Origin of the sequence: Lentzea sp. NPDC004782 (assembly GCF_040609115.1) — a bacterium.
In the GTDB taxonomy this organism is placed as follows: domain Bacteria; phylum Actinomycetota; class Actinomycetes; order Mycobacteriales; family Pseudonocardiaceae; genus Lentzea.
In genome coordinates this window covers 110,766-151,272 of the sequence record NZ_JBEXJN010000022.1, presented here as the reverse complement: position 1 = coordinate 151,272, position 40,507 = coordinate 110,766, and the positions used below count along the sequence as shown (strand labels likewise).

Genomic DNA, 40,507 nt, shown 5'->3' with positions numbered 1-40,507 from the left:
GCGGCCACTTCGCGTTGACGTGCTTCACCGCCGACGAGGGCACCGCCACGCCGGACGCCGAGCTGTACCGGCATCAGGCCTCGCCGGTGTCGGTGTCGCAGTACTTGAGCGGCGCGCCCTTCTCCTCCTGCAGGCACACCTCCAGGTACACCTTGACGCCCTCGGGGATGTTGATGTCGTCCGGGTAGGTGTTGCAGTTCAACCGCGGGTCCTGGTGATGACCCGAGTGGTGCCACAACTTGTACTCGTGGGTGACACCTCGGTAGGTGTAGGTGAGGCGGCCGCGCACACCGAGGTCGTCGTAGTCGCGGTCGCAGATGCCGAAGTGCTCGCCGTAGGCCTTGAACCAGGCCATGCCGCCCTTGGTGCCGGGGTCGTCGGTGTAGACCTCGATGTCCTTGGCGGCGTGGGCGGCCGGCGTCATCGACAGCGCGGTGCCCACGGCGATCGCCGCCGCCGCAGCGATTCGTCCCATTCTCATTCTGGTTTCCCTCTCGGTGTTTCCGGCGACGACATCGCCGGGATGAGGCCGTCGCCCGAGCCCAACCCCAGAGGGCTCGCCGCGACGGTCATGACTGCGCTCAGGAGGTCGACGGTGTCGAGCCCGGCGCGGAGCACGGAGAACTCGGCCGGCGCGCGGCCCATCGCGCTGTGGAGCGCGGGATGCACGGCGTCCGGCCGGAGTGATGGGAGCTGCACGCGCGGGAGCTGCGCTGATGGCGCTCACCGCGGGCATCACACCCGATGATCGCGAGTCTCACCGCGACGTCAGCTGGTCACCGGGGTGGTAGGTCTGCTTTGCCATGGCGCCTCCATGAGTGGTCTTCCCTGTCGCACCGAATGGTGGACAGAGCCACTTCCGTGAGGCTTCGGTTTCGCTTCGGTCTTACGGGGTGACGCCGGCCTGCTGGAGGTAGAGCACGCCGAGCGCGATGACGGTCAGAGCGCTCAGCACGCCGACGGCGACGAGTTCGAACGCCGACTCGCGCTTGGGCCGGACCTCGCACGAGCTCGACTCGCGCGAGCTGGGCACCGCGACCGGCCGGGGCTTGGTCGCCGGGCGCCGCGGCATGACACGGGGACCCGAACGGAGGGGACGTCCCGCTGCGACGTCCGCGTCCTCAACGACGCGCAACCGCTTCTCGACGAGCACCGCCATGACGCCCTCCACCGCAGGTCAGCCATCATGATCGAACAGGGGTTCGATCGAACGTCCGTGCGAATTTCTACCAGACCGCCACTCCGGACGCCACAACACGCGCCCAAATACCTCGAACAGGTGTTTGATCTGTGCAGCAAACACGACTACCGTCGACCACGAAGATCGACGGAGTGCCGGAATCCCATTCGAACTGGGGGCGGCGAGGAGGACAGCGACCGTGGCAGGCAAGACGATCGACCCGGACCCCGCTCTCGTGGAGACAGAGGTAAGCGAGATCGCGGGAAACGCCGGCCTGACTTTGCGGCAGCGCAAGGTGCTCGACGTGATCCGCGACTGGGTCGACCGCTTCGGCTACCCGCCGAGCGTGCGGGAGATCGGCGAGGCCGTCGGCCTCACGTCGACCTCCTCGGTCGCGTACCAGCTGCGCGCGCTGGAGCGGAAGGGCTTCCTGCGCCGCGACCCGAACCGCCCTCGCGCGGTCGGCATGCTGCCGGCCGAGATCGACCCCGGTCTCGACCCGATGTCCAAGCCGACCCCCGCGTACGTGCCGATGGTCGGCCGGATCGCGGCCGGTGGCCCGATCCTGGCGGAGGAGTCGATCGAGGACGTGTTCCCGCTGCCACGCGAGATCGTCGGCGAGGGTGAGCTGTTCCTGCTGCGCGTCGTCGGTGACTCGATGATCGACGCCGCCATCACCGACGGCGACTGGGTCGTCATCCGCAAGCAGCCGACCGCCGACCAGGGCGAGATCGTCGCCGCCATGATCGACGGCGAGGCGACCGTCAAGACGTTCAAGCGCAAGGACGGCCACGTGTGGCTGATGCCGCACAACCCGGCCTACCAGCCGATCAACGGTGACGAGGCCACCATCCTCGGCAAGGTCGTGACCGTGCTCAGGCGTCTCCCCTAGCTCGTTTCTTCTTCTCGAAGAAGTCGAGCCACTTCTTCCTCGTGGCCTCCATGTCCACGACGACGAAGCTGAAGAACTGCCCCATGTCCTTGAGGCGCGCACCCACCGGCGTGCCGAGACCGAAGATCTCGGCACCGTCCAGTGCGGTGTGCGCCCAAACGGAGTTGCGCTGGGCGCTGGACAGCCACGCCCGGTACCAGATCTCGTCGTCGAGGAAGTAGCGGACCCGCTTGCCGTCGCGCTCGCTGCGCAACAGGCCCTGCTCCTGCAGGTAGGTCGTCGACCGCGAGATCGTGCCGGGACTGACCGACAACCGCAGCACCAGCTCGGTCGCCGACAGGCTGCCCTTGTCGGTCATGAAGATCTCGGCGAGGATCCGCGCCGCCGTCAGCGTCAGTCCGGTCTGCCGGAACACCCCGACCAGCCTGAGGTGGAACTCCTGCACCTTGCCGGGGCTGCGGTCGAACGAGTAGACCTCCTCGTCGACGTCCAGGTCGTCCACCGCGGGCATCCGGCGCATCGCCCGCCGGCTCGCCGCCCGGTGCGCGGCCCCCGGCCGGTAGTTGTTGTGGCCGCCGTTGCGGACTACCTCCCGCTGGATCGTCGAGGCCGGTCTTTGCAACCGCCTCCCGATTTCGGAGTAACCCAGCCCGTCCCAGAGCAACTGGGCGATGAGCTGCCGTTCTTCTTCATCCAGCCGCTTACCAGGCATTACGCCATCGTGCCCTGCCCTTCAAGCCATTGCAATGAGTCTTTTGACTTCGTCCGCAAACGTTTTTTGCTTGCAGTGAGGAGAAAGACGTCGTTGCAACGGGCAGGCCAGCCAATATCCGATATATCAGCTGCCGGACGGCAGGGGTCAGGCGCGGCGGCGCAGGCGAAGCCCGATGAGCAGGGCCACGACGAGGGCGATGCCGCCGACGGTGAGGGCCAGGGGCCAGTTCTGCCAGGAGTTCGACGTGGTCGACGGTGGTGCGGCCTGCGGTTGGCCGGTCGCCGGGGGTGGCGGGGCCGTGGTGGTCGGGGCCGCCGGCCGGGCCAGAGCCGCGGCGCCTGGCACCGCGCGGATGGGGGTGCCGACGCCTTCCGAGCCGGAGAGCAGGGTGCCGTCCGGGTCGAACGCGATGGCCTCGCCTTGGGGTTCGTTCGGCAAGGGCACGCGGACCGGGTCGCCGGCCAGGGCCTTGAGGACGTCACCGTCGGGGACCGGGTAGAGGTAGGCGTCGGTGTAGGTGCGCAGGGCGATCACCGAACCGTCGGCGGTGGAGGCGGCGCCGGTCACCAGGCGTGAGTCGAGGTTGCCTTCCAGCGGGCCGCCCGGGGTGTCGGTCGCCGCCAGCGACACGCGCGCCACCTGCTCCAACGGGACTGATATATCGGTTCGGAGCGGGGCTGCCGGGCGATATACCAGTGCGGAGCCGAGCGGTTCCTTGGTGATGATGTACGGGACGCCGGCCTTGTCGATGAGCAGGGCCTCGGCGTCGTGCTTGCCGTCCGGGTAGGTGAGGCGGAACCGCTCCACGGCACCCGAAGGTGAGACCTCGTGCAGGGCGACCGTGGAGCGGGACCTGTTGTTGTCGCCGGTGTCGGACGCCCAGAGGGTGCCGTCCGGGGTCATCGCCAGGTCCTCGACGTCGAAGGGGTCGATGGACGCGGTGATCGTGCGTTGCACGACGCAGTCGCGGCCCATGACCTGAATGCGCAGCGTGCCGTTGTCGCTGTCGTCGACGCCGTAGAACCGCTTGCCGTCGGACGTGAGCCCGGAGAGCTCCTGCATGGCTACCGGGCACACGTCCACCGGCGGAGGCGGGATCAAGCAGGCGTTCCGTTGGTCGCGAACTCCTCGAGCAGGCCCGCGAGGTCCGGGCGCACGCGGGCGCTGAGCAGCGTGCCCACTTCCGTGTGCTTCTCGGACAGCACCTCGCCGTCGCGGTGCACGCGGGCGACGACCTCGCCGCGCGCGTACGGGACGAGAGCCTCGACCACGACCTCGGGGCGTGGCATCAGCTCGGCGATGCGGACCTTCAGCTCCTCGATGCCGAGGCCCGAGTGCGCCGACACGAACGACGCGTCCGGGAACAGGTGCCGCAGCCGGGCCAGGCCCAGGTCGCCCACCGCGTCGATCTTGTTCACGACGAGCAGCTCGCGCGGCATCGGCGTGCCGGACTCCTCGTTGATCTCGGCGAGAACCTCGCGCACCGCCTTGACCTGCGACTCCGGCATGCCGTCGGAGCCGTCGACCACGTGCACGAGCAGGTCGGCCTGACCGACCTCCTCCAGCGTCGAGCGGAACGCCTCGACCAGTTGGTGCGGCAGGTGCCGGACGAAGCCGACGGTGTCCGTCAGCGTGTACGGCAGGCCTTCCGGCGTCAGCGCGCGGCGGGTCGTCGGGTCGAGGGTGGCGAACAGCGCGTCCTCCACCAGGACGCCGGCGTCGGTCAGCGCGTTGAGCAACGAGGACTTGCCCGCGTTCGTGTAGCCCGCGATGGCCACGCTCGGGATCTCGTTCGCGACGCGGCGGCTGCGCTTGGTCTCGCGGATCACCTTGATCGCGGCGAGCTCGCGGCGCAGTTTGGCGATGCGGTCGCGAATGCGCCGGCGGTCGGTCTCGATCTTGGTTTCACCGGGACCGCGCAGACCCACGCCGCCGTTGCCGCCACCGGCACGACCACCGGCCTGCCGCGACAACGTCTCACCCCAGCCGCGCAGGCGCGGCATCAGGTACTGCAGCTGGGCCAGCTCGACCTGAGCCTTGCCCTCCTTGGACCGCGCGTGCTGCGCGAAGATGTCCAGGATGAGCGCGGTCCGGTCGATGACCTTGACCTTCAGCCGCTCCTCCAGCTGACGCAGCTGGCCCGGCGAGAGCTCACCGTCGCAGATCACCGTGTCGGCGCCGGTCGCCTGCACCACGTCGCGCAGCTCGGCCACCTTGCCGGAGCCGATGTACGTCGCGGGGTCCGGCTTGTCGCGCCGCTGCACCACGCCTTCGAGCACCTCGGAACCTGCGGTCTCGGCGAGGCGGGCGAGTTCGGCGAGGGAGGCGTCGGAGTCCGCGGCCGTGCCCTCGGTCCACACCCCGACGAGCACGACCCGCTCCAGGCGAAGCTGCCGGTACTCGACCTCGGTGATGTCCTCGAGCTCGGTGGACAACCCGGCGACACGGCGCAGTGCGGCGCGTTCGGCGAGTTCGTAGTCACCTGTCGAGAAGTCTTCCTCTTCCCACGCGGCGTCGAACTCTGTGCTCTGGATGTTTTCCGTCATTTGCCCTTCATCGTCCCATGGACCGTCAGTCCCCCGGATACACCGCGAGGTAGATCGCCACACGGGGAACTTCCGGCCTGACCGGTTGCGCGGCCAGCTCATCCATCAACGACGCGAGCCGCTGTTTTAGTTCCTCCGGGTCGACGGTGACGACCAGGCGGCTCTGATCCACGTCACTGAGCCCGATGTCGGCAACCTCGCCGAGGAAAGCGTGCAGCATCGCCTCGCCGACGGCGACCGCATTTTCGCTGTTGTCGAGCTGCCAGGAAAGCCCTGTCGACCGATAGGGGATTTCTTTCGCTCCCCGGTTGCCCGCGCGCGGCGGCATCGCTTCGAGGAAGCCGGCGGCCACGAGCTTGCGGACGTGGTGCAGCGTCGTGGCCGGATCCTTGCCGAGCCGCTGCGCCAGCTCCTTGTTGGTGAGCGGCCGGTCGAACGTCAACCGGATGATCCGAAGCCGCAGGTCAGAGCTGAGGGCTGCGGCTTCTTCCGCGGTCGCGGGCCGTCGCTTGCTGGAGAGTGCCACGCTCGCAGTCTAAGTGATTGACACTTTCCAATCACTCGGCGCAGACTCCTCGGCATGGCGCTTTGGGGGCACCCCGACTTCCGCAGGCTCTGGCTGGGCGACACGATCAGCCAGTTCGGCGCGAGCATCGGCTCGACGGTGATCCCGCTGCTCGCGGCGGGTGTGCTGAACGCGACACCGTTCGAGATGGGGCTGCTGGCCGCGGCGAGCATGATGGCGTTCCTGGTGATCGGGCTGCCCGCGGGCGTGTGGGTCGACCGGATGCGCCGCAAGCCGTTGATGATCGCGATGGACGTCGTCCGCGCCACCCTGATGCTGAGTGTGCCCGTCGCGTGGTGGCTGGGCCTGCTCGGCCTGCCGCAGCTGATCGTCGTGAGCCTCGCGGTGGGTGTGTGCACGGTGTTCTTCGACGTCGCCTACCAGTCGTACCTGCCGTCACTCGTCGGACGCGGCCAGCTCCTCGAGGGCAACTCGAAGCTGCAGGCCAGCCTGCAGGTCGCGGAGGCGTCGGGACCGGCCGTCGGTGGCTACGCCGCACAGTTCCTCGGCGCGGCCAACGGTGTTCTCGCGACCGGGCTGGGCTACCTGAGCTCGGCGTTCTTCCTGGTCCGGATCAAGACCGTCGAACCGGCGCCGGAACGGCACGCGGACCCGCACCTGCGGCGTGAGATCGCGGAGGGGCTGCGGTTCGTCTTCGGCAACGTCACGCTGCGCAGGATCGTGGCCTGCACGGGAACCTCGAACTTCTTCCACGGCGTCCAGAGCGCCGTCATGATCCTCTTCCTGCTGGACGTCGCCCGGCTGAGCGAGGGCACGGCCGGTCTGCTGCTCAGCGCGGGCGGTATCGGCGGTGTGATCGGCGCGGGGCTGGCGCATCGGATCGGCCTGCTGGTCGGCCAGGCCAGGATGATCTGGCTCATCCCGCTGCTGACCTGGCCTTTCGCCCTGCTGCTGCCGTTCGCCTCGGCTGGCTGGGGCCTGGTGCTCCCGATGATCGGACAGGCGGTGACCGTGTCCGGGATCGTCGTCTACAACATCGGCCAGGTGAGCTACCGGCAGGCGATCTGCCCCGACCACCTGCTGGGCCGGATGAACGCCTCGATTCGCTGGGTGGTGTGGGGCTCGACGCCGCTGGGCGCGCTGCTGGGCGGCGGGCTCGGCTCATGGATCGGGATCGTCCCGACGCTCTGGGTGGCGCTCACCGGCTCGGTGGGCGGCATGGCGTGGGTGCTGCTCTCACCGTTGCGGACGATGCGTGACCTGCCGTCCGCGGCTAGCGTCGACGCCCATGGCTGATACGCGGGTTGTGCGGGACGGTCTCCACTTCGGCGAGGGACCGCGACGCGGCCCAGACGGTCGCCTCTACTACTCCGACTTCTACGCGGGCGACGTGCACGCACTCGACCTGACGACGGGTGCCGACGAGGTCGTCGTCGCCTTCGACGGCCAGCCGTCCGGGCTCGGGTGGCTGCCCGACGGACGGCTGCTCGTCGTGTCGATGCTCGACCGCACCGTGCGCCGCCTCGAAGGCGACAGCCTCGTCCCACACGCTGATATATCGGATATCGCCACGTTCCACGCGAACGACATGCTCGTCGACGACGAGGGCCGCGCGTACGTCGGCAACTTCGGCTTCGACCTGCACGGCCTCATCGACGAGGTCGGCATCCCGCGGCTGCTGGACCCGGACTTCGACCCGCAGGGCGCCGCGCTCGCCCTCGTCCAGCCCGACGGGTCCGTCAGCGTCGCCGCCGAGGACCTCAAGTTCCCGAACGGCATGGCCCTGCTGCCCGACCCGACGGGCGCGTCCGAGAGCGGCAATATATTGGTTGTCGCCGAGACCATTGCATTCAAACTCACTTCGTTTTCGGTCGACCGCAACGGATCGTTGCAAAACCGCAGGGTGTGGGCCGATGTGAAGGAGTTCGGCATCGCGCCGGACGGGATCGCCGGGGATGGCGACGCGGTGTGGGTGGCGCCGGCATTGCAGGCGGCGGTGTTCCGGGTGACCGAGGGCGGCAAGATCACACACCGGGTGGAGACGACGCAGACCTGCTTCGCCGTCGCGGTCGTCGACGACCATCTGGTGTGCCTGACGGCGCCGGACTCGAACCCGAGCGTGGTCAAGCCGGAGAGGCTCGGGAAGGTCGAGGTCTACGAGCTGAGCTGATATCCGACATATCAGTTAGGCGAGCGCATCCCACCAGGACTTGTCGAGCTCGCCGCGCGCGACGAGCACGGCAGGTCCCGTCAGCGTCGACGTCGTCGGCTCGATCGCGACGAAGACCTGACCGCCGAGGACGTCGACCGTCGCGGAACCCGTCGTCTTGCCCTGGCCCGCGAGCCACGAGGCGACGGACGCGACGGTGCCGGTGCCGCACGAGCGGGTCTCGCCGACGCCGCGCTCGTAGACGCGCATGCGCAGCGCGTTGTCGCCGATGGTGTTGATCAGCTCGACGTTGACGCCGTGCGGGAACATCACCGGGTCGAAGCCGGGCGGCACGGTGAGGTCGAAGGTGTCGACGGGCGTGTCCGTGACGCACGCGAGGTGCGGGTTGCCGACGTCGACCGCGAAGCCGCCGATGCCCTGGCCGTCGACCGCGGCGATCGACGTGCCGGTCACCCGCGCGGGGCCCATGTCGTTCGTGACGGAGCCGTCCGGGTGCGTCACGACCGTCCGGTCCCCCGCCCGCGTGCCGACCACGAACTCGCCCTGCGGCTGGTGGCCTGCGTCGACGAGGTAGCGGGCGAACACGCGCAGGCCGTTGCCGCACATCTCGGCGATGGAACCGTCCGCGTTGCGGTAGTCCATGAACCACTTGCCCTCGGACCGCACGACGCGCAGCACGCCGTCCGCGCCCAGGCCGCGCTGCCGGTCGCACAGCGCCTGCACGCGCGCCTCAGTCAGGTCCAGCTGGTCATCGAGGTCGGGCAGGATGACGAAGTCGTTCTCCGTGCCGTGCCCCTTCACGAACTCCACGGGACAAGGTTACCGGCGGCCTGCACCAGATCGGGCCTGGCGCCGTCCAACCAGGTGATGCGCTGGTCACGCCGGAACCACGACCGCTGCCTGCGCACGAACCGGCGGGTGGCGCGTTTGGTCTCCTCCGCGGCGAAGTCGATCGTGCACGCTCCGTCCATTGCGGACAGCACCTGCTGGTAGCCCAGCGCCCGCGAGGCGGTCTTGCCCTCGCGCAACCCGAGCTTCACGAGAGCGCGCACCTCGTCCTCCAGACCCGCGGCGAACATCACGTCCACGCGCCGGTCCACGCGCGCGTCCAGTTCGGACACCTCGCGGTCGACGCCGATCTGGACGGTGCCGTAGCGGGCCGGTCCCGGTTTGGGGAGGTTCGCGGAGAACGGTTGCCCGGTCAGCTCGATGACCTCCAGCGCGCGCACGATGCGGCGTCCGTTGGACGGCAGGATCGCGATCGCGGCGGCCGGGTCCAGTTCCTGCAGGCGCCGGTGCAAGGCCTCCGGGCCGACGGCGCTGAGCTCCGCCTCGAACCGTTCCCGCACGGCGTCGTCGGTACCGGGGAACTTCAGGTCGTCGAGCACCGCCTGCACGTACAGGCCGGAGCCGCCGACGAGGATCGGCGGCTTGCCGGCGGCGAGCAGGCGTTCGATCACGGCGCGCGTCTCGCGCTGGTAGGCCGCGACGGACGCGGTCTCGGTGACGTCGAGGACGTCGAGCAGGTGGTGCGGGACGCCTCGGCGTTCGGCGACGGTCATCTTGGCGGTGCCGATGTCCATGCCGCGGTAGAGCTGCATGGCGTCGGCGTTGACGACCTCTCCCCCGAGCCGCTCCGCGAGCGCGACGGCCAGGTCGGACTTGCCGGTCGCGGTCGGTCCGACCACTGCGACGGGGGTGATCACGGGCGCTCCCAGACGGCGACGTGGTAGCCCACGCCGAACGGTGCGAAGAACTCGGCGCTCACGCAGCGCCACGGTCCGGGCACGCCGGCGAGGACCTGCCACGCCGCGCGGCCCTGCGCGCCCAGCTCGCGGGCGAGTTCGGGGTCGAGGGCGAGCAGGCCGTCCACATCGGCGGCGGCCAGCAAGCCCTGCACGTGCTCGTCGAACGGTCCCGAACGCTCGTCGTCCGAGCCGGGTGAGCGCGGGCCGTGGCGGGTCGAGCCGTCGCCCAGGATCAGCAGCCCGGCGGACTCGCCGGCAAGTCGTTGTCCAAACGAGACACATTCCGCGGGTGACAGGTCGCGGGGCACGAGTTCAACGCGTGACACCTCGACTGCGCACTGTTCCCGAAGCCAGGCGGTGATTAGCACGGGCAACGGAATTCGGGGGTCCGGAACCGAGTCACCGCCGAGTGACACCGGCAGGTCGACCCCGTATCCGAGAAAAGTTCCGGAGAGCGGCGGCACGACCGTCGCGGGACCGCTGTCGTCGACCGCCACAGCGACCCACGGACCGGGCAGTTTCCCTGCTGCGGCAACGGTTGCGGCGCGCACGGGCTCGGTTTCGGCAGCGGCTCCCGCGACCAGTTCTGGCACCAGAAGAGGCGGGTGCGGAACCACTGCGGCACGGGTGATCACGACGAATGAGGCTACCTATCGTGGACTCCCAGTACCGAGTCGAGCTCTGACCTGTTTGAATGCGCGCGGGGAACTGGGGACGGGAGACCCTCCAGCGCCCGTATTGCATCGGCCCCGCCAGTGGCGGGGCGCCCGTGGCAGGCACGGGCGTCAGATGGGAGGAACCGGCGATGTCGGAGCAGGACAGCACACCGGAGGCCGTGACCGAGACCGCGCCAGCGGAGGTCGCAGCCGAGGGTGGAGTCGAGGAAACGCCGAAGGAGACCGCGCAGGCGACGCCTCCGGCCGTCCCCGTGGCGTCGGACCATCCTGACCGCTGGGGGCGCGTGGACGCCGACGGCACCGTGTACGTGAAGACCGCGGACGGCGAGCGCGCCGTCGGGTCGTGGCAGGCGGGCGAACCGGTCGAGGGCCTCGCGCACTTCGCGCGGCGGTTCGACGACCTGCGCACCGAGGTCGAGCTGCTCGTGACGCGGCTCCAGTCGGGCGCCGGCGACCCGAAGCACGCCCTGACCAGTGCGAAGCACGTCAAGGAGCAGCTCGCGGACGCCGCCGTGGTCGGTGACCTCGCGGCGCTGGCCGCGCGCGTCGAGTACGTGCTGGAGCGGGCCGAAGCGGGCATGGAGAAGGCGAAGGAGGCCAAGGAGGCCGCCCGAGCCCAGTCCGTGGCGCGCAAGCAGGCGCTGGTCGACGAGGCCGAGTCGATCGCGAACGAGTCGACCCAGTGGAAGGTCGCGGGCGACCGGCTGCGCGCGATCCTCGACGAGTGGAAGACCATCCGCGGCGTCGACCGCAAGACCGACGAGCAGCTGTGGCGCCGGTTCTCGAAGGCGCGCGACGCGTTCAACCGCCGCCGCGGCTCGCACTTCGCCGACCTCGACCGCCAGCGTTCGGTGGCGAAGTCCGCCAAGCAGGCACTCGTCGAGGAGGCGGAGAAGCTCGTCGACTCCGACGACTGGGGTCCCACGGCCGGTCGCTACAAGGAGCTGATGGTCGAGTGGAAGGCCGCCGGGCGTGCGCCCAAGGAGGCCGACGACGCGCTGTGGCAGCGGTTCCGCGCCGCGCAGGACGCGTTCTTCCAGAAGCGGTCCGAGGCCTTCAGCGAGCGTGACGCCGAGTTCGCGGCGAACGCGAAGCTGAAGGAGGAACTGCTCGCCGAGGCCGAGACGATCGACCCGTCGACCGACCTCGAGGCGGCGCGCCAGCACCTCTACAAGATCCAGGAGCGCTGGGACGCCATCGGCAAGGTGCCGCGCGAGCGCATCCGCGAGCTCGAGGGCAAGCTGCGGGCGATCGAGGAGAAGGTCCGCGGCGCGGTCGACGCGCAGTGGCGTCGTTCCGACCCCGAGGCCGAGGCCCGCGTGGCGCAGTTCCGCGAGCGCGTGGAGCAGTTCGAGGCGCAGGCCGCGAAGGCCCGTGCGGCGGGCGACAAGCGCCGCACCGAGCAGGCGGAGGCGCAGGCGGCGCAGTGGCGCGAGTGGCTCGCCGCCGCGGAGCAGGCGCTGGCGACCCGCTAGTTCGTCCGCTGTCGGCCCCTCTCCGGTCCGGGGAGGGGCCTTCTGCGTGTTTCAGCGGACGAGTCGCCAGTTCTGGTCGGGGCGGTCGGCGCAGTTCGCGAGATACAACCACGTGCCGTTGTCGTACGAGCCGTTGTCGGCGACGGAGAGGCAGCCACCGAACTCCACACTCGTGAACTGGGCGGTGTTCCGCGTGCGCCACAGCTGGGCGTTCCCGGACGAGCACGCGTTCGCAACCACGTGGTCACCGCGCACCGGGTCGGCACCGGAGCCGGTGAACTCGCGCATCCAGTGCGGCTGGTGGCTGGGATCGGTGCCGGGCGGGTGGCGGTCCCAGATGACCGCGTCGTGGTGCTCGTTGTCGTAGAAGTCGATCGCCTTGCGGTCGTTGTCGGACGGCAGCAGATAACCCAGGCCGTCGTTGGCCGGTCTCCCACTCGGCGGCTGTGCGCCGGCCGCCGAGTGGGAGGACTGCGGCGTCACGTCGGTGCGGTTCCGGCTGCCGCTGCCCAGCGGGGAGCCGGCGGACGACCCGTGGTTGATGGTGAGATTGCCGCGGACGCCACCGACCTGGACGACGTCGCCCTCGACGCTGCCGGTGGTGTTCGAGGTCTGTCCGGATCGTCATGTCCAGCGCACCTCGACTCGCGATCGCCGTTCGACGAGAACGCGATCGAGAACGTGCGCCGGTTCACTACAGCTGGGGCGGACGGGACGCCGCGATCCTCACCCACTTCGCCAGCAGGACGATCACCGCGATCACCGCGATGATCAGGCCGATGCCGGGACCTGGTCCGATCGCCTTGTTGCTCGTGGTCGTCTGCTGCGTCCAGATCGACAGCACGCCGGTGACGGTCCCCGCGAAGAGACCGAGCGCGCACACCCACGCCAGGCCCCAGCGGCGGACCGCGAGCGTGACGCCGGAGCCGAGCACGCCGACGCCGAGCGCGAAGAACGAGAACAGCCGCGGCACGAAGCTCGTCGATTCGCCGAGCACGACGTTCAAGCCCGTGTCGTGGCCGACCCACGGCAGCATCAGCGAGATCAGCAACGCCAGGACGGCGATCGAGATCGTGAGCGCCCCGGTGCCGGGGTCGATGCGGCGAGCCGCCCGCTGTTCCACCGCGTCGATCTCCTTGCGCAGGTACTCCTCGTCGCTCACTGGGCCGAGCACCCCGACACGGCGGGCAGCGGCGCGGGAGCCCCGAACGACGGCAGGCCCAGGCCCACGCCCGCGGTCTTGGGCTTGATGCCCGCCTCGGAGCGGTCACCGGCCTTGGTGCGGCGCCACGACAGCGGTTCGCCGTCCGCGACGAGGTAGTGCGGGGCCGCGTAGGTCACGGCGGTCTCGACGACGTCGCCGGGACGCGGGGCCGTGGCACCGGGCGTGAAGTGCACGAGCCGTCCGTCGCGGGCGCGGCCGCTCATGCGGTGGGTCTCGGCGTCGCGCTTGCCCTCGCCGGTCGCGACGAGCACCTCGACCGTGCGGCCGACCTGCTCGATGTTGAGCTGGTGGGTGATCTCGTTCTGCAGCGCGACGAGACGGTCGAAGCGTTCCTGCACGACGGCCTTCGGCAGCTGGTCGGCCAGCTCGGCGGCGGGCGTGCCGGGACGCTTGGAGTACTGGAACGTGAAGGCCGACGAGAACCTGGCCTGGCGCACCACGTCGAGCGTGCCCTGGAAGTCCTCCTCGGTCTCACCGGGGAAGCCGACGATGATGTCGGTGGTGATCGCCGCGTCCGGCATGGCCGCGCGGACCTTGTCGATGATGCCCAGGTACTTCTCGGTGCGGTACGAACGGCGCATCGCCTTGAGCACGCGGTCGGAACCGGACTGCAACGGCATGTGCAGCTGGTGGCACACGTTCGGCGTCTCGGCCATGGCGGCGATGACGTCGTCGGTGAAGTCCTTGGGGTGCGGGGAGGTGAAGCGCACGCGCTCCAGGCCCTCGATGCCACCGCAGGCGCGCAGCAGCTTGCCGAACGCGAACCGGTCGCCGAACTCGACGCCGTAGGAGTTGACGTTCTGGCCGAGCAGCGTCACCTCCAGCACGCCCTCGTCCACCAGCGCCTGCACCTCGGCGAGGACGTCGCCGGGGCGGCGGTCCTTCTCCTTGCCGCGCAGGGACGGGACGATGCAGAACGTGCAGGTGTTGTTGCAGCCCACCGAGATCGACACCCAGCCCGAGTAGGCGGAGTCGCGGGTGGCGGGCAGCGAGGAGGGGAACGTCTCCAGCGCCTCGAGGATCTCGACCTGCGCCTCCTCGTTGTGCCGCGCGCGTTCGAGCAGCACCGGCAGCGAGCCGATGTTGTGCGTGCCGAACACGACGTCGACCCACGGAGCGCGGCGGACGATCTCGCTGCGGTCCTTCTGCGCGAGGCAGCCGCCGACGGCGATCTGCATGCCGGGCTTCGCGGCCTTCTGCGGGGCGAGGTGGCCGAGGGTGCCGTACAGCTTGTTGTCGGCGTTCTCGCGGACCGCGCAGGTGTTGAAGACGACGACGTCGGCCTGCTCGTCCTCGGCTGCCTTCGCGTAGCCGGCGTCCTCCAGCAGACCGGCGAGCCGCTCGGAGTCGTGCACGTTCATCTGGCAGCCGAACGTTTTGATCGAGTACTTCTTCAGGCCTTGCGACGCGCTCACTTGGTCACCATATCCCCTGGTTAGCAGCGGTCCGCGCCACGGTTGCCACTGCTGGACCAGCTCGATCACTCAGCACACGGGCGAGGATCATCCACAGCGGCGACCCTGAGTGCACCTCAGGTGACCAGGAGTCACCGCAACCAACCTTTCGTCGGGTGCAAGCGTAGAACGCCCGCGTGGCACGATGCGCAGGTGCTGGGACGACTGCATGCCGCTGTGAGCCTGCTGACCGCCGCAACGGTTCTGACGGGGTGTGGCAGCACGCTCGAAGACGTCAAGATCACCATGGCGACGGGCCCCGAGGGTGGCGTCTACTACACGCTCGGCAAGAGCCTCGCCGACGTGTGGAGCGGACGGCTCGGCATCGCCCGCCCGCAGGTCGTGGCGACGCAGGGGTCGAAGGACAACGTCATCCGCCTGGTGAACGGGCAGGCCCAGGTCGGCTTCTCACAGGCCGACGCGGTCGACGGCGTGGAGGGCGCGTCCCAGCTGCGGGCGCTGGCACGGATGCACGACGACTACCTGCAGGTGATCGTCCGCAGCGACCTGCCGGTGACGAAGCTCAGCCAGCTCTCCGGGCTGCGCGTGTCGATCGGCGGGAAGGAGTCGGGCGTCGAGATCATCGCGCGCCGGCTGCTGAGGTCCACGAACGTCACCCCGAACGAGGTGAACCTCGGCCTCGACGGCTCGGTCCAGGCGATGCGGGACGGCAAGCTCGACGCGTTCTTCTGGTCCGGCGGACTGCCCACCAGGGCCATCACGGAGCTCACCAAGGAGATCGGGGTGCGGATGCTCGACCTGAAGGACGACCTGGGGTCCTTCCGCCAGCAGTATCCGGTGTACGGCTCGGCGACGCTGCCCGCGTCCACCTACAACCTGCAGTCCGGCCCCGTCATCACGCTCGTGGTGCGCAACTTCCTGCTCGTCACCGACAAGATGCCGGACGACGTGGCCGAAGCGCTGGTGCGGCAGCTGTTCGAGGGACAGCCCGACCTGGTGAAGGCCCACTCCGCGGCGCGGACGATCGAGCAGCGGTCGGCCATCGAGACGTCACCGGTGCCGCTGCACCCCGGCGCCATGCGCTACTACCGCGAAGCCAAGGTCTGAGCTGCGGCGCGAGCTGATATATCGCATATCACATATCGCACACGGGATACTGGATATGGCCACTCAGCCGATATATCGCATTCCACATCCGGAATCCGGTAGCCAATATGTCGCACATTGGATATTGGATATTGGATATCGGATACTGGATATCGCGGCAGTATCCGATATCCAGTATCCGATATATCAGACGGCCGGCAGCTCGACGATGACCTTCAGGCCGCCGTCCTCGGGCGATTCGAGGCGGACGGTGCCGTCGACGCGTTCCACGACGAGGCGCACGATCGACAGACCGAGTCCGGAACCGGGCACGTTCTGGTGGGCCGGACTGCGCCAGAACCGGTCCGTGGCGCGTTCGAGCTCGTCGGGTTGCAGACCGGGCCCGTGGTCCGCGACGGAAAGGCGCACGACGTCGCCGGCCTTTCGCACGTCGACCACGATCAGCGTGCCCTCGGGCGTGAACTTCAACGCGTTGTCGAGCAATGCGTCGAGCACCGTTTCGACGCCGCGCGGAGGCGCGAGGGCCATGCCGACGCGCTCACCGTCGAGCACGAGGTGGACCTCCTTGGCCGTCGCCGCCGCTTGCCAGGCCGACAGCCGCGCGGCCACCGACTTGTCGACGTCGACCGGCACCGGGTCGACCGAACTGGACTCCGCGCGGGCCATGGCGAGCAGCTCGTCGAGGATCCGGTTGAGCCGGTCGGTCTCGCTCAACGCCTCCACCTGGTGCACCTCGGCCTCGGCGTCGACGTGACCCTCCAGGTTGGACAGCCGGAGTTTCAGGGCGGTCAACGGGTTCCGCAGCTGATGCGAGGCATCGGCGACGAAGGCGCGTTGCGCGGCAAGCACATCGCTGACGTTCGCGGCCATCTGGTCGAACGACCGGGAGAGTTGCCGCAGCTCCGGAGGCCCGCTCTCCGCGCCCACCGGCGGCACCGGCCGTCCGGACACCACGGCGGCGAGGAGCTTGCCGGTCGCGTCGTCCAGCGCCTGCACCGGCCGCAACGTCCACCGCACCACCGGCAGCGCCAGCAGCACCGCGAGCGCCAGCACCAGCAGCGACGCCGCCAGCAGCAGTCCCCACCACGCCAGCACCTCGAAGCGCGTCTTGGACGTCGGCGAGAACGTGATCACCGCGCCGCGCACCTCGCCGTCCACCAGAACGGGTTCGGCGAGCACCAACTCGGTGTCACTCCAAGGCATGAACAACGGCGGCGCGACCGGCAGCCGTCCGGCCAGCGCCTTGCTCACGAGGTCCTGCACGGCGCTGTCGCCGAGCGCCAGGTCGTTGCGCGAGGCCACCAGTGCCACGGTCGGCGCGTCGCGGGCCACGACGGCCACGCCGATGTCGTAGACCTCGGTGTAGCGCTCCAGCTCGGCGCGCATCAGGCCGGGCTTGTCGTCGATCAGCGACCGCTGGGCCAGCGACGCGAACCGGCTGGTGTCGGTGAGGCGGTCGAGGAACATCTCCTGTTGTTCCGCGGCCGCCACGCCGCGTCCCAGCGGCACGCCGAGACCGACGAGCACCAGCACGATCAGCGCGAGCACCACGCCCAGCAACCGGGACCTCACGACTGGTCACCCCACCGGAAGATCCCCCGATCGAGATCATCAGAGCGAGACGCGGTCACGACGCCTGACCCAACCGGTAGCCGACGCCGCGCACGGTCTCCAACAGGGCCGGGCGGCCGAGCTTCGTCCGCAACGTGGCGACGTGAACGTCCAGCGTGCGGTTGGCTCCGGACCACGTGCGCCCCCACACCTCGGCGAGGATCCGCTCCCGCGTGCACACCGCGCCGCCCGCCGCCATCACCAGCGCGAGCACCTGGAACTCCTTGCGCGAAAGGGCGACGGGTTCACCCGCCACGGTGACTTCGTGGCGCCCCAGGTCGACCCGCACGTCGCCGGTCTCGAACACCTCCGTGGACACCGCTCCGACCCCCACCGGATCGGCACCGCGACGGCGCCGCACGGCGTGCACGCGAGCGACGAGCTCGCCCACGTCATAGGGCTTGACCAGGTAGTCGTCCGCCCCGGCGTGCAGGCCGAGGATCCGGTCGTCGATCTCCCCCCGCGCCGACACGACGATGATCGCGACGTCCGAGGCGGCTCTGATCGCACGGCACAGCGTCACGCCGTCCATGTCGGGCAGGCCGAGGTCGAGCAGCACCACGTCGACGCCCGTCAGGCGGTCGAGCGTGCCGCGGCCCGTGGCCTGCCGATCCACGTGGAAACCCCGCCTGGTCAGGGCTGGGACCAAGGCCTCGGCGACCCTGTCGTCGTCCTCGACGAGCAGCACGCGCACTTTCGCTACCTCCCGGGCAACCGATGTCTGCCTGTGACAGAGTTGAGACCCTAAGTCTTGCTCAATGTCCTGGACTGGTGTGGTGGCGGACACCTAGGTTTCCGCCAACGCCGACGACCCCAAATGGAGGACTGGATGACTGCCGCCTCTGCCCCGCCGATGATTCGTGTGGCGGGTGTGGACAAGTTCTTCGGCCCGTTGCACGTGCTCAAGAACGTGCAGCTGGAGGTGCCGAAGGGGCAGGTCGTGGTCGTGCTGGGGCCGTCGGGTTCCGGTAAGTCGACCCTGTGCCGGACCATCAACCGTCTCGAACCGATTGATTCCGGTGTCATCGAGGTGGACGGGCAGCCTCTTCCCGCCGAAGGAAAGGAACTGGCACGCCTGCGCGCCGATGTCGGCATGGTGTTCCAGTCGTTCAACCTTTTCGCGCACAAAACCATCGTCGAGAACGTCATGCTCGCTCCGGTGAAGGTGCGCAAGACCCCGGCGGCCGACGCCCGCAAGACCGCGATGGAGCTGCTGGAGCGGGTCGGGATCGCCAACCAGGCCGACAAGTTCCCGGCTCAGCTCTCCGGTGGGCAGCAGCAGCGTGCGGCGATCGCCCGCGCGCTCGCGATGAAGCCCAAGGTCATGTTGTTCGACGAGCCCACGTCCGCGCTCGACCCGGAGATGGTCCAGGAGGTCCTGGACGTCATGACGGGCCTGGCCAAGGACGGCATGACGATGCTCGTCGTCACGCACGAGATGGGCTTCGCCCGCAAGGCCGCGGACCGGGTGATCTTCATGTCCGACGGCGAGGTCGTCGAGGACTCCACCCCGGAAGAGTTCTTCTCGGCCCCGAAGTCCAACCGCGCGAAGGACTTCCTTGGCAAGATCCTGACTCACTAGTAGTCAGCCCACTTACGGACGAATGGCAGGAGAAGGACGATGAGGGTTCGCACCCTTGCGGCGGTGCTGCTGACGGGCGCACTGGCCCTGACCGCGTGTGGCAAGGAGGGCAGCCCGACCGACCAGGGCGCGCCCGCCGGCCTCTTCGAGGTCGCCAAGGACGTCAAGGTCGACGGCTCACCCACGTTCGAGAAGGCCAAGGCGCGCGGAAACCTCGTCATCGGTGTCAAGGAGGACCAGCCCGGCCTGGGTTACAAGGACCCGACGACGAACAAGTACAGCGGCTTCGACATCGACATCGCGCGCCTGATCTCCGCGAAGCTGGGCTTCGACCCCGAGAAGATCCAGTTCAAGACGATCCAGTCCGCCGCGCGCGAGCAGGCGCTGATCAACGGTGACGTCGACTACTACGTCGGCACCTACACGATCAACGCCGGCCGCAAGGAGAAGGTCAGCTTCGCCGGCCCGTACTTCGTCGCCGGTCAGGACCTGCTGGTGAAGAAGGACAACAACGACATCACCGGCAAGGACACGCTCAAGGGCAAGAAGGTCTGCTCGGTGACCGGCTCCACGCCGGCCAAGCGCATCAAGGACGAGAAGCTGACGGAGCCGGGCGGCAGCGTCGAGGAGTTCCAGGGCTACTCGCAGTGCGTCACCAAGCTGCTCAACGGTGAGGTCGACGCGGTCACCACGGACGACGCGATCCTCAAGGGCTACGCGGCCGCCGAGGACGGCAAGCTGAAGGTCGTGGGCAAGCCGTTCTCCAAGGAGCCGTACGGCATCGGCCTGCCCAAGGAGGACAAGGCCCTGCGCGACAAGGTGAACGACATCCTGCAGGCGTCGCTGGACGACGGCACCTGGAAGAAGATCTACGACGGCACCCTGGGCAAGTCGGGTTCGTCCGCGGAGAAGCCGACGATCGACCGGTACTGACGGTCTGCCATGTGGCCGGTGGATCCCGCGCGGATCCGCCGGCCGTTCCTTTGAAAGCGGACGACGGCAAGGAAACCGATGAGCGTCCTCACCAACCACCTACCCCTGTTCCTGGAGTTGTTCGGACGGACACTCCAGCTGTTCGCGATCTCCGCTGTGCTGTCGCTGGTGCTCGGCACGCTTCTCGCGGCACTGCGGGTCAGCCCAGTGCCGGTGTTCCGGGGCATCGGCACGCTCTACGTCACGGTCCTGCGCAACACACCGTTGACGCTGGTGTTCGTGTTCTTCGTCTTCGCGTACCCGCTGCTGGACATCCTGAAGATCGAGAACTACACCGCGGCCGTGGTGTCGTTGACGCTCTACACGGCGGCGTTCGTCTGCGAGGTCGTGCGGTCGGGCATCAACACCGTGCCGGTCGGCCAGGCCGAGGCCTCCCGCGCGCTCGGTCTCACATTCCTTCAGATGCTGGGCAACGTGGTGCTGCCGCAGGCGTTGCGATCGGTGGTGCCGCCGATGACGAGCACGATGATCGCGTTGCTGAAGAACACGACGGTCGCATCGGGCTTCGCCGTCGCCCAGGCGGGCAACATCCGTGACTCGCTGTCGGAGCAGGGTGAGAACGTCCTGTTCGGACTCCTGTGGGTGGCGCTCGGGTTCGTCATCCTGGTCATGCCGCTGACGTACGTCCAGCAGGTCTTCGAGAAGCGGTGGAGCGTGGCCCGATGAGCATGGTGCTGTTCGACGTTCCCGGCCCGAAGGCCCGAGTCCGTCACAAGGTCATGGCCGTGGCCGGCATCGCGGCGGTGCTCGCCGCGGTGGTGTACGTGGTGATGCGGTTCGTCACCACCGACCAGTTCTCCGCCCGCAGGCTGGACTGGCTCAACTACAAGCAGATCCAGCTGTCCATGGTCGAGGCCATCGGCAACACGCTCAGCGCGTTCGCCGTCGGCGCGGTGCTGGCGCTCACGTTCGGCGCGATCTTCGCGGCGGCCCGGTTGTCCGACCACCGGTGGGTGCGCACGCCCGCCGCGGTGATCGTCGAGGTCTTCCGCGCGATCCCGCTCGTGATCATGATGTTCTTCTTCTACTACGGCCTTCCCGTGGCCGGGGTGAAGCTGACCGCGTTCACGTCCGTCGTGTTGAGCCTGATGCTCTACAACGGCTCTGTGCTCGCGGAGATCTTCCGCGCGGGCATCAACTCGCTGCCGAGGGGCCAGAGCGAGGCGGCGTACGCGCTGGGCATGCGCAAGACCCAGGTGATGACGCTCGTGCTGCTGCCGCAGGCGTTGCGCGCCATGCTGCCGACCATCATCAGCCAGCTCGTGGTGCTGTTGAAGGACACCGCGCTCGGCTTCCTCATCACGTTCGAGGAGCTGCTGAGGTGGGGCACGCGCATCGGTGGTGACGCGCCGAACTTCGGCCGCCCGATGATCTCGGTGATGATCGTGGTCGCCCTGATCTACATCGGACTGTGCCTGCTGCTGACGTGGCTGGCGACCTACCTGGAGAAGCGCAACCGCCGCAACAAGAAGGTCATTCACGTCGACGCCGACGACATCCCCGAGATGGCACCGGCCTAGCTCGTGTGAACCCTGCGAAACGGGGCGTGTCCGACGCGGACACGCCCCGTTTCGCGTTTCAGGAGTAGACGTTCCAGTCGACGACGCCGCGCCAGTCCTGCTCGCTGCCCACGACGGCGAGGTGGAACGTGGTGCCCGCGCGGAAGTTCGAGCCGATGCGCCGCCGGGCGCGATCCCCCGCGGGAAACAGGACAGGACTGCCCGCCACCCGCTGGTCGCCGTCGCGGTACCACCGGATCTCCAGGTCGACGGGACTGGACGTGACCCGCAGGTAGACGTCCGAGCCGTCGGCGGTGATCGTGCGCGCGGCGAGCAGGTCATCCGATGCTGTTCGCATGCTGCGGAACCTAGCGGCGCGAGGGGAAGCCGGTCGTCTCACGAACAGTGGATCTCTCGTCAACTTTCGCGGTACGCTTCGGGTTGGGGGGATCTACCGCGGTGACGTCACATGAGTGAGGGACATTGTGACGTGCGTGCTCGTTGTCGACGACCAGCCGTTGTTCAGAGCCGGACTGGTCGCCTTGTTGAACGCCACACCGGACATGACCGTCGTCGGCGAGGCCGCGGACGGTGACACCGCCGTGCGGCTGGCCGAGTCGTCCCAGCCGGACGTCATCCTGCTCGACATCCGCCTGCCGGGGCTGGCGGCGCTCAAACGCGTCGCGACCACCGCGCGGCTGCTCGTGCTGACGACGTTCGACCTGGACGAGTACGTCCACGAGGCACTGCGGCTGGGTGCCGCCGGGTTCGTGCTGAAGGAGTCCGAGCCCGCCCGCCTGCTGGCCGCGATCAACGCGGTGGCGTCCGGCGAGATGCAGTTCAGCCCCACCGTGATGCGCCGGCTCGTCGAGGCGTACCTCAGGGGCGAGACGGCCGCTGCCTCACCGTGGGGTTCGGTCGGCCTGGACGAGCTGACCGACCGCGAACGCGAGGTGCTGCGGCTCGTCGGCACCGGGCTGACGAACACCGCGATCGCGACCAGGCTGAGCGTCACCGAGGGCACGGTGAAGACGCATCTCAACCGCGTGATGACGAAGCTGCGGCTGACCAGCCGGGCGCAGGCCGTGGTGATGGCCTACGAGTCCCGGCTGGTCGTGCCGCAGGCGGTCGCTAGGACCGCTTGAACAGCTTGTTGCCGAGCCAGACGATCGGGTCGTACTTGCGGTCCGCGACGCGCTCCTTCATCGGGATGAGCGCGTTGTCGGTGATGTGGATGTGCTCGGGGCACACCTCGCTGCAGCACTTGGTGATGTTGCAGTACCCGAGGCCGTGCTCGTCCTGCGCCTGGTCGACGCGGTCGGCCGTGTCGAGCGGGTGCATCTCCAGCTCCGCCACCCGCATCAGGAACCGCGGTCCCGAGAACGCCTCCTTGTTCTCCTCGTGGTCACGCACCACGTGGCAGGTGTTCTGGCACAGGAAGCACTCGATGCACTTGCGGAACTCCTGCGAGCGCTCGACGTCGACCTGCTGCATCCGGTACTCGCCCGGCGCCAGGTCCTTCGGCGGCGCGAACGACGGGACCTCGCGCGCCTTGGTGTAGTTGAAGGACACGTCGGTGACGAGGTCGCGGATGATCGGGAACGTCCGCATCGGCGTGACCGTGATCGTCTCCGACTCCTCGAAGACCGACATCCGGGTCATGCACATCAGCCGCGGCCGCCCGTTGATCTCCGCCGAGCACGACCCGCACTTGCCCGCCTTGCAGTTCCACCGCACCGCGAGGTCCGGCGCCTGCGTGGCCTGCAGCCGGTGGATGATGTCGAGCACGACCTCACCCTCGTTGACCTCGACGGTGAAGTCCTCCAGGCCGCCACCGGAGTCGTCACCGCGCCACACCCGGAACTTCCCCTGGTAGCTCATGACAACTCCTCGGCGGTGAGGTACTTCTCCAGCTCGGCGCGGTCGAACAGGTCCAGCAGGTCGTGACGGATCGGGATCTGCGGTTTCTCCTCGACGGTCACCCTGAGACCGTCTTCGGCACCGGAGACGTTGCACACCAACAGCTTCCGTCGCCACTCGGCGTCCATCGACGGGTAGTCGTCACGGGTGTGCCCGCCACGGGACTCGGTGCGCAGCAGTGCCGCCTTCGCCACGCACTCCGACACCAGCAGCATGTTGCGCAGGTCGAGTGCGAGGTGCCAGCCGGGGTTGAACTGCTGGTGCCCCTCGACCGTCAGCGACCGGGCGCGCTCCTTGAGCTTCTCCAGCCGCTGCAACGCTTCCTCCATCTCGCCGGCACGGCGGATGATGCCGACGAGGTCGTTCATCGACTGCTGCAGCTCCATGTGCAGCGTGTACGGGTTCTCGCCGCCTTCGTGCTGGAACGGCTTGAGCGCCGTCGCGCGGGCCTCGGTGACGGACTCCTCCGAGACCACCGGACGGGCCTCCAGCGTCCGCACGTACTCCGCGGCACCCGCGCCCGCCCTCCGGCCGAACACGAGCAGGTCCGACAACGAGTTCCCGCCCAGGCGGTTCGAGCCGTGCATGCCACCGGACACCTCACCGGCGGCGTAGAGCCCTGCCACCGAAGAGGATCCGGTGTCCGGGTCGACCTCGACACCGCCCATGACGTAGTGGCACGTCGGGCCGACCTCCATCGGCTGCGCGGTGATGTCGACGTCCGCCAGCTCCTTGAACTGGTGGTGCATCGACGGCAGCCTGCGCCGGATCTCCTCCGCGGGCAGCCGCGTCGACACGTCGAGGAAGACGCCGCCGTGGGGTGACCCGCGCCCGGCCTTGACCTCGGAGTTGATCGCGCGTGCCACCTCGTCGCGCGGCAGCAGCTCCGGTGGGCGCCGGTTGTTGGCCTGGTCGGTGTACCAGCGGTCGGCTTCTTCTTCGTTGTCGGCGTACTTGTCCTTGAACACCTCGGGGATGTAGTCGAACATGAACCGCTTGCCGTCGGAGTTGCGCAGCACGCCACCGTCACCGCGCACGGACTCGGTGACGAGGATGCCCTTGACCGACGGCGGCCAGACCATCCCGGTGGGGTGGAACTGGATGAACTCCATGTTGATCAGCGAGGCGCCCGCGCGCAGTGCGAGCGCGTGGCCGTCGCCGGTGTACTCCCAGGAGTTCGAGGTGACCTTGAACGACTTGCCGATGCCGCCGGTCGCGAGGATCACCGCGGGTGCCTCGAACAGCACGAACCGCCCGGACTCGCGCCAGTAGCCGAACGCGCCGGCGATGCGGTCCCCGTCCTTGACGAGGTCGGTGACGGTGAACTCCTGGAACACCCGCAGGCGTTCCTCGTAGTCGCCGAACTCCTTGAAGTCCTCCTGCTGCAACGACACGATCTTCTGCTGCAGCGTGCGGATCAGTTCGAGACCGGTGCGGTCACCGACGTGCGCGAGCCGCGGGTACTCGTGGCCGCCGAAGTTGCGCTGCGAGATCCGGCCGTCCTTGGTGCGGTCGAACAACGCGCCGTAGGTCTCCAGCTCCCAGACCCGTTGCGGTGCCTCCTGCGCGTGCAGCTCGGCCATCCGCCAGTTGTTGAGGAACTTGCCGCCGCGCATGGTGTCGCGGAAGTGCACCTGCCAGTTGTCGCTCGAGTTCACGTTGCCCATGGCCGCGGCGATGCCACCCTCGGCCATCACCGTGTGGGCCTTGCCGAACAACGACTTGCAGAGCACAGCCGTGCGCATGCCGTGCTCACGGGCCTCGATCGCGGCACGCAACCCGGCACCACCCGCGCCGATCACGAGAACGTCGAACGAATGCCTTTCCAGCTCGGGCAAAACCACTCCTTAGTTGATGAAGCGGAGGTCGGAGATCGTTCCCGAGGCGACCAGCGCGACGTAGAGGTCGGTGAGGCAGACGAAGATCAGCGAGGTCCACGCCAGCAGCATGTGCCGGTTGTTCAGCTTCGAGATCTGCGTCCACATCCAGTACCGGACCGGGTGCTTGGAGAAGTGCTTGAGCCGCCCGCCCGCGATGTGGCGGCACGAGTGGCACGACAGCGTGTACGCGCCCAGCAGGCCCACGTTGACGAGCAGGATGATGTTGCCCAGGCCGACGCCGGTGCCGAACGCGACGATCGCGTCGTAGATGTTGATCAGCAGCAGGATCGAGGCCGCGTAGAAGAAGTAGCGGTGCAGGTTCTGCGCGATCAACGGGAACCGCGTCTCACCGGTGTACTTGCTGTGCGGCTCGGCCACGGCGCACGCGGGCGGTGACGCCCAGGCGGCCCGGTAGTAGGCCTTGCGGTAGTAGTAGCAGGTGATCCGGAATCCCAGCAGGAACGGGATGATCACCACCGGCGGCGTGAGGAACCCCGGCAGCGCGGGCAGCGGCTGGCCGAAGTGCGAGGCCGCGGGCAGACACTCCTCACTCAGACAGGGCGAGTACATCGGTGTGAGGTAGTGGTACTGGTCAACCCAGTAGTAGTCCCCCTGGAACGTGCGGAACGCCGCGTAGATCGAGATGAGCAGCAGGCCGACGAAGGTCGTCAGCGGCGGCAACCACCATCGGTCCGTGCGCAGAGTCCTGGCGGCGATCTCTGCCCTCGCCATTACTCACCTTTCTGGGGGTCCACGCCGTTGTGAACGAACGCTGTCCGAAGACAAACAGGCACGGCCCCCGCGGTCTGCGAGGGCCGTGATGTCGGATCGGGTCAGGTCCGGTGGCGGTACCCACCGAGTCCTTCGTCGTCCGCGTCCTTCCACAACGACTCGTCGTAGGGCGTGTCGGGCACGACCACGACCTCGCGTTCCACCTGAGGTGCTTCGCGCTGCCTCGGGGTGCTGAGGTCGACGAGTTCGGTGGCGTCGATGTCCATGCGTTCTACGTCGTTGGCGAGGCGCTGGACAGCTGCCACGTCGCCGTACCTGGCACGCAGCGAGCTGACGCAGTGCCGCATCTGACCGATGACCCGGCGCAGTTCGACGATCTCCGTGGACGTCATGGGGACACCTCCGTTCCAAGGTCGTGCCCCGCACTCTGCCCAATCTCAAGCCATGTGACAAGCACCACACGCCAAGATTCGAAACTGGACTCTTCCCAGCTACTGAATCGTTTTTGTGTCTACGACCAGCCATGACTTACTGTGTGTGGCGTCACGCCCGTCTGTGGGACGCCACCGTTGTCGTCTCGTAAGGGCCCCACCACGGCCCGTGATGACCCGGAGACTCACCATGAGCGACCTGCATCCCGTACTGACAGAGGTCACACGCCGAATCGCCGCCCGCAGCGCCGACTCCCGTCGTGTGTACCTCGAACGTGTGGCCGCAGCGGCGCAGGACGGCACGTCCCGGTCCGGCTTCGCGTGCAGCAACCTGGCGCACGGCTTCGCCGGGATCACCGGCGGCGACAAGGCGGCACTGCGGGCGCTGCGCAAGTCCAACGTCGCGATCGTCTCGTCCTACAACGACATGCTGTCCGCCCACCAGCCGTTCCAGGAGTACCCGGCGTGGATCAAGGACGCGGTCCGGGCGGCCGGCGGCGTGTCCCAGTTCGCGGGCGGCGTGCCCGCGATGTGCGACGGCATCACCCAGGGCCGTGACGGCATGGAGCTGTCGCTGTTCAGCCGCGACGTCATCGCCATGTCCACCGGCGTGGCCCTGTCGCACGAGATGTTCGACGCCGCCGTGCTCCTCGGCGTGTGCGACAAGATCGTGCCGGGCCTGCTGATCGGCGCCCTGTCGTTCGGTCACCTGCCGTCGATCCTCGTGCCCGCGGGCCCGATGGCGTCCGGCTTGTCGAACAAGGAGAAGGCCCGCGTCCGGCAGCTCTACGCGGAGGGCAAGGCCACGCGCGAGGACCTGCTGGAGGCCGAGGCCGCCTCGTACCACTCCCCCGGCACCTGCACGTTCTACGGCACCGCGAACTCGAACCAGATGGTCGTCGAGGTCATGGGCCTGCACCTGCCGGGCGCCTCGTTCGTGCCACCGGGCACCGGTTTGCGGCGTGCCCTCACCGAGTACGCGGGCCGCCGCGCGGTCGAGATGGCCAAGGGCGAGGGCTACACGCCGATCGCGCACATCGTCGACGAGAAGGCCGTGGTCAACGGCGTCGTGGCGCTGCTGGCGACCGGCGGCTCCACCAACCACACGATGCACCTGGTCGCCATCGCCGCCGCCGCGGGGATCGAGCTGAGCTGGGACGACCTCAACGACCTGTCCGCGGTCGTGCCGCTGCTGGCCCGCGTCTACCCGAACGGCAGCGCCGACATCAACCACTTCCAGGCCGCCGGCGGCGTGCAGTTCGTGGTCGGCACGCTGCTGGACGCCGGTCTGCTGCACAACGACGTCAACACCGTCGTCGGCCACGGCCTCGACCGCTACCGCCAGGAACCGATGCTGGCCGACGGAGAGCTGATCTGGGTGGACGGTCCCGGCCGCTCCCTGGACCTCGACGTGCTGCGCCCGGCCTCCGCCCCGTTCGCCGCCGACGGCGGCCTGCGCATGCTGTCGGGCAACCTCGGCCGCTCGGTCATCAAGGTCTCCGCGGTGGCCCCGGAGAACCACGTCGTCGAGGCCCCCGCCCGCGTGTTCACCACGCAGGAGGCGTTCCAGGAGGCCTTCAAGGCAGGCGAGCTCGACCGCGACGTGGTCGTCGTCGTCCGCCAGCAGGGCCCGCAGGCCAACGGCATGCCCGAGCTGCACAAGCTGACCCCGCCCCTCGGCGTGCTGATGGACCGCGGCTACAAGGTGGCCTTGGTGACCGACGGCCGCATGTCCGGCGCCTCGGGCAAGATCCCCGCCGCCATCCAGCTGACCCCGGAGGCCGCGGTCGGCGGCCCGCTCGGCCGGGTCCGCGACGGCGACGTCATCCGGCTCGACGCCACGGCCGGCACCCTCGAGGTCCACGTCTCCGCCGAGGAGCTCGCCTCCCGCCCGCTCGTCGACTTCCCGCCGACCGGCCGCGAGTGGGTCGGCACCGGCCGCGAGCTGTTCGCCGCCCTGCGCCGTACCGTCGGACCTGCCGACCGCGGCGCGACGGTGTTCGGCCCCATCACCGCCGACCACTTCGCCCCGGTCACGCACCACTGACCGAACCTCGCACCTGCAATATGTTGGCCCGACACCACCGCTGACCTGCTCTTTAGCAATGAGACTTTTGACTTCGTCGTCAAAGGACCCGTTGCAAAGGTGCGGCGAAGCCCGACCAGCCCGCCCCAGCCGCCCCGCCCATCCACCTTTGCAATGAGTCTTTTGACTTCGTCCGCAAACGTTTTTTGCATCCGGTGGGCGGAGCGGAGGCGTGGCGATATGCGATATATCGGTTTTCGATCAAGGAGAGCAGCAGTGACCAACGGTGACAATCTTCGGGTGACCACCGGCGCGGACCTCCTCACCCTGTCGCCTGTCATCCCCGTCGTCGTGGTCGACGACGCCGACCACGCGGTGCCGCTCGCCCAGGCCCTGCTGCGCGGTGGCGTCCGCGTCATCGAGCTCACGCTGCGCACTCCGGCCGCGCTCGCCGCGATCGAGAACGTCGCGCGGGAGGTACCGGAGATCGTGATCGGCGCGGGCACCGTCACGGCGCCCGAGCACGCCGAACAGGCCGCGAAGGCGGGGGCGGCGTTCCTCGTCACGCCCGGCACGACCGACCGGGTGCTCGACGCCGCCGACGCGACCGGGCTGCCGTACCTGCCGGGCGCGGCGACGGTGTCCGAGGTGCTGCGGCTGGCCGAGCGCGGGCTGACCGCGCTGAAGTTCTTCCCGGCCGAGGCGGCCGGCGGGGTGGACTACCTCAAGTCGATCGGCGGGCCGGTTCCGCACGTGCGGTTCTGCCCGACCGGCGGCATCACGCCGCAGACCGCGCCGAGCTACCTCGCGCTGGCGAACGTCGGCTGCGTCGGCGGTTCGTGGCTGGCGCCCAAGGACGCGCTCGCGAAGGGCGACTGGGACCGCGTCGAGACCCTCGCCCGTGAGGCGTCCCAGCTCGGGTAACCGGCGTCACGAACCGAAAATTCGCTCCACAGTGCGAGACCGGCGTCCCGCCAGGTTGGATTCTTCACCCAACCGGAGGTGACGCCGGTCTCGAATTGACAGAGGTTTGAGAAGAAGTGAACTCCCGCATCGCCGACTGAGATTTCTCCTGGAATAACTCCGAACTCCGCAGTGTCACACTGGCTCGTTGCAATGACGCACGAGAGAGGAGCGGGTGTGCCTGTCCAGGAAACCGACGTGGCGGGGTTGGTCGGCGAGCAGCTGACCATGTCGGCTTTCAACCAGCTTTCCGGCAGTCTGGGTGGTTATTCGTTCGTCAAGGTGGTCGTCGACCGGCACCGCGGCACGATCCACTTCCTGAACAACGCGCGCCACGAGTTCCACGCGATCTACATCGGCCAGGAGATCCTGGGCATCGCCGAGGAGGAGGTGCGCGCGCGGATCGACGAGTTCAACCAGAGCTTCTACCACGCCGCTGACCGGCGGTTCTTCCTCGGCATCCTGTCGTTGCACGAGCGCGAGGACAAGCGCATGTTCTCGCTGGAGACGGTCGAGGTCGACACCATGTCGGCCGACATGATCGAGTTCTTCTACGCCGAGGTGCGCAGGAGCGTCGACACCGCCGTTCCGTTGTTCTTCAAGCCCGCCAACCACCTTCAGGAACAGGCGGTCGCCGAGCTTCCGGTGGAAAGGCTTCCACGGATCCTGGCGCACGAATTGTTCTCCACGGCGGAGTTCGTGGCGTTGAATCCGGGCACGGCGAAGGGCCGTCTGCGCGCATTCCGCACCGAGCAGGAGTACCGGGAGAACTCGCTGGAGTGGTTCGACATCGTGGTGATGCACCGCGTTCCGGACGACATTCCCAGGCTGGCCGGCATCATCAACGCGAGCCACACCACTCCGCTGTCGCACACGAACGTCCTGGCGACCGGGTGGTCCATTCCGAACGCCATCCAGCTCGGCGCGTTCGACCTGATCGACCGCGAGAACCTCGACGGCCAGTGGGTCGAGTACGAGGTGTCGCCGAAGAGCGCGGCGGTCGGTCTGCGGCTCATCGACGAGCCGCAGGACCTCGGCCAGCGCCCCGCCTGGTACGCGCAGCGCATCACGCTGGAGGAGCCCGAGGACACCTACAACCCGATCCTCGACCTCGCCAGGATCCGCCACCACGACAGTCACCGTTACGGCACCAAGGCCGCGAACCTCGGCGAGCTGCACCACGTGCTCGCGGAGGGGTCGCGGCGCATGCTCGGCTTCTTCTCGGTGCCGCGCCCGCCGCGCGACAACCTCATGCCCTACCTGGCGAAGCTGCTCGGCACCGACGACGACCTGCTCGCCGCCGCCCAGCAGCTGCTCGCGGAACGGGTGCGGGTGCCGCGCGGCGTGGCCCTGCCGTTCTCGATGCACCAGGGCTTCCTGGAGTCGTCGCCGAAGATCCAGCAGGCCATCGGCAAGCTGAAGATGGCGCTGGAGCTCAACGCCCGCGAGATCGAACCGCTGTGCGTGGAGCTGCAGCGGCTGATCCGCAAGACCCGCGTGCCGGACTACCTGCTGTCCGAACTGGACAGCGCGATCGTCGAGAACCTGGCGGGCGTGCGGACGTTCGTGGTGCGCAGCTCGTCGAACGCCGAGGACCTGGCCGGGTTCTCCGCCGCGGGCATCTACGAGTCGTACAACCACGTCACGACCGCCGAGAAGATCGTGGAGTCGGTCAAGGAGGTGTGGGCCTCGCTCGTCTCCGCGCGCAGCGTGCGGCTGCGGCAGCAGGCGGGCATCTCGCTCGACGACTGCTTCATGGGCGTCGTCGTCCAGGAGCAGGTCGACGCGGACTTCGGCGGCGTCATGGTCACCACGAACCCCATGAACCGCAACGACTTCCGCAACGTCTACATCAACGTCTCGCCGAACGTCACGGACGTCGTCGAAGGCTCGAAGCAACCGATGCAGTACCTGTACTCCACTGTGGAGGGTGGTGGCCGCACGGTCTCGCTGGGTGACGCGAAGGAGGACCTCAGCACCAAGGCGCACGCGCAGCTGCAACGCCTCGCGATCGTCGGACGGTTGCTGCAGGCGCACTTCTCGCCGGACTACACGTTCGACTCGCCCGTCGACATCGAGTGGCTCGCCACCGACGAAGTCCTGTACGTCCTGCAGCTGCGGCCGTACTCGATCTGATGCTGGGTCTTCGCGTACCGGCGACTCCGGATGTGGCGCGTGCCGTCCGCCTGACGTACGGCTTCCAGTTCTTCTTCGGGCTGCTGCTGTGGATCCCGATCTTCTACGAGTACCAGAAGCAGCTCGGGCTGAGCGACGCCGAGATCTTCGGCATCCAGTCGATCTACTACATCGCGTTCTGCCTCATGGAGATCCCGACCGGCATGGTCGCGGACCGCTTCGACTACCGCACGTCGTTGTGGCTGGGCGCGAGCGTGCTCGTCGTGGCGAACCTGGTGCCGGTGCTCGCCGGCAACTACACCGGGTTCCTCGTCCACTTCCTGCTGATCGCGCTGGCGAGGTCGTTGATCTCGGGCGCTCAGAGCGCGTATCTGTACGAGTACCTCAACGCGCACAACGCCGGCCACCTCTACCTCAAGGTCGAGGGCGTCGGACGGTCGTACAGCCTGGTCGGCAAGATCGTGTACTGGCCGGTGATCGGTCTGCTGATGCAGTGGAACATGCCGTCGCCGTACTGGCTCACCGCGGTCAACGCGGCGGTCGCCGTCGTCCTCGCGCTGAAACTGCCGCCGATCCCCGGCTGGCAGAAGCCGGAGGGCAGGACGTCCAAGCTGCTCGCGGGCGTCGGCGGCGCGTTCGGCGCCTTGAAGAAGTCGCGCTGGCTGGTCCTGCTCATGGTCCAGGGCATCGCGATGTTCACGCTGGTGCGGATCCTGCAGGTGAACCTGTTCCAGCCGGTGCTGGAGTCGAAGCACGTCTCGGTCACCTGGTACGGCTCGGTGCTCGCCGCGATGACGATCTTCGAGGCCGTCGCGGCCGCCCGGCCGCACTGGCTGTCGACGAGGATCGGGCCCGCGAAGTCGGTGTTCCTGCTGACCGTCGTGATGGCGTTGTCGATCGGTTTCATCGTGCCGTCCGGCGGCATCGTGACGATCGTGTTGCTGTGCCTGTTCTCCGTGACGGCGGGCATGAGCTTCCCCATCCAGAAGAAGCTGCTCAACGACGCCATCCCGGATTCCCGTTACCGCGCAACGCTGCTGTCGATGGAGTCCATCATGGACCGTGCGGTGTGCGCGGTCGTCGCCGTCGCACTCGGCGCCTACCTCGCCGGCGGGCGGCTCAACGAGTTCCTGGTGCTCTCGTCGGTCGTCACGGTGATCCTGATGGCGTTGCTCGCGGGTCTGCTGGTCGCCGTCAGGACCACAAGGCGGCGACGAGCTCAGCTCGCCCGTTGATGCCGAGCTTGCGGTAGGCGCTCGACAGGTGCAGCTCCACCGTGCGACGGGTCAGGTGCAGGGTCTCGGCGATCTGCCGGTTCGTCAGGCCCTGCACCGCCATCCGCGCGACGCGGTTCTCCTGCTTGGTCAGGCCCTGCACCTGGTCGTCCTCGTCGCGGACCTCGTCGCCCGCGAGTTTGGCCAACGGGTGCGCGCTGAGCTGGCGGGCGAGCTCGAACGCGCGGCGCAGGTGCGGGGCGGCGGCCTCGGTGCGCCCCTTGCGGCGCAGGTGGTGCCCGAGCCAGTACAACGACTGGGCGTGCAGCAGCCGGTGCGGTGACGAGGCGAGAAGCTGTTCCGCCTCGGCGAGGACGTCCACGTCGTCGGTGCTGATGCCGACGCTCATCAACGCGGTCCCGATCACCCTCGTGGAACCCCACCGCTTGGCCAGGTCCAGCTCCTCGTGCGCAAGCCTGGCAGCGTCGTCGCGGTTGCCCATCGCGAGGTACGCGCGCACGGCGTGGTGCCGCCACGGCATCAGCGCGGGGTTCGGCATCTCGCGCGCGGCGAGCCGCCGACCGGCCTCCAGCAGGTCCTCCAGCGCACCCTCCGCGTGGCACGAAGCGAGCTTGAGCCGGCCTCGGGTGTAGACGACGTTGATGTGCTGCAGCAGGTCGCCGTCCTCGGTGACCAGCGGTGCCGCCTCGTCGAACTGCCCCATCTCGATGCACACCTCGGCGAGCTTCGCCGTCGCCAGCAGCACCGCGGGACACTCCGTGTTGCCCGTCAGGACCGGTGGCGTCAGGAACGTGTAGGCGCGCGCGAGATCACCGCTGTTGTGGAAGGCGGCGGCACGAGCGATCATGCTCAGCATTCCGCGGCGCAGGTGCGGGTCGTGCGAGACCGGCGCGGTGCTGTGCGTGAGCCAGAACTTGTTGATGTGCTGCGGATCGTCGGCGAGCACCGGCACCAGGAACGTGAAGAGGTACGGCTCGCCGAAGGCGTCGACCCACTCGCCGTCGAGCGCCTCCAGCGCGTGCTGGACGGCGTCGGCGGACGAGTCGCCGCTGCGGGCGTGGCCCACCGCGAGCAACGCCGACCGCGCGCGGCGCAGGTTCGGGTCCTTCGGGATGTCGCCGATGAGGTCGTCGTAGTACTTGCCCGCGCAGTTGGCCATCCGCGCGTCGCGGTTGGCGGCGAGGAGGTAGGTGGTGCAGACGATGTTCCAGACCGTGTCGCGGTCCTCCGGCAGCAGGCGGGCGACCATCATGATCGCCAGCGAGACCGCGAAGTGCGCGTCCGAGCCGGTGCACATGTTCCGGATCAACGACAGCGCGACGTCCGCGGCGAGATGCGGGTCCTCGCAGGCGGTCAGCGCGTCGCGGACGCGGTCGCGGCCGTTCCTGTTGTCCTTCAGATGTTCGGCGTGGCCGAGCTCGACCTCGATCGCCAGGCGGTCCTCTTCGGACAGGTGTTCCTCGAGCGCCCGTTCCAGGTGTTCGACGCCGCCGACCTCGCGCAGCAGGTCGACCGACCACGGCAGGCGGACGGACCTGGCCTTCAGCACGTGCTCGGCGACGCGTTCGTCGGGGGCGTCGGACTCGAACAGCAGCCAGGCGGCGCGGGCGTGCGCCGCGGACCGGACCGCGACCGGCATGTCGGCGAGGATGCTGTTGCGCACGAACGGGTACCGGAACGTCAACGGGTCGGTGTCGGCGAGCACGCCGAGGCGGACGAGCGTGTCGACGGCGGGCAGCGCGTCGAACCCGGTGAGCGCGGACAGGAGTTCGAGACCGGCGTCACCGTCGAGCACCGCGGCGGACCTCGCGACCTCGGCGGCACCGGTGTACTCGCGCAGCCGCATGCCGATCATCTCGCCGACGGCGGCCGAACCCTCGCCTTCCTCGCGCAGCAAGGCCTGCAACAGGTACGGGTTGCCGCCGGTGAGCTCGTGGCAGCGTTGCGGGTCCCGGTCCGGGTAGTTCGCGGTGAGCTGCGCGATGGCCGTGACGTCGAGGCCGTCGAGATCGATGCGGTGCGGGTGGGCGCCGGCGATCTCGGGCAGCGTCACCTCGTCCGTGGACAGGTAGCCCTGGGAGGCACCGAGAGCGATGACGACCGGCATGTCCTGCAGCCGGGGCCGCAGGTAGGCGAGCGCGCGCTTGGAGAACGTGTCGGCGACGTGGACGTCGTCGACGACCATCAGGATCGGCGCCTTGCGGGCGGAGCAGGCGGCGCGCGCGTACAGCTCCTCCAGGTCGCGTTCGTTCGCGAGGCACGGTGCGAGCTGACGGACGACAGCGCCCGGCAGGTGGCTTTCCAGACGCGCGCTCTTGGCCAGGCGCACCGTGAAGCCGCGCGCCCTCGCCTCGGCCGTGAACGCGTCGAGCAACGCGGACTTGCCGATGCCGAAGCCTCCGGTGACGACCACGCACGAGGCCGTTCCCTGCAACGCGTCGTCCAGCAAACGCCCGAGAGCTGCGAGTTCCGCATCCCGGCCGAGCAGTGGAGATGTCACCTCTGCCTACCCTTGCCTTCGGTACCGAGAGGACCGCAGGTCGAACGTTTCGGTGTTCCTTCGGTGAGGACCGTAAAGACCTGCGCTTCCCCGTCGGGCAAACTTACCCACAGGTAACGGTTAACGAAACTGTGAGCTGTGCGGGAGAGCGCGATGATCTGGGCCGGGCTGGTGCGCGGGTGGCTCCGCGTCGCCTGCGCGCTCATCGGCTCCCGGCCTCTCTCACACCGAGCGGAACAGCGGAAACAGCTCGGCGTGAGCAGACTCCGCTCGCGTCAGGGTGCCGGCCTCGGCCGGGCTGACGGTGTGCGTGGACAACGACTCCACGACCGACAGCACCGCGGCGACGGCCACGACGACGCCCGCCGCCACGAGCAGGATGCTGCGCGTGATGCGGCATGGTCTGCGGCCCGCGGGTTGGCTGACGGCCTCACGCAGCACCGGCGCGAACACGCCGAAGTCCGCCGCGTCACGCCGGCAGCTCTCGCACCCGGCTAGGTGCCGGGAGAAGATCACGTGCTGCGCGGGTTCGAGAACTCCGAGCACATACGCCGCAACATCACCGCACGGCCCCTCTGGGCTCGTGCGGTCTTCGGCGTCTTCGGGACCTGCTACGTGCTCGTGATGTGGTTGACGGGTCACCATCACGCTAGCTCCTGTCCTGCAGCGCCCGGCGGATCGTGTGCATCGCCTTGTACAGCCGGGACTTGACGGTTCCTTCCGGGACTCCGAGAACGATCGCGGCCTCCTTCACCGTTCGTCCCATGACATACGTTTCGTATATGGCTGAACGGTGTTCATCACTCAATTGGCGTACAACCTCGGTAATGACCATCACCGAAAGTGTTTGTTCCGTGTCGTCCGGAGATTCGGCGATGTCCGGACGGAGCAATTCCACTTCCTGCGGGCGCGCCTGACGGCTGCGCCATCCGTCGATCACAATGCGACGAGCAACGGTGCTGAGCCAGCCGCGCAACATCCCCGGTTCACGAACAAGGTGCGCCGAGTTCTGCCAGGCCCTGATCAACGTCTCCTGGACGACATCTTCCGTCCATTGACGGTCGTAGTTGGTCAGGCACAGAACTTGCGAGAACAACATCCGCTGGAACTGCCCGTAGAGCAGCGTGAGCAATTCCTCGTCCTGATGGACTTGCGCGACCTTGCCCTGATCACCCATGAAGCTTGCGACCTCCCCAGATATCGGCGACGCGTTCGCTTCGGGCGGCAGACCTAGCGACTCGATGGCCGAGCGTGGAATCCTGCCGATCCTACATCGTGAACACGAAATCCTCTCGGGTACGTAAATCCCGCACGAATGGTTCGCAAGTTCTTGTGTGATCCACGTCACATCACCATCTTCACATGCAGGGTGAACTACAGCCCCACCTGCACGTATCACCTTCGAAGGCAGCTCGATCGCGGGGAGGAACGGGCACTATGCGTCACCGGTTGGGCACGCTGGGGCAGCAGGCAACGCTGTTCGCCGTCTCATCTGCGGTATTTCTCGGGGCTTTGATCGGAGCCGTCCCGGCGAATGCGCAGTCGACCGACGTGCAACCGTCAGAACGTTCTTTCATGGTATCTCTGCGGCAAGCGAACTCGTGGATCGTGCCAGTCAGCAAAGAAGCTCCGGCACGCACCACGAATGCCGCCATCAGCAACGCCGGAAAGGACATCTTCGAAGGACACTCACGACTCGACGTCGACCTCCTCAAAGCCGCCGGCGAACTGGGTGTGGTCCTGCCGAACGACGTGAGCAGCGAGAACCAGGCGCTCATCAACGAGATGGCCGAACGCACCGGCGACAACCACGACCGCGCCTACGCGACGATCGTGCGACAGGCCCAGGGCAGCCTTCTCGTAATGGCCACGCAAACGCGGGCCACAACGCAGAACACCACAATTCGCACGCTGGCGCACCAAGCCGTGCAAATGCTCGTCCGAACGATGGCGCCCCTTGAGAACACCGGCCTGGTCGACCCGTCCGCCCTCGAACTCGTGGCGACCAAAGCACAGGTGAACGCGGTCCACATCCTCGGCCAGAAAATCGAGCCGTCGGACCGGGAACTGCTCGTGCTGCTCACCCAGCACTCGCTTTGGCAGAAACCGGCGAGCCGGGAGAGCTCCGACCGCGCCCGGGACGCGAAGGTCCGCAAGGTCGCGAGCCAGCTCGCCGCCGAGCACACCCAGCTCGTCTCGGCGGTCACCGAGGCCGCGAGCCAGATCGGCGTGAACCTTCCCAGCGAACCGACGACCGAACAGAAGTCCTGGGCGAACGCCATCTCGTCCAGCTCGGGCGACGAGCTCGACCGCATGTTCGCGAACCTGTCGCGGGCCGCCGACGGCTCACTCATCATCCAGGTCGCACAGGCACGGGCGACGACGAAGAGCGCCCCGGTGCGCAACGCCGCACAAACCGGTCTGACACTCCTCCTCAAGCACATGCTCCTGCTGGAGGGCACGGGCCTGGTGAAGTCGAACTCGCTGCTGATGACCGACGCCCCGGCCATCGTCGGGCCCAAGCCCAACACCAGCCCGGCTCCGCAGCCGGACGACTCCCCCACGAGCATCGGTTTCCTGACCGGAATCGCCGTCCTCGTGGTCGCCGGAGCAGGCACCCTCTGGCTCGTCCGAGCCGTCGGCCACCACGGCGAACACCGCCGTTAGCCGGCGGCCTGAGTACGCGTCGGCGTTCGTGCCGTGTCCACCAGTTCGACGGCGTGCGCTTCGGTGAGGTCGACCGCTTCCCACTTGTCGGCCAGCCGGTCGATCACCGCGGCCGGCACCGGTTCCCGGCGAGCGCGGTTGCGGGCGTGGATCACGGCCTTCGGGGCTTCGAGGCCGATCAACGTGATCCGGGCTCGGTAGTCCGCGGCGAGCCCGATGCAGCGGTCGCGCAGCTGGCGGGAGATGTTGGTCGCGTTCCAGACGAAACGCTCCCCCGACCTCAGCAGCACACGCGCTTCTTCGAACGCTGCCGTTGCCACAGCTCGTTGGTCACCGTCGGGAGCAACGCCCAGGCGTTCGCGCACGGAGTCGAGGCTGACGACGCGCCAGCCGGGCCGGTTCGCGGCGATCCAGTGGTCCTTGCCGACGCCCGGCAAGCCGGACAGCACGGTCACCTCGACACGGGTGTCGTCGTAGGCGGCGTAGTCGGGGTCGCGGCCGGGTGTGCGGAAGTACCGGAACCGGGCGTGGTCGGACGGGAAGAGACGCGGGCGGTCGAGGCAGTCGCGTTCGCGGCAGTACTCCTCGAACAGGGCGATGTTCTCGAGCACGGACTCGGTGTCGCCGCAGATCCGGCCGAGGATGTCGGCGCGGGCGAGCGTCGCCAGGTCGTCGTTGCGGGCGACCAGGCTGACGCGGAACGCGATCTGGTCGAGGTCGGGTCGTTCCAGCGCCCAGAACGGCACCTGGTGGTGACGCACCAGCGCGGCGACGTGCTCGCGCCAGGCGATCGGGCGTTCCATCTCCCACAGCAGCCTGCGCGCCAGGAGGTCGCCCGCGCGGGAGTGGCCGTGCGCGGTGATGCGGCCGTCCTCGATCTGCGTGCGGAACGGCTTCGCCACGTCGTGCAGCAACACGGTCGCGAACAGCCGCACGCGATCGGCTTCCGGCCGGGCACGCCACTCCGGCAGCGAGACGAGCGCCTCGCACGCCATCCTGGTGTGCGTGGCGACGTCGCCTTCCGCGTGGTGGACCGGGTCCTGAGGCACTCCTTCCAGAGCGCGCACCCAGGCGAACGCCGAACGGACGGCACCCCAATCGAGAGTCCACTGTGGACCAGCCGGGCAGAGTTCCTCAAACACGCGGCACCACCCGGTTCGGCAGGATCGGGCGGTCCTGCCAGTGGCTGCCCGAGTCCAGCACGGCCGTGAGGAACGTCGGACGCACCCACTTGTAGCGCTCGACCGTGCGGCCGTCCTCCTCGACCTTGATGTAGAGGCCTTCCATGTGGTCGTCGGAATCCGTTTCCGCGACAACGACTTCCGGGTCCTGGCCCGCCGTGCGCGCCACGTCGACCAGCACGTCACGCCACGCCGGCGTGCGACAGGTGGACGGGCCGATCAGCGCGGTCAACTCCTTCAGCGTCCGCAGCGGGCCTTCGTGCAGCACCGGCACCGGGACCACCGGCGTGCCTTCGAGCACCCGCCGGCGTTCCGGTGTGGACAGGAACTCCCCGGTCTCGCGGTCGAGCAGGTCGAACTCGCAGAAGTGGTGCGGCAGCGCGTCGTAGAACACGGTGTGTTTGGCGTACAGCCACTCCCCGTAGAGCACGTACCGCGTGCCGAGCCGCTCCCAGAGCACGCCCTGGTGCGCCGCGGCCCACGCCTTCAACGGCGCGAACTGCCGCTCACGCGGTCCACCGGTCAGGAAATGGCCGCGTGACTGCAACTTCAGCGTGCCCGCGGAGTCGAAACTGATACCCGCGTTGGCACCGTCGAGCTTCTCCTCGACGACGAGGTGCCGTCCCGCGATCGCGCGGAACGGCACCTGGTCGAGGTCCTCGTCGCCCGGTTGCAGGCGCGAGCCCTCGAGGTGGGGCGTTCGCGGGTACTTGCGCAACATGCCCCGATTTGTAACCCGTCCGGGCGCCCGCTCGCGAACGGTTTACGCCTGACCGACGAACGCGGCCTTGTCGGCGTTGAAGCTCGGCTCGAACACGAGCTGCATCTCACCGGGTTGCGCGCCGACGGAGTACGCGGCCTCGTAGGTGTAGGTCTTGTCCGGCAACACGGTCACCGCCGCGACCTCTCCACCGCAGCCACCGCCGGAGTCGAACACCCGCTCGGCCTTCTGGCCGTTGAACTGCGCGTTGTCGCCCATCGACATCAGCGCGGTCTCGAACGCGGCGCCCGTCCCGTTGGTGACGGTGACCTTGAACTTCACCGCGCGGGCGATGTGCTGCGGTGACGCGAACTGGCCTGGCGTGCACGGGACAGGCGCGCTGACGTCGACCGAGAGGCCGTTCGCCCACGTGTAGCGCTTGCCCCAGGTCGAAGGTGCGACCGGCGCCTCCTGCCGGGGAGTCTCGCCGACGCCGTCGAGAGCCTTGTCGATCTGCTTCACCGCGGACTGTTGCGCCACAACGGTGAAAGCGATCGCCGCGACGCACAGGACCACACCGACGATCGCGAGAACCTTGCGTGTGCCGAACAACGCGATGATGCCGAGCACGAGCCCAACGACCGCCGCGATCGCGGTGAGGTTGTTGAGGATGATGATCGGCGAACCGACGACACCGACGATCCCGAGGATCAACGCGGTCCAGGCGAGCGCACCGAACCGCGTCGGCTTCGGTGGTGCGACCGGAGGAGTGGCG

General features: G+C 68.3%; 40 protein-coding genes and 2 pseudogenes (1 of these 42 running past the window's edge). 15 read left to right on the top strand and 27 right to left on the bottom strand.

What is annotated here, in order from left to right:
* Nucleotides 1-73 precede the first annotated feature (73 nt).
* The 3 genes from ABZV40_RS21710 to ABZV40_RS21700 all read right to left on the bottom strand — a co-directional run bounded on the left by ABZV40_RS21710 (nucleotide 74) and on the right by ABZV40_RS21700 (nucleotide 1,159).
* Nucleotides 74-475: a hypothetical protein gene (locus ABZV40_RS21710; RefSeq protein WP_355444197.1), complete on the bottom strand. Its 402-nt coding sequence runs from the start codon at nucleotides 473-475 to the stop codon at nucleotides 74-76.
* Nucleotides 476-477: 2 nt separating this feature from the next.
* Nucleotides 478-699, bottom strand: a complete 222-nt coding sequence (locus tag ABZV40_RS21705; protein ID WP_355444194.1) for a hypothetical protein — start codon at nucleotides 697-699, stop codon at nucleotides 478-480.
* Between the two features lie 187 nt (nucleotides 700-886).
* A complete protein-coding gene (locus ABZV40_RS21700; protein ID WP_355444190.1) occupies nucleotides 887-1,159 on the bottom strand; it encodes a hypothetical protein in 273 nt (90 codons plus the stop codon).
* Between the two features lie 256 nt (nucleotides 1,160-1,415).
* On the opposite strand from ABZV40_RS21700, the gene lexA reads away from it, so the two are divergent.
* Nucleotides 1,416-2,072: a transcriptional repressor LexA gene (gene lexA / locus ABZV40_RS21695; protein WP_035908887.1), complete on the top strand. Its 657-nt coding sequence runs from the start codon at nucleotides 1,416-1,418 to the stop codon at nucleotides 2,070-2,072.
* Here lexA and ABZV40_RS21690 read toward each other — a convergent pair.
* The 5 genes and pseudogenes from ABZV40_RS21690 to ABZV40_RS21670 all read right to left on the bottom strand — a co-directional run.
* A pseudogene (locus ABZV40_RS21690) lies at nucleotides 2,056-2,463 on the bottom strand (MarR family transcriptional regulator); the annotation flags it as partial. The gene lexA and the pseudogene ABZV40_RS21690 overlap by 17 nt on opposite strands.
* A 135-nt stretch (nucleotides 2,464-2,598) precedes the next feature.
* Nucleotides 2,599-2,784: pseudogene (locus ABZV40_RS21685) on the bottom strand (helix-turn-helix domain-containing protein); the annotation flags it as partial.
* A 147-nt stretch (nucleotides 2,785-2,931) separates the two neighbouring features.
* Nucleotides 2,932-3,888 (bottom strand): hypothetical protein, encoded by a 957-nt coding sequence (locus ABZV40_RS21680; RefSeq protein ID WP_355444187.1) that lies wholly within the window; start codon nucleotides 3,886-3,888, stop codon nucleotides 2,932-2,934.
* Nucleotides 3,885-5,333, bottom strand: a complete 1,449-nt coding sequence (gene hflX, locus ABZV40_RS21675; protein ID WP_355444184.1) for a GTPase HflX — start codon at nucleotides 5,331-5,333, stop codon at nucleotides 3,885-3,887. The genes ABZV40_RS21680 and hflX overlap by 4 nt, the downstream gene beginning before the upstream one ends.
* Nucleotides 5,334-5,358: 25 nt before the next feature.
* Nucleotides 5,359-5,859, bottom strand: coding sequence for a helix-turn-helix domain-containing protein (locus ABZV40_RS21670; protein WP_355444181.1), 501 nt, complete (start codon nucleotides 5,857-5,859; stop codon nucleotides 5,359-5,361).
* 54 nt (nucleotides 5,860-5,913) lie between these two features.
* On the opposite strand from ABZV40_RS21670, the gene ABZV40_RS21665 reads away from it, so the two are divergent.
* Both ABZV40_RS21665 and ABZV40_RS21660 read left to right on the top strand, forming a co-directional pair.
* Nucleotides 5,914-7,155 (top strand): MFS transporter, encoded by a 1,242-nt coding sequence (locus tag ABZV40_RS21665; RefSeq protein WP_355444178.1) that lies wholly within the window; start codon nucleotides 5,914-5,916, stop codon nucleotides 7,153-7,155.
* On the top strand, nucleotides 7,148-8,029 hold the full coding sequence (locus ABZV40_RS21660) for an SMP-30/gluconolactonase/LRE family protein (protein ID WP_355444175.1): 882 nt from the start codon (nucleotides 7,148-7,150) through the stop codon (nucleotides 8,027-8,029). The genes ABZV40_RS21665 and ABZV40_RS21660 overlap by 8 nt, the downstream gene beginning before the upstream one ends.
* Before the next feature lie 15 nt (nucleotides 8,030-8,044).
* Here ABZV40_RS21660 and dapF read toward each other — a convergent pair whose 3' ends face one another.
* The 3 genes from dapF to ABZV40_RS21645 are packed head-to-tail and all read right to left on the bottom strand — an operon-like array spanning nucleotide 8,045 to nucleotide 10,412.
* Nucleotides 8,045-8,839, bottom strand: a complete 795-nt coding sequence (gene dapF / locus ABZV40_RS21655) for a diaminopimelate epimerase (protein ID WP_355444172.1) — start codon at nucleotides 8,837-8,839, stop codon at nucleotides 8,045-8,047.
* Nucleotides 8,827-9,735: a tRNA (adenosine(37)-N6)-dimethylallyltransferase MiaA gene (miaA, locus tag ABZV40_RS21650; protein WP_355444169.1), complete on the bottom strand. Its 909-nt coding sequence runs from the start codon at nucleotides 9,733-9,735 to the stop codon at nucleotides 8,827-8,829. Before miaA ends, dapF begins: the two co-directional genes overlap by 13 nt.
* Nucleotides 9,732-10,412, bottom strand: a complete 681-nt coding sequence (locus ABZV40_RS21645) for a class III extradiol dioxygenase subunit B-like domain-containing protein (protein WP_355444166.1) — start codon at nucleotides 10,410-10,412, stop codon at nucleotides 9,732-9,734. Before ABZV40_RS21645 ends, miaA begins: the two co-directional genes overlap by 4 nt.
* Before the next feature lie 170 nt (nucleotides 10,413-10,582).
* Here ABZV40_RS21645 and ABZV40_RS21640 point away from each other — a divergent pair, with 170 nt between their 5' ends.
* Nucleotides 10,583-11,929: a DUF349 domain-containing protein gene (locus ABZV40_RS21640; protein ID WP_355444164.1), complete on the top strand. Its 1,347-nt coding sequence runs from the start codon at nucleotides 10,583-10,585 to the stop codon at nucleotides 11,927-11,929.
* Nucleotides 11,930-11,980: 51 nt separating this feature from the next.
* Here ABZV40_RS21640 and ABZV40_RS21635 read toward each other — a convergent pair whose 3' ends face one another.
* The 3 genes from ABZV40_RS21635 to miaB form a co-directional block, all read right to left on the bottom strand.
* Nucleotides 11,981-12,412, bottom strand: coding sequence for an RICIN domain-containing protein (locus tag ABZV40_RS21635; protein ID WP_355444161.1), 432 nt, complete (start codon nucleotides 12,410-12,412; stop codon nucleotides 11,981-11,983).
* Between the two features lie 211 nt (nucleotides 12,413-12,623).
* Nucleotides 12,624-13,091, bottom strand: coding sequence for a hypothetical protein (locus ABZV40_RS21630; RefSeq protein ID WP_355444158.1), 468 nt, complete (start codon nucleotides 13,089-13,091; stop codon nucleotides 12,624-12,626).
* Nucleotides 13,088-14,569, bottom strand: a complete 1,482-nt coding sequence (gene miaB, locus ABZV40_RS21625; protein WP_355444155.1) for a tRNA (N6-isopentenyl adenosine(37)-C2)-methylthiotransferase MiaB — start codon at nucleotides 14,567-14,569, stop codon at nucleotides 13,088-13,090. Before miaB ends, ABZV40_RS21630 begins: the two co-directional genes overlap by 4 nt.
* A gap of 192 nt (nucleotides 14,570-14,761) precedes the next feature.
* Between miaB and ABZV40_RS21620 the strand changes: the two genes are divergently transcribed.
* The gene (locus tag ABZV40_RS21620) at nucleotides 14,762-15,676 is read left to right on the top strand and encodes a TAXI family TRAP transporter solute-binding subunit (protein WP_355444152.1); all 915 of its coding nucleotides are present in this window, start codon (nucleotides 14,762-14,764) and stop codon (nucleotides 15,674-15,676) included.
* A 186-nt stretch (nucleotides 15,677-15,862) separates the two neighbouring features.
* Here ABZV40_RS21620 and ABZV40_RS21615 read toward each other — a convergent pair whose 3' ends face one another.
* Together ABZV40_RS21615 and ABZV40_RS21610 are read right to left on the bottom strand one after the other, a co-directional pair.
* The gene (locus ABZV40_RS21615; protein WP_355444149.1) at nucleotides 15,863-17,248 is read right to left on the bottom strand and encodes a HAMP domain-containing sensor histidine kinase; all 1,386 of its coding nucleotides are present in this window, start codon (nucleotides 17,246-17,248) and stop codon (nucleotides 15,863-15,865) included.
* Nucleotides 17,249-17,303: 55 nt separating this feature from the next.
* Nucleotides 17,304-17,981 carry a response regulator transcription factor gene (locus tag ABZV40_RS21610; RefSeq protein ID WP_355444146.1) on the bottom strand — a complete coding sequence of 226 codons (678 nt, stop codon included), beginning with the start codon at nucleotides 17,979-17,981 and terminating at the stop codon, nucleotides 17,304-17,306.
* 159 nt (nucleotides 17,982-18,140) lie between these two features.
* Here ABZV40_RS21610 and ABZV40_RS21605 point away from each other — a divergent pair, with 159 nt between their 5' ends.
* The 4 genes from ABZV40_RS21605 to ABZV40_RS21590 all read left to right on the top strand — a co-directional run bounded on the left by ABZV40_RS21605 (nucleotide 18,141) and on the right by ABZV40_RS21590 (nucleotide 21,382).
* A complete protein-coding gene (locus ABZV40_RS21605; protein WP_176960056.1) occupies nucleotides 18,141-18,869 on the top strand; it encodes an amino acid ABC transporter ATP-binding protein in 729 nt (242 codons plus the stop codon).
* A 39-nt stretch (nucleotides 18,870-18,908) separates the two neighbouring features.
* A complete protein-coding gene (locus ABZV40_RS21600) occupies nucleotides 18,909-19,802 on the top strand; it encodes a glutamate ABC transporter substrate-binding protein (RefSeq protein ID WP_355444143.1) in 894 nt (297 codons plus the stop codon).
* 78 nt (nucleotides 19,803-19,880) lie between these two features.
* Nucleotides 19,881-20,528, top strand: a complete 648-nt coding sequence (locus ABZV40_RS21595; protein ID WP_355444140.1) for an amino acid ABC transporter permease — start codon at nucleotides 19,881-19,883, stop codon at nucleotides 20,526-20,528.
* Nucleotides 20,525-21,382, top strand: coding sequence for an amino acid ABC transporter permease (locus ABZV40_RS21590; RefSeq protein ID WP_355444137.1), 858 nt, complete (start codon nucleotides 20,525-20,527; stop codon nucleotides 21,380-21,382). Before ABZV40_RS21595 ends, ABZV40_RS21590 begins: the two co-directional genes overlap by 4 nt.
* Before the next feature lie 58 nt (nucleotides 21,383-21,440).
* Here the strand turns inward: ABZV40_RS21590 and ABZV40_RS21585 are convergent, their stop codons facing one another.
* Nucleotides 21,441-21,719: a hypothetical protein gene (locus ABZV40_RS21585; RefSeq protein WP_355444134.1), complete on the bottom strand. Its 279-nt coding sequence runs from the start codon at nucleotides 21,717-21,719 to the stop codon at nucleotides 21,441-21,443.
* 136 nt (nucleotides 21,720-21,855) lie between these two features.
* Between ABZV40_RS21585 and ABZV40_RS21580 the strand changes: the two genes are divergently transcribed.
* Nucleotides 21,856-22,506, top strand: a complete 651-nt coding sequence (locus ABZV40_RS21580; protein ID WP_355444131.1) for a response regulator transcription factor — start codon at nucleotides 21,856-21,858, stop codon at nucleotides 22,504-22,506.
* Here the strand turns inward: ABZV40_RS21580 and ABZV40_RS21575 are convergent.
* From ABZV40_RS21575 to ABZV40_RS21560, 4 genes are all read right to left on the bottom strand, one after another.
* Nucleotides 22,493-23,242 carry a succinate dehydrogenase/fumarate reductase iron-sulfur subunit gene (locus tag ABZV40_RS21575; RefSeq protein ID WP_355444129.1) on the bottom strand — a complete coding sequence of 250 codons (750 nt, stop codon included), beginning with the start codon at nucleotides 23,240-23,242 and terminating at the stop codon, nucleotides 22,493-22,495. The two genes, ABZV40_RS21580 and ABZV40_RS21575, sit on opposite strands and share 14 nt — an antisense overlap.
* Entirely contained in the window at nucleotides 23,239-25,119 is a 1,881-nt protein-coding gene (locus ABZV40_RS21570; RefSeq protein ID WP_355444126.1) for a fumarate reductase/succinate dehydrogenase flavoprotein subunit, read from the bottom strand. The genes ABZV40_RS21575 and ABZV40_RS21570 overlap by 4 nt, the downstream gene beginning before the upstream one ends.
* A gap of 9 nt (nucleotides 25,120-25,128) precedes the next feature.
* On the bottom strand, nucleotides 25,129-25,893 hold the full coding sequence (locus ABZV40_RS21565; RefSeq protein ID WP_355444123.1) for a hypothetical protein: 765 nt from the start codon (nucleotides 25,891-25,893) through the stop codon (nucleotides 25,129-25,131).
* A 101-nt stretch (nucleotides 25,894-25,994) separates the two neighbouring features.
* The gene (locus tag ABZV40_RS21560) at nucleotides 25,995-26,285 is read right to left on the bottom strand and encodes a hypothetical protein (protein WP_355444120.1); all 291 of its coding nucleotides are present in this window, start codon (nucleotides 26,283-26,285) and stop codon (nucleotides 25,995-25,997) included.
* Between the two features lie 229 nt (nucleotides 26,286-26,514).
* Here ABZV40_RS21560 and edd point away from each other — a divergent pair, with 229 nt between their 5' ends.
* The 4 genes from edd (at nucleotide 26,515) to ABZV40_RS21540 (ending at nucleotide 32,684) form a co-directional block, all read left to right on the top strand.
* Nucleotides 26,515-28,371 carry a phosphogluconate dehydratase gene (gene edd / locus ABZV40_RS21555; RefSeq protein ID WP_355444118.1) on the top strand — a complete coding sequence of 619 codons (1,857 nt, stop codon included), beginning with the start codon at nucleotides 26,515-26,517 and terminating at the stop codon, nucleotides 28,369-28,371.
* Nucleotides 28,372-28,650: 279 nt separating this feature from the next.
* Nucleotides 28,651-29,274, top strand: coding sequence for a bifunctional 4-hydroxy-2-oxoglutarate aldolase/2-dehydro-3-deoxy-phosphogluconate aldolase (gene eda, locus ABZV40_RS21550; RefSeq protein WP_355444218.1), 624 nt, complete (start codon nucleotides 28,651-28,653; stop codon nucleotides 29,272-29,274).
* A gap of 216 nt (nucleotides 29,275-29,490) precedes the next feature.
* Entirely contained in the window at nucleotides 29,491-31,449 is a 1,959-nt protein-coding gene (locus ABZV40_RS21545; protein ID WP_355444115.1) for a PEP/pyruvate-binding domain-containing protein, read from the top strand.
* Nucleotides 31,449-32,684, top strand: coding sequence for an MFS transporter (locus tag ABZV40_RS21540; protein ID WP_355444112.1), 1,236 nt, complete (start codon nucleotides 31,449-31,451; stop codon nucleotides 32,682-32,684). Before ABZV40_RS21545 ends, ABZV40_RS21540 begins: the two co-directional genes overlap by 1 nt.
* On the opposite strand, the gene ABZV40_RS21535 is transcribed toward ABZV40_RS21540, so the two are convergent.
* The 3 genes from ABZV40_RS21535 to ABZV40_RS21525 all read right to left on the bottom strand — a co-directional run bounded on the left by ABZV40_RS21535 (nucleotide 32,644) and on the right by ABZV40_RS21525 (nucleotide 36,361).
* Complete coding sequence (locus tag ABZV40_RS21535) at nucleotides 32,644-35,184, bottom strand: LuxR C-terminal-related transcriptional regulator (RefSeq protein ID WP_355444109.1); 2,541 nt, start codon at nucleotides 35,182-35,184, stop codon at nucleotides 32,644-32,646. The two genes, ABZV40_RS21540 and ABZV40_RS21535, sit on opposite strands and share 41 nt — an antisense overlap.
* Nucleotides 35,185-35,406: 222 nt before the next feature.
* Nucleotides 35,407-35,730 carry a hypothetical protein gene (locus ABZV40_RS21530; protein ID WP_355444106.1) on the bottom strand — a complete coding sequence of 108 codons (324 nt, stop codon included), beginning with the start codon at nucleotides 35,728-35,730 and terminating at the stop codon, nucleotides 35,407-35,409.
* A gap of 103 nt (nucleotides 35,731-35,833) precedes the next feature.
* Nucleotides 35,834-36,361 carry a sigma-70 family RNA polymerase sigma factor gene (locus ABZV40_RS21525; RefSeq protein WP_355444104.1) on the bottom strand — a complete coding sequence of 176 codons (528 nt, stop codon included), beginning with the start codon at nucleotides 36,359-36,361 and terminating at the stop codon, nucleotides 35,834-35,836.
* 185 nt (nucleotides 36,362-36,546) lie between these two features.
* Here ABZV40_RS21525 and ABZV40_RS21520 point away from each other — a divergent pair, with 185 nt between their 5' ends.
* Nucleotides 36,547-37,851: a DUF4142 domain-containing protein gene (locus tag ABZV40_RS21520; RefSeq protein WP_355444101.1), complete on the top strand. Its 1,305-nt coding sequence runs from the start codon at nucleotides 36,547-36,549 to the stop codon at nucleotides 37,849-37,851.
* Here the strand turns inward: ABZV40_RS21520 and ABZV40_RS21515 are convergent.
* The 3 genes in view from ABZV40_RS21515 to ABZV40_RS21505 are tightly spaced (at most 42 nt apart) and all read right to left on the bottom strand, a layout consistent with a single transcriptional unit that may run on beyond the window.
* Nucleotides 37,848-38,993 carry an AAA family ATPase gene (locus tag ABZV40_RS21515; RefSeq protein WP_355444098.1) on the bottom strand — a complete coding sequence of 382 codons (1,146 nt, stop codon included), beginning with the start codon at nucleotides 38,991-38,993 and terminating at the stop codon, nucleotides 37,848-37,850. The two genes, ABZV40_RS21520 and ABZV40_RS21515, sit on opposite strands and share 4 nt — an antisense overlap.
* Nucleotides 38,986-39,753, bottom strand: a complete 768-nt coding sequence (locus tag ABZV40_RS21510; RefSeq protein WP_355444095.1) for an RNA ligase family protein — start codon at nucleotides 39,751-39,753, stop codon at nucleotides 38,986-38,988. Before ABZV40_RS21510 ends, ABZV40_RS21515 begins: the two co-directional genes overlap by 8 nt.
* Nucleotides 39,754-39,795: 42 nt before the next feature.
* Nucleotides 39,796-40,507: the 3' portion of a DUF4190 domain-containing protein gene (locus ABZV40_RS21505; RefSeq protein ID WP_355444091.1), read on the bottom strand. It continues 26 nt past the right edge of the window; only the last 712 of its 738 coding nucleotides appear in the window; the start codon falls outside the window, past its right edge; the stop codon is at nucleotides 39,796-39,798.

Coding starts and splice junctions, on each gene's coding strand:
- edd (WP_355444118.1), top strand. CDS start 26,515: ATGAGCGACCTGCATCCCGTACTGACAGAGGTCACACGCCGAATCGCC.
- ABZV40_RS21540 (WP_355444112.1), top strand. CDS start 31,449: ATGCTGGGTCTTCGCGTACCGGCGACTCCGGATGTGGCGCGTGCCGTC.
- ABZV40_RS21525 (WP_355444104.1), bottom strand. CDS start 36,361: ATGGGTGATCAGGGCAAGGTCGCGCAAGTCCATCAGGACGAGGAATTG.
- ABZV40_RS21585 (WP_355444134.1), bottom strand. CDS start 21,719: ATGCGAACAGCATCGGATGACCTGCTCGCCGCGCGCACGATCACCGCC.
- ABZV40_RS21590 (WP_355444137.1), top strand. CDS start 20,525: ATGAGCATGGTGCTGTTCGACGTTCCCGGCCCGAAGGCCCGAGTCCGT.
- ABZV40_RS21700 (WP_355444190.1), bottom strand. CDS start 1,159: ATGGCGGTGCTCGTCGAGAAGCGGTTGCGCGTCGTTGAGGACGCGGAC.
- ABZV40_RS21660 (WP_355444175.1), top strand. CDS start 7,148: ATGGCTGATACGCGGGTTGTGCGGGACGGTCTCCACTTCGGCGAGGGA.
- ABZV40_RS21575 (WP_355444129.1), bottom strand. CDS start 23,242: ATGAGCTACCAGGGGAAGTTCCGGGTGTGGCGCGGTGACGACTCCGGT.
- ABZV40_RS21665 (WP_355444178.1), top strand. CDS start 5,914: ATGGCGCTTTGGGGGCACCCCGACTTCCGCAGGCTCTGGCTGGGCGAC.
- ABZV40_RS21605 (WP_176960056.1), top strand. CDS start 18,141: ATGATTCGTGTGGCGGGTGTGGACAAGTTCTTCGGCCCGTTGCACGTG.
- ABZV40_RS21560 (WP_355444120.1), bottom strand. CDS start 26,285: ATGACGTCCACGGAGATCGTCGAACTGCGCCGGGTCATCGGTCAGATG.
- ABZV40_RS21565 (WP_355444123.1), bottom strand. CDS start 25,893: ATGGCGAGGGCAGAGATCGCCGCCAGGACTCTGCGCACGGACCGATGG.
- ABZV40_RS21520 (WP_355444101.1), top strand. CDS start 36,547: ATGCAGGGTGAACTACAGCCCCACCTGCACGTATCACCTTCGAAGGCA.
- hflX (WP_355444184.1), bottom strand. CDS start 5,333: ATGACGGAAAACATCCAGAGCACAGAGTTCGACGCCGCGTGGGAAGAG.
- ABZV40_RS21595 (WP_355444140.1), top strand. CDS start 19,881: ATGAGCGTCCTCACCAACCACCTACCCCTGTTCCTGGAGTTGTTCGGA.
- ABZV40_RS21600 (WP_355444143.1), top strand. CDS start 18,909: ATGAGGGTTCGCACCCTTGCGGCGGTGCTGCTGACGGGCGCACTGGCC.
- ABZV40_RS21710 (WP_355444197.1), bottom strand. CDS start 475: ATGGGACGAATCGCTGCGGCGGCGGCGATCGCCGTGGGCACCGCGCTG.
- ABZV40_RS21640 (WP_355444164.1), top strand. CDS start 10,583: ATGTCGGAGCAGGACAGCACACCGGAGGCCGTGACCGAGACCGCGCCA.
- ABZV40_RS21510 (WP_355444095.1), bottom strand. CDS start 39,753: ATGTTGCGCAAGTACCCGCGAACGCCCCACCTCGAGGGCTCGCGCCTG.